Annotated in this window: 52 protein-coding genes and 1 other RNA gene (2 of these 53 running past the window's edge); 19 read left to right on the plus strand and 34 right to left on the minus strand. The window is 59.9% G+C overall.

The features are described from left to right. Positions 1-376, plus strand: the 3' end of a protein-coding gene (gene recN / locus CKW07_RS11875) for a DNA repair protein RecN (protein ID WP_095145069.1). It extends 1,298 nt beyond the left edge of the window; 376 of the gene's 1,674 nt are visible here — the last part of the coding sequence; its start codon lies off the left edge, out of view; its stop codon occupies positions 374-376. A gap of 74 nt (positions 377-450) precedes the next feature. On the opposite strand, the gene fur is transcribed toward recN, so the two are convergent. Next, positions 451-855 (minus strand): ferric iron uptake transcriptional regulator, encoded by a 405-nt coding sequence (fur, locus tag CKW07_RS11880; RefSeq protein WP_095081672.1) that lies wholly within the window; start codon positions 853-855, stop codon positions 451-453. 97 nt (positions 856-952) lie between these two features. Here fur and CKW07_RS11885 point away from each other — a divergent pair, with 97 nt between their 5' ends. Further along, positions 953-1,477, plus strand: a complete 525-nt coding sequence (locus tag CKW07_RS11885) for an outer membrane protein assembly factor BamE (RefSeq protein WP_095145070.1) — start codon at positions 953-955, stop codon at positions 1,475-1,477. Positions 1,478-1,536: 59 nt separating this feature from the next. Here CKW07_RS11885 and CKW07_RS11890 read toward each other — a convergent pair whose 3' ends face one another. From CKW07_RS11890 to CKW07_RS11900, 3 genes are read right to left on the minus strand one after another with little or no spacing between them, the layout of a single operon-like run. Then, entirely contained in the window at positions 1,537-1,851 is a 315-nt protein-coding gene (locus CKW07_RS11890) for an RnfH family protein (RefSeq protein ID WP_095145071.1), read from the minus strand. Beyond that, a complete protein-coding gene (locus CKW07_RS11895) occupies positions 1,844-2,278 on the minus strand; it encodes a type II toxin-antitoxin system RatA family toxin (protein ID WP_095145072.1) in 435 nt (144 codons plus the stop codon). Before CKW07_RS11895 ends, CKW07_RS11890 begins: the two co-directional genes overlap by 8 nt. Before the next feature lie 7 nt (positions 2,279-2,285). After that, positions 2,286-3,689 carry a sodium-dependent transporter gene (locus CKW07_RS11900; RefSeq protein WP_095145073.1) on the minus strand — a complete coding sequence of 468 codons (1,404 nt, stop codon included), beginning with the start codon at positions 3,687-3,689 and terminating at the stop codon, positions 2,286-2,288. Between the two features lie 118 nt (positions 3,690-3,807). Here CKW07_RS11900 and smpB point away from each other — a divergent pair, with 118 nt between their 5' ends. Beyond that, on the plus strand, positions 3,808-4,290 hold the full coding sequence (smpB, locus tag CKW07_RS11905; RefSeq protein WP_095081682.1) for an SsrA-binding protein SmpB: 483 nt from the start codon (positions 3,808-3,810) through the stop codon (positions 4,288-4,290). Positions 4,291-4,358: 68 nt separating this feature from the next. Here the strand turns inward: smpB and CKW07_RS11910 are convergent, their stop codons facing one another. Next, entirely contained in the window at positions 4,359-5,126 is a 768-nt protein-coding gene (locus tag CKW07_RS11910) for an FCD domain-containing protein (protein WP_095145074.1), read from the minus strand. Between the two features lie 261 nt (positions 5,127-5,387). Here CKW07_RS11910 and CKW07_RS11915 point away from each other — a divergent pair, with 261 nt between their 5' ends. From CKW07_RS11915 to CKW07_RS11950, 8 genes are all read left to right on the plus strand, one after another. Continuing rightward, a complete protein-coding gene (locus CKW07_RS11915) occupies positions 5,388-7,082 on the plus strand; it encodes a lactate permease LctP family transporter (protein WP_095145075.1) in 1,695 nt (564 codons plus the stop codon). Positions 7,083-7,228: 146 nt separating this feature from the next. Beyond that, positions 7,229-8,053: a (Fe-S)-binding protein gene (locus tag CKW07_RS11920; RefSeq protein WP_095145076.1), complete on the plus strand. Its 825-nt coding sequence runs from the start codon at positions 7,229-7,231 to the stop codon at positions 8,051-8,053. Next, positions 8,050-9,507 (plus strand): LutB/LldF family L-lactate oxidation iron-sulfur protein, encoded by a 1,458-nt coding sequence (locus CKW07_RS11925; protein ID WP_095145077.1) that lies wholly within the window; start codon positions 8,050-8,052, stop codon positions 9,505-9,507. The genes CKW07_RS11920 and CKW07_RS11925 overlap by 4 nt, the downstream gene beginning before the upstream one ends. Further along, the gene (locus tag CKW07_RS11930; RefSeq protein WP_095145078.1) at positions 9,504-10,175 is read left to right on the plus strand and encodes a lactate utilization protein C; all 672 of its coding nucleotides are present in this window, start codon (positions 9,504-9,506) and stop codon (positions 10,173-10,175) included. Before CKW07_RS11925 ends, CKW07_RS11930 begins: the two co-directional genes overlap by 4 nt. After that, entirely contained in the window at positions 10,172-12,982 is a 2,811-nt protein-coding gene (locus CKW07_RS11935; RefSeq protein WP_095145079.1) for an FAD-binding and (Fe-S)-binding domain-containing protein, read from the plus strand. The genes CKW07_RS11930 and CKW07_RS11935 overlap by 4 nt, the downstream gene beginning before the upstream one ends. Before the next feature lie 211 nt (positions 12,983-13,193). Then, a complete protein-coding gene (locus CKW07_RS11940; protein WP_095145080.1) occupies positions 13,194-13,469 on the plus strand; it encodes a hypothetical protein in 276 nt (91 codons plus the stop codon). A gap of 97 nt (positions 13,470-13,566) precedes the next feature. Beyond that, positions 13,567-13,960, plus strand: a transfer-messenger RNA (tmRNA) gene (ssrA, locus tag CKW07_RS11945). A 187-nt stretch (positions 13,961-14,147) separates the two neighbouring features. After that, complete coding sequence (locus CKW07_RS11950) at positions 14,148-15,404, plus strand: integrase domain-containing protein (protein WP_073452177.1); 1,257 nt, start codon at positions 14,148-14,150, stop codon at positions 15,402-15,404. 148 nt (positions 15,405-15,552) lie between these two features. On the opposite strand, the gene CKW07_RS11955 is transcribed toward CKW07_RS11950, so the two are convergent. From CKW07_RS11955 to CKW07_RS12010, 11 genes are all read right to left on the minus strand, one after another. Next, positions 15,553-15,822, minus strand: coding sequence for a hypothetical protein (locus CKW07_RS11955; protein ID WP_073452175.1), 270 nt, complete (start codon positions 15,820-15,822; stop codon positions 15,553-15,555). Then, positions 15,822-16,802: an integrase domain-containing protein gene (locus CKW07_RS11960; protein ID WP_095145081.1), complete on the minus strand. Its 981-nt coding sequence runs from the start codon at positions 16,800-16,802 to the stop codon at positions 15,822-15,824. Before CKW07_RS11960 ends, CKW07_RS11955 begins: the two co-directional genes overlap by 1 nt. Further along, positions 16,786-17,139, minus strand: a complete 354-nt coding sequence (locus CKW07_RS11965) for a hypothetical protein (RefSeq protein WP_095145082.1) — start codon at positions 17,137-17,139, stop codon at positions 16,786-16,788. The genes CKW07_RS11960 and CKW07_RS11965 overlap by 17 nt, the downstream gene beginning before the upstream one ends. After that, complete coding sequence (locus CKW07_RS11970) at positions 17,126-18,532, minus strand: YfjI family protein (RefSeq protein ID WP_073452169.1); 1,407 nt, start codon at positions 18,530-18,532, stop codon at positions 17,126-17,128. Before CKW07_RS11970 ends, CKW07_RS11965 begins: the two co-directional genes overlap by 14 nt. 1,195 nt (positions 18,533-19,727) lie before the next feature. After that, the gene (locus CKW07_RS11975; protein WP_242461483.1) at positions 19,728-21,119 is read right to left on the minus strand and encodes a His-Xaa-Ser system-associated MauG-like protein; all 1,392 of its coding nucleotides are present in this window, start codon (positions 21,117-21,119) and stop codon (positions 19,728-19,730) included. After that, positions 21,094-21,489 carry a TIGR03982 family His-Xaa-Ser system protein gene (locus CKW07_RS11980; protein ID WP_095145084.1) on the minus strand — a complete coding sequence of 132 codons (396 nt, stop codon included), beginning with the start codon at positions 21,487-21,489 and terminating at the stop codon, positions 21,094-21,096. The genes CKW07_RS11975 and CKW07_RS11980 overlap by 26 nt, the downstream gene beginning before the upstream one ends. Beyond that, positions 21,486-22,115 carry a His-Xaa-Ser repeat protein HxsA gene (hxsA, locus tag CKW07_RS11985; RefSeq protein ID WP_095145085.1) on the minus strand — a complete coding sequence of 210 codons (630 nt, stop codon included), beginning with the start codon at positions 22,113-22,115 and terminating at the stop codon, positions 21,486-21,488. The genes CKW07_RS11980 and hxsA overlap by 4 nt, the downstream gene beginning before the upstream one ends. Continuing rightward, a complete protein-coding gene (hxsC, locus tag CKW07_RS11990; protein ID WP_095145086.1) occupies positions 22,108-23,289 on the minus strand; it encodes a His-Xaa-Ser system radical SAM maturase HxsC in 1,182 nt (393 codons plus the stop codon). Before hxsC ends, hxsA begins: the two co-directional genes overlap by 8 nt. Beyond that, a complete protein-coding gene (hxsB, locus tag CKW07_RS11995; protein WP_095145087.1) occupies positions 23,282-24,727 on the minus strand; it encodes a His-Xaa-Ser system radical SAM maturase HxsB in 1,446 nt (481 codons plus the stop codon). Before hxsB ends, hxsC begins: the two co-directional genes overlap by 8 nt. Beyond that, positions 24,724-25,002, minus strand: coding sequence for a hypothetical protein (locus CKW07_RS12000; RefSeq protein WP_141234448.1), 279 nt, complete (start codon positions 25,000-25,002; stop codon positions 24,724-24,726). Before CKW07_RS12000 ends, hxsB begins: the two co-directional genes overlap by 4 nt. Before the next feature lie 857 nt (positions 25,003-25,859). Continuing rightward, complete coding sequence (locus CKW07_RS12010) at positions 25,860-26,666, minus strand: AraC family transcriptional regulator (protein WP_095145089.1); 807 nt, start codon at positions 26,664-26,666, stop codon at positions 25,860-25,862. A gap of 96 nt (positions 26,667-26,762) precedes the next feature. Between CKW07_RS12010 and CKW07_RS12015 the strand changes: the two genes are divergently transcribed. Both CKW07_RS12015 and CKW07_RS12020 read left to right on the plus strand, forming a co-directional pair. Further along, complete coding sequence (locus tag CKW07_RS12015) at positions 26,763-27,719, plus strand: threonine dehydratase (RefSeq protein ID WP_095145090.1); 957 nt, start codon at positions 26,763-26,765, stop codon at positions 27,717-27,719. Between the two features lie 318 nt (positions 27,720-28,037). Continuing rightward, entirely contained in the window at positions 28,038-28,253 is a 216-nt protein-coding gene (locus tag CKW07_RS12020) for a hypothetical protein (RefSeq protein WP_095145091.1), read from the plus strand. A gap of 165 nt (positions 28,254-28,418) precedes the next feature. Here the strand turns inward: CKW07_RS12020 and CKW07_RS12025 are convergent, their stop codons facing one another. Further along, positions 28,419-28,856, minus strand: a complete 438-nt coding sequence (locus tag CKW07_RS12025; RefSeq protein WP_095145092.1) for a YciI family protein — start codon at positions 28,854-28,856, stop codon at positions 28,419-28,421. 382 nt (positions 28,857-29,238) lie between these two features. On the opposite strand from CKW07_RS12025, the gene CKW07_RS12030 reads away from it, so the two are divergent. Beyond that, entirely contained in the window at positions 29,239-30,693 is a 1,455-nt protein-coding gene (locus tag CKW07_RS12030; protein WP_095145093.1) for a glycosyltransferase family 39 protein, read from the plus strand. 22 nt (positions 30,694-30,715) lie between these two features. Here CKW07_RS12030 and CKW07_RS12035 read toward each other — a convergent pair whose 3' ends face one another. Further along, positions 30,716-31,549, minus strand: a complete 834-nt coding sequence (locus tag CKW07_RS12035) for a phosphatase PAP2 family protein (RefSeq protein WP_176465308.1) — start codon at positions 31,547-31,549, stop codon at positions 30,716-30,718. 27 nt (positions 31,550-31,576) lie between these two features. Next, positions 31,577-32,251 (minus strand): histidine phosphatase family protein, encoded by a 675-nt coding sequence (locus tag CKW07_RS12040; RefSeq protein ID WP_095145094.1) that lies wholly within the window; start codon positions 32,249-32,251, stop codon positions 31,577-31,579. Between the two features lie 317 nt (positions 32,252-32,568). Between CKW07_RS12040 and CKW07_RS12045 the strand changes: the two genes are divergently transcribed. After that, on the plus strand, positions 32,569-34,488 hold the full coding sequence (locus tag CKW07_RS12045) for a methyl-accepting chemotaxis protein (RefSeq protein WP_095145095.1): 1,920 nt from the start codon (positions 32,569-32,571) through the stop codon (positions 34,486-34,488). A 136-nt stretch (positions 34,489-34,624) separates the two neighbouring features. Here the strand turns inward: CKW07_RS12045 and CKW07_RS12050 are convergent, their stop codons facing one another. The 8 genes from CKW07_RS12050 to CKW07_RS12085 form a co-directional block, all read right to left on the minus strand. Then, on the minus strand, positions 34,625-35,044 hold the full coding sequence (locus tag CKW07_RS12050) for a type II toxin-antitoxin system VapC family toxin (protein WP_095145096.1): 420 nt from the start codon (positions 35,042-35,044) through the stop codon (positions 34,625-34,627). Then, positions 35,041-35,286 (minus strand): plasmid stabilization protein, encoded by a 246-nt coding sequence (locus tag CKW07_RS12055; RefSeq protein WP_095145097.1) that lies wholly within the window; start codon positions 35,284-35,286, stop codon positions 35,041-35,043. Before CKW07_RS12055 ends, CKW07_RS12050 begins: the two co-directional genes overlap by 4 nt. A 220-nt stretch (positions 35,287-35,506) precedes the next feature. After that, complete coding sequence (locus CKW07_RS12060; RefSeq protein ID WP_095145098.1) at positions 35,507-36,880, minus strand: DUF1329 domain-containing protein; 1,374 nt, start codon at positions 36,878-36,880, stop codon at positions 35,507-35,509. A gap of 59 nt (positions 36,881-36,939) precedes the next feature. Continuing rightward, on the minus strand, positions 36,940-38,910 hold the full coding sequence (locus CKW07_RS12065; RefSeq protein WP_095145099.1) for a DUF1302 domain-containing protein: 1,971 nt from the start codon (positions 38,908-38,910) through the stop codon (positions 36,940-36,942). Between the two features lie 64 nt (positions 38,911-38,974). Then, positions 38,975-40,288: a phospholipase gene (locus CKW07_RS12070; RefSeq protein ID WP_095145100.1), complete on the minus strand. Its 1,314-nt coding sequence runs from the start codon at positions 40,286-40,288 to the stop codon at positions 38,975-38,977. Positions 40,289-40,458: 170 nt separating this feature from the next. Beyond that, positions 40,459-42,024, minus strand: a complete 1,566-nt coding sequence (locus tag CKW07_RS12075) for an FGGY-family carbohydrate kinase (RefSeq protein ID WP_095145101.1) — start codon at positions 42,022-42,024, stop codon at positions 40,459-40,461. A 21-nt stretch (positions 42,025-42,045) separates the two neighbouring features. Further along, on the minus strand, positions 42,046-43,641 hold the full coding sequence (locus CKW07_RS12080; protein ID WP_095145102.1) for a glycerol-3-phosphate dehydrogenase/oxidase: 1,596 nt from the start codon (positions 43,639-43,641) through the stop codon (positions 42,046-42,048). Positions 43,642-43,646: 5 nt separating this feature from the next. Next, on the minus strand, positions 43,647-45,242 hold the full coding sequence (locus tag CKW07_RS12085; RefSeq protein ID WP_095145103.1) for an FAD-binding oxidoreductase: 1,596 nt from the start codon (positions 45,240-45,242) through the stop codon (positions 43,647-43,649). Positions 45,243-45,455: 213 nt separating this feature from the next. Between CKW07_RS12085 and CKW07_RS12090 the strand changes: the two genes are divergently transcribed. Continuing rightward, the gene (locus CKW07_RS12090; protein WP_095145104.1) at positions 45,456-46,484 is read left to right on the plus strand and encodes an AraC family transcriptional regulator; all 1,029 of its coding nucleotides are present in this window, start codon (positions 45,456-45,458) and stop codon (positions 46,482-46,484) included. Positions 46,485-46,487: 3 nt separating this feature from the next. Here CKW07_RS12090 and CKW07_RS12095 read toward each other — a convergent pair whose 3' ends face one another. From CKW07_RS12095 to CKW07_RS12110, 4 genes are all read right to left on the minus strand, one after another. Then, positions 46,488-46,856, minus strand: a complete 369-nt coding sequence (locus CKW07_RS12095) for a glyoxalase superfamily protein (protein ID WP_095145105.1) — start codon at positions 46,854-46,856, stop codon at positions 46,488-46,490. Positions 46,857-46,965: 109 nt separating this feature from the next. After that, complete coding sequence (gene ggt, locus CKW07_RS12100; RefSeq protein ID WP_095145106.1) at positions 46,966-48,633, minus strand: gamma-glutamyltransferase; 1,668 nt, start codon at positions 48,631-48,633, stop codon at positions 46,966-46,968. Positions 48,634-48,829: 196 nt separating this feature from the next. Then, a complete protein-coding gene (locus CKW07_RS12105; RefSeq protein WP_095145107.1) occupies positions 48,830-49,741 on the minus strand; it encodes a LysR family transcriptional regulator in 912 nt (303 codons plus the stop codon). A gap of 58 nt (positions 49,742-49,799) precedes the next feature. Continuing rightward, on the minus strand, positions 49,800-50,390 hold the full coding sequence (locus tag CKW07_RS12110) for an NAD(P)H-dependent oxidoreductase (protein ID WP_095145108.1): 591 nt from the start codon (positions 50,388-50,390) through the stop codon (positions 49,800-49,802). Between the two features lie 204 nt (positions 50,391-50,594). On the opposite strand from CKW07_RS12110, the gene CKW07_RS12115 reads away from it, so the two are divergent. After that, complete coding sequence (locus tag CKW07_RS12115; protein WP_095145109.1) at positions 50,595-50,909, plus strand: putative quinol monooxygenase; 315 nt, start codon at positions 50,595-50,597, stop codon at positions 50,907-50,909. 71 nt (positions 50,910-50,980) lie between these two features. Here CKW07_RS12115 and CKW07_RS12120 read toward each other — a convergent pair whose 3' ends face one another. Both CKW07_RS12120 and kynU read right to left on the minus strand, forming a co-directional pair. Then, positions 50,981-52,393, minus strand: coding sequence for an amino acid permease (locus CKW07_RS12120; RefSeq protein WP_095145110.1), 1,413 nt, complete (start codon positions 52,391-52,393; stop codon positions 50,981-50,983). A gap of 196 nt (positions 52,394-52,589) precedes the next feature. Beyond that, positions 52,590-53,840, minus strand: a complete 1,251-nt coding sequence (kynU, locus tag CKW07_RS12125) for a kynureninase (RefSeq protein WP_095145111.1) — start codon at positions 53,838-53,840, stop codon at positions 52,590-52,592. A gap of 186 nt (positions 53,841-54,026) precedes the next feature. Here kynU and CKW07_RS12130 point away from each other — a divergent pair, with 186 nt between their 5' ends. Further along, positions 54,027-54,500: an Lrp/AsnC family transcriptional regulator gene (locus tag CKW07_RS12130; protein ID WP_095081759.1), complete on the plus strand. Its 474-nt coding sequence runs from the start codon at positions 54,027-54,029 to the stop codon at positions 54,498-54,500. Positions 54,501-54,513: 13 nt separating this feature from the next. On the opposite strand, the gene CKW07_RS12135 is transcribed toward CKW07_RS12130, so the two are convergent. Beyond that, positions 54,514-55,527: an AraC family transcriptional regulator gene (locus CKW07_RS12135; RefSeq protein WP_095145112.1), complete on the minus strand. Its 1,014-nt coding sequence runs from the start codon at positions 55,525-55,527 to the stop codon at positions 54,514-54,516. Positions 55,528-56,052: 525 nt separating this feature from the next. Between CKW07_RS12135 and antA the strand changes: the two genes are divergently transcribed. Next, positions 56,053-57,325: the 5' portion of an anthranilate 1,2-dioxygenase large subunit gene (gene antA / locus CKW07_RS12140; RefSeq protein ID WP_095145113.1), read on the plus strand. It continues 116 nt past the right edge of the window; 1,273 of the gene's 1,389 nt are visible here — the first part of the coding sequence; it begins with the start codon at positions 56,053-56,055; its stop codon lies off the right edge, out of view.

Here is a 57,325-nt window from a genome sequence, read left to right on the forward strand (position 1 = left end):
GGGCGGTGAGCTGTCGCGCATCAGCCTGGCCATCCAGGTGATCACGGCGCAAACATCACGCATACCGACCCTGGTGTTCGACGAAGTTGACGTGGGCATTGGCGGCCCTACCGCGGAAATTGTCGGCCAACTCCTGCGCCGCCTCGGGGACCGCGGGCAAGTCCTGACCGTCACCCACCTGCCGCAAGTAGCCTCGCAAGGGCATCAGCACCTGTTTGTCCACAAGGTTCGCGGCGACGAAGCCACGCACACCGCCGTGTCCAGGCTGAGCAAGAATGAGCGAATCGAAGAAGTGGCCCGGATGCTGGGCGGCATCGACCTGACCAAGGAATCCCTGGCCCACGCCAGGAAAATGGTCGTGACCGCCAAGAACTAACTCCGCCAGACAGCACGAAGGCGACCCTTGGGTCGCCTTCGTTCGTTTCGCAGGCCAGAACCTGCGCGACATGCTTACTTTTTAGTGCGTACGTACAACACCAAGTTGTGATCCACCAAATCAAAGCCGTGCTTCTCGACGATCGCCTTCTGAAGCTTTTCGATTTCTTCGTCGAAGAATTCGATCACTTCACCGGACTCCACGTTGACCATATGGTCGTGGTGGCCGCCATCCGCCAGCTCGAAGACCGCGTGGCCGCCGTCGAAATTGTGACGGACCACAAGACCAGCGGCTTCGAATTGGGTCAGTACACGGTAAACCGTGGCCAAACCGACATCTTCACCAGCTTCCATCAGTGCCTTGTAGACATCTTCGGCACTCATGTGACGCTGCTCGGTGGAGTCAAGCATTTGCAGAATCTTGACCCGTGGCAGGGTCACTTTGAGGCCTGCTTTGCGTAGTTCGCTATTTTCAACCATGGTCAGCTTTCTCGCGATGCTGCTTCGCAGCTTCTCTTAATGCGGGTATGATCGGCGTTTACGTTGTCCCAGCCAAGATAGTGGAAGTCGCCCACCGATGCAAAACACCAAGCTCTTGCTAACCAGTTTCACCTTCGTGGGACTGCTCGCACTCGCCGGTTGTTCATTCCCCGGGGTTTACAAAATCGACATCCAGCAGGGCAATGTCGTCACGCAGGACATGATAGACCAGTTACGCCCGGGAATGACCCGTCGGCAAGTACGGTTTATCATGGGCAACCCTCTGCTGACCGACACGTTCCATGCCGATCGCTGGGATTACCTGTACAGCTTGCAGCCTGGCGGCGGTGAACGCCAACAGGAACGCGTCAGCGTTATCTTCAACTCGAACGATCAACTGGTCAGCCTGTCGGGCGATTTCATGCCGGGCGTAAGCCGTGACGAGGCCTTGATGGGCAAGGACAGCGGCACTACCGTGGCCACCCCTGTTGAAAACGTCGAACAGCCAAAGCCTGAGAAACCGGTCAAGCCGGGATCGCTGCTGGATCAGATCCAGAAGGACGTCGACGGTGTAGAAACCGTTCCAGTCCCGACGCCAGAACCCCTGGACACCACGCAGTAATTCAGCGCACAAGAAAAAGCCCGGCATGTCCGGGCTTTTTCTTGCCTGTCGCCAGGCGCCTACTTTTCCTGGGCCCGGGCCTGAGCTGCCTTCGCGGCACGCAGTCGACGCACCTCCTTGGGGTCAGCCAGCAACGGCCGGTAAATCTCGAGCCGGTCGCCTGCCTGAACCTGCTGGCTATCAGGATCCGTAACGACCTTGCCAAAGATCCCGACAGGACAGCTCGCCAGATCCAGCCCAGGGAATTGCTCGGCGATCCCTGACTGCAACAGGGTCGCCCGCACCGTTGTACCCGACGCAACCCGAGTTGTGAGCAGCACCTGGCGATCGACAGCGGCATACACCACTTCGACGCTGATCAACGACTCAGCCATGCAGTTGCTTGGCCCGCTGACAGAACGCATCGACCAAGGTGTTGGCCGCCTGATTGAACAACGGCCCCAAGGTGGCCCGAACAATCGGCCCGGCATAGTCGAAGGTCAGGTCCAGGCTGATCTTGCACGCCTTCTCGCCCAGCGGCTTGAATACCCAGACGCCATGCAACTGGGTAAACGGCCCTTCTTCGAGATTCATCTCGATCGAATGCCCCGGCACCAGCGTATTGCGTGTCACGAAGTGCTGGCTCAACCCGCCCTTGGCCACCCCCACGCTGGCGCGCATGTGCTCGGCAGAGCTTTCGATGACCTTGGCCTCGGAACACCAGGGCAGGAACTCCGGATAACGCGCCACGTCGTTGACCAGGTCATACAGCGCTTGTGCCGGATACGGCAACAGGGCCGAACGTTGAATATGAGTCGTCATGTCAGCGTCACTTCCACAGCTGGGCGGCAAATACGATAAGAATGCCGATGGGCGCTACATAGCGCATCAAGAACAAGGTCAGCGCGAACAAGGCTGGACTGCGGATCGACAGTTCGTCGCGTACCGCACCCCGGCCCATCACCCAACCGGCGAACACCACAAAGCACAAACCACCGAGCGGCAACATGATCCGCGAGGTGAAGAAATCGATGACACCAAAGAAGTCCAGGCCGCCTTGTGCCCCCCACTGGTAGAGGTGGAACCCGCCGCCTTCGCTCACGAAAAACTTGGCCTGTTTCCAGATATTGAAGGAAAACACGGTACCCAGGCCAACAAACCAGCAACTGAAGGCCAGCCAGAAGGTGACCCAGCCCCGACGGACCTTGGTCCGCTCAACCAGATAGGCCACCATCGGCTCCAGCAAGGAAATGGCCGAACTCCAGGCCGCAATGGCCACCAGCACGAAAAACACCACGCCCATGATCTGGCCGAACGCCACGTTGCCAAAGGCAAATGGCAGGCTGACGAACATCAGCCCTGGCCCTTCGCTCGGGTTCAAGCCGCCTGCAAACACAATCGGAAACAATGCCAGCCCCGCCAGCAGCGAGACAAAGGTATCCAGCAAGGCGACACCGACAACGGTGCCGGAGATCGACGAATGCTTGGGCATGTAGGCGCCATAGATCATGATCGACCCGACACCCACGCTCAGGGAAAAGAACGCATGACCCATGGCCGGCAGCAAGCCATCGAGTACCTTCGAGGCATCGAAGTCGAACATGAAATGCACGCCTTCCATGAAATGCCCGGTGGTCATGCTGTAGCCCAGCAGCACCAGCAGCATCACGAACAGCAGCGGCATCATGATCCGCAAGCTGCGCTCAAGCCCTGCCACCACCCCCTTGGCGATGATCGCGGCCGATAGCAGCATGAACAACGTGTGCCACAGCGTCAGGCGCCAGGGATCGGAAATCACTCCGGCAAAGTAGGCACCGACCTGATCGGCCGTCACCCCCTGAAAGTCACCACGCCCCATGCTGATGATGTAGTCGAACGACCAACCACCCACCACACTGTAGAAAGACAGGATCAGCAACGCCGTGATCATCCCGGCGAACGCGCCCCAGGACCACTTCGCCGAGTGCCCCGCCTCAAGTGCCAGCACCTTCAAGGCATTGGCCGGACTTTGCCGGGCGCGACGGCCGATCAGGGTTTCGGCCAGCATCACCGGTATGCCGATCAGCGCAATGCACGCCAGAAACACCAGCACGAACGCGCCGCCGCCATAGACGCCGACCATGTAAGGGAATTTCCAGATACTACCCAGCCCCACGGCTGAACCGGTCGCAGCGAGTATGAAAACCCAACGGCTAGCCCAACTGCCGTGGACTGAAACCTTGTCTGACGACATTGTTGACACGCCCAACCGATCAAAAAAGAGGGCGCATTGTCCGGGATTCACTCAATGCGCTCAAGCATGCAGGTTCACCGTAGCCGACTCGCGTGCAACTCCCTATAATGCCGCCCCTATGGCTAAACAGAAGAAACACCCAACAGGGACCATCGCGCAGAATAAAAAAGCGCGACACGACTACTTCATCGAACAGCGGTTCGAGGCTGGCATGGTCCTGGCCGGCTGGGAAGTAAAGAGTCTGCGTGCAGGCAAGGCACAACTGGTCGACAGTTATGTGCTGCTCAAGGATGGCGAGGCCTGGCTGCTCGGCAGTCATATCACCCCGCTGACCACCGCCAGCACCCACGTCATTGCCGACCCGACACGTTCGCGCAAACTGCTACTCAACCAGCGCGAGCTGGAGAAGCTGTTTGCCGCCGTGCAGCAGAAAGGTTACGCCTGCGTCTGCACGTCGTTGTACTGGAGCAAGCACTTGATCAAGTGCGAGATCGCTCTGGGCAAGGGCAAGAAGGAGTACGACAAGCGTGACACTGAGCGCGAGCGCGACTCCAACCGTGAGTTGCAACGCGCGGTGCGCAACAAGGGCAAGGAAGACTAGCTCTCCTCCCTGGCGCGACTTTGTGGCGAGGGGCTTGCTCCCTCGCCACACTGAATCCCATTCAATCGCTACATCCCCTTGCGCCGCTCGGCCCGAGCCACGCGCTGCACTTCCTGACGCACCTCTTCGAGCACTTCCTGCACATACAGAATGTGCCGGCTGGAGACTTCCCGCGCCTGTTCCGCCCGCCCCTCGATAATCGCCTGATACAGGTCCCGGTGCTGGCCGATCAGCATGTCACGGGTTTCCGTGCGCTGCTTGTACATGCCGCCAATGTTCGTCACCACGTTGCGCTTGAGCAGATCGAACAGCCCGCGAATGGTATGCAGCAACACCGCGTTATGACTGGCCTCGGCAATCGCCAGGTGGAACTGCGCATCCGCCGCGCCCTCTTCCGCACGGCTCACCTCTTCATGGCGCGCATAACAGTCCTGCAACCGCTCAAATGCCGCCGTCAACCGCTCGCGATCGACCTCCGTCGCCCGCAGCGCCGCGTAGTAGGCGCATGACGCCTCCAGGGTATGACGAAACTCCAGCAAGTCGCGCTGGGCATCGGGGTTGCTCTCCAGCAGATGCAACAGCGGATCGCTGAAGGTCGAGCCAAGGGATTCCACCACGTAATTGCCACCCCCCTGGCGGCTGACCAGCAAGCCCTTGGCGGTCAGCTTCTGGATGGCCTCGCGCAATGAAGGGCGTGAAACACCGAACTGCTCGGCCAGGGCGCGCTCTGCCGGAAGCCGCTCACCGGACTTCAGCGTGCCCTCCAGGATCATTCCCTCAAGCTGCTCGACAATATCGTCAGACAAACGGCGCTGACGAATCTGATCAAACCCCATAACTCACTCTCCACGATCCCGACGGTTCGCCGGGCTCTCTATTCTGGCCTATTGACGCCGTGCCAGCACCTACCAGAACGCCCCTGATCAAGCAGATCAGATCAGCCCTGCTGCGCTCATTCGACAAAAGTTTTAGGGCGGCAAATTGACACACCGCCCACAAGGCTTTTAACCTAGCCCACAGCGATTGTAAATTGGTCTTACCAATTGTCCAAGAACGCTGATCAGTGCCTGACCAACAACAATTAGGGGCCACCCCATATGCAAACCTGGCAACAGCTCTACAGCCCGCTCGGCAGCCTCGGCTTGTCCGCGCTCGCGGCCGTTATCCCCATCGTGTTTTTCTTCCTGGCTCTGGCCGTGTTCCGCCTCAAAGGACACGTGGCCGGGAGCATCACCCTGGCCTTGTCGATTCTGGTGGCGATCCTTGCCTTCCAGATGCCGGTCGACATGGCCTTCGCCGCGGCGGGCTATGGATTTGCCTACGGACTGTGGCCGATTGCCTGGATCATCGTGGCAGCGGTGTTCCTCTACAAACTGACAGTCAAGAGTGGTCAGTTCGAAGTGATCCGCAGCTCGGTGCTGTCGATTACTGACGACCAGCGCTTGCAAGTGCTGCTGATCGGCTTTTGCTTCGGTGCATTCCTGGAAGGTGCCGCCGGCTTCGGCGCGCCGGTCGCCATCACCGCAGCCCTGCTGGTGGGCCTTGGGTTCAACCCGCTGTATGCGGCGGGCCTGTGCCTGATCGCCAACACCGCACCGGTGGCCTTCGGCGCCCTGGGGATCCCGATCATCGTCGCCGGCCAGGTCACGGGCATCGACGCCTTCAAGATCGGCGCCATGACCGGCCGCCAGTTGCCGTTGCTGTCGCTGTTCGTGCCCTTCTGGCTGGTGTTCATGATGGACGGCCTGCGTGGCGTGCGTGAAACCTGGCCTGCGGCGCTGGTCGCCGGCCTGAGCTTCGCCATCACTCAGTACTTCACCTCGAACTTCATTGGCCCGGAACTGCCGGACATTACCTCGGCCCTGGCCAGCCTGGTTTCCCTGACCCTGTTCCTCAAAGTCTGGCAGCCAAAACGTACGGCGGGCGCGCAAATCGCCGGTGCGACCTCGAGCGTAGCGGTCACTGCCAGCGTCGGCGGTTTTGGCCAGAAGCGCACCACCGTTGCCTCGCCGTACAGCCTGGGTGAAATCATCAAGGCCTGGTCGCCGTTCCTGATCCTCACCGTACTGGTCACCATCTGGACCCTGAAACCGTTCAAGGCGATGTTTGCCGCAGGCGGTTCGATGTACGGCTGGGTGTTCAACTTCGCCATCCCGCACCTGGATCAAATGGTGATCAAGGTCGCCCCTATCGTGACGGCCCCGACCGCCATTGCGGCCGTGTTCAAGCTGGACCCGATTTCGGCGACCGGCACGGCGATTTTCTTCTCCGCGCTGATTTCGATGTGGGTCCTGAAGATCCACCTCAAAACTGGTCTGACCACTTTGAAGGAAACCTTCGTTGAACTGCGCTGGCCGATTCTGTCGATCGGGATGGTGCTGGCATTCGCCTTCGTCACCAACTACTCGGGCATGTCGTCGACCATGGCCCTGGTACTGGCGGGCACCGGTGCGGCCTTCCCGTTCTTCTCGCCGTTCCTTGGCTGGCTGGGCGTGTTCCTGACAGGCTCGGACACCTCGTCCAACGCCCTGTTCAGTTCGCTGCAAGCCACTACCGCGCACCAGATCGGCGTCAATGACACCCTGCTGGTGGCGGCCAATACCAGCGGTGGCGTGACCGGTAAAATGATCTCGCCGCAATCGATCGCGGTGGCCTGCGCCGCGACCGGCCTGGTGGGCAAGGAATCGGACCTGTTCCGCTTCACCCTCAAGCACAGCCTATTCTTTGCAACCATTGTCGGCCTGATCACCCTGGCCCAGGCCTACTGGTTCACCGGCATGCTGGTGCACTAAGCGCTATAGGTAACACGGAAAAAACCGACGCCGGGCCTTGAACCCGGCGTCTGCGACTCACAACCCGGTCTGCAAGGTTGCTGAAAGCTTCGCGCTTTACAGTCAACAGCCTCAGCGGACGGATAACCGGCCGAGAGACACGCCTGATGAGCGAGCTTTTTTACAACGCTGTGCCGAACGCGACCCGTGTCGCCCCGCCACTGCCAGAACCGCGCCAGTACCCCAGCGTAAAACCGCAGCGGGTCTACCTGTTCGGCACCTGTGTGGTCGACCTGTTTTATCCCGAGGCCGGGATGGATGCGATTCACCTGCTCGAACGCGAAGGCATTCGAGTGGAGTACCCGCAAGGGCAAAGCTGCTGCGGACAGCCGGCCTACACCTCGGGTTACACCGAACAGGCCAGGACCGTGGCGCGCTCGCAACTGGCGCTGTTTGCCGGAGATTATCCGGTGGTGGTGCCGTCGGGCTCCTGCGCCGGCATGCTGCGCGAACATTACGCCGACTTGTTCAAGGACGAGCCGGACACCTTGAAACAGGTCCAGGCCCTGGCGGCACGGACCTATGAGCTGGCCGAATTCCTGCTGTTCGTCTGCAAGGTGCAGCTCAAGGACAGCGGCGAACCGGTCAAGGTCGCCCTGCACACCTCGTGCTCGGCACGCCGCGAGATGAACACCCACCTGCACGGCCGCGCGTTGTTGGCGCAACTGGGCAATGTGGAACGGGTCGACCACAGCCATGAAAGCGAATGCTGTGGCTTTGGTGGGACTTTCAGCGTCCGTATGCCAGACATTTCTGGAGCGATGGTCGCTGACAAGACCCGCGCACTGAAGGAATCCGGTGCACACCAGGTGCTGAGCGCGGACTGTGGCTGTTTGATGAACATCAACGGTGCACTGGAAAAACAGCAGGAAGCGTTGCGCGGCCAACATCTGGCCAGCTTCCTCTGGCGGCGTACGGGAGGTGCTGCATGAGCACTTCCACACTGATTCCGACGGTTGCCGTCGAAGAAGATTTTCGCGCCCGGGCTCACAAGGCCCTGGGCGACCAGCAACTGCGTAACAACTTTCGCAGTGCGATGGATTCACTGATGGCCAAGCGGGCAACGTCCTTCAGCGATGCCCATGAAAGAGAACACCTGCGCGCCCTGGGCAATGCCGTCCGGGCTCGCGCGCTCTCCAAGCTGCCCGACCTGCTCGAGCAACTGGAACAGAACCTGACCCGCAACGGTGTGACAGTGCACTGGGCGGAAACGGTGGACGAGGCCAATGGCATCGTCCTCTCGATCATCCGCGCTCACGAGGCGCGGCAAGTGATCAAGGGCAAATCGATGGTCAGCGAAGAGATGGAGATGAACCATGTCCTCGCTGAACAGGGCATTGAATGCCTGGAATCGGACATGGGCGAATTCATCGTCCAGCTCGACCACGAGAAGCCTTCACACATCATTATGCCGGCGATCCACAAGAACGCCGGTCAGGTCGCGTCCTTGTTCCACGACAAACTTGGCGTGGAGTACACCAAGGACGTTGACCAACTCATCCAGATCGGCCGCAAAGTCTTGCGACAGAAGTTCTTCGAGGCCGACATCGGCGTCTCCGGCGTCAACTTCGCCGTGGCCGAGACCGGCACCCTGCTGTTGGTGGAAAACGAAGGCAACGGCCGCATGTCGACCACCGTGCCGCCCGTGCACATTGCCGTCACCGGGATCGAGAAAGTCGTCGAAAACCTGCGCGATGTCGTGCCGTTGCTGTCGCTGCTGACCCGCTCGGCCCTCGGCCAGCCGATCACCACCTACGTCAACATGATCTCCGGCCCGCGCAAGGCCCATGAACTCGACGGCCCGCAAGAAGTGCACCTGGTGCTGCTGGACAACGGTCGCAGCCAGGCCTTTGCCGACAGTGAACTGCGCCAGACCCTGAACTGCATCCGCTGCGGCGCCTGCATGAACCATTGCCCGGTCTACACCCGCATCGGTGGCCACGCCTATGGCGAGGTCTATCCCGGCCCGATCGGCAAGATCATCACCCCGCACATGGTCGGCCTGGCGAAAGTCCCGGACCACCCGAGCGCGTCGTCCTTGTGTGGCGCCTGCGGTGAAGTCTGTCCGGTCAAGATTCCGATCCCGGCCCTGTTGCGGCGCCTGCGCGAAGAAAACGTCAAGGCTCCCGACAGCCCGCATCAAGTCATGCGCGGCCAGGGCAGCAAGTACTCGCGCAAGGAGCGTTTCATCTGGAACGCCTGGGCCAGACTCAACAGCTCACCGACCCTGTATCGCCTGTTCGGCTTCTTCGCCACGCGCCTGCGCGCCCTCACGCCAAATAACCTCGGCCCCTGGACGCAAAACCACAGTGCGCCAAAACCCGCCGTCCGCTCACTGCACGACATGGCCCGCGAGCATCTGGGCAAACAGGGAGATCGCCGATGAGTGCCAAGCAGAACATCCTCGCCAAGCTGCGCAACAGCCTGACCGGCACCACGCCGGTGGCGGACAACTTCGACGAAGCACTGGTGACCGAGCCCTACACCTACACCGCCGAACAACGCATCCCGCAGCTGCGCAAGCTGATGGAAGCGGTGCACACCGAAATCCACCTGACGTCTGGCGAAGGCTGGCCCGAGTTGCTCGCACACTTGCTGCGCGAGCGCCAATTGCCGAGCCTGTTGATTGCTCCGGCGACACCCCACGGGCAACGTGTCGCGCAACACTGGGCGAACCATCCCGACCTGCCGACGCTAAAAGCCTACGACCGTCCGGTCGAGGAATGGAAAGCCGAGCTGTTCAACGATACCCCGGCCAGTCTGACCACCACATTGGGCGCGATTGCCGCTACCGGCAGCCTGATCCTCTGGCCGACTCGCGAAGAACCACGTCTGATGAGCCTGGTGCCACCGGTGCATTTCGCCCTGCTCAAGGCCAGTGAAATCCGCGACAACTTCTATCAGGTACAGTGCGAGTTCAACTGGGCCCAAGGCATGCCGACCAACGCCCTGCTGGTGTCCGGCCCGTCGAAAACCGCGGACATCGAACAAGTCCTGGCCTATGGCGCCCACGGCCCGAAAGACCTGGTGGTGCTGATCCTGGAGGACCAATGACCCTACCGGCGGCTTTCCTGCGCGATGCGCAGCAACTGATCCCCCGGGAGCGGCGTTTCGATGACCCGCTCTCGACCCTGGCCTTTGGCACCGACGCCAGCTTCTATCGGCTGATCCCGAAGCTGGTGATCCGCGTCGAGTCCGAAGACGAAGTGGTTGCCCTGCTGAAACTGGCCCAGCGCGATCAGGTCCCGGTGACGTTCCGCGCGGCCGGCACCAGCCTCTCCGGGCAAGCCATCAGCGACTCGGTGTTGATCGTTCTCGGCGATAACTGGAATGGTCGGGAAATCCGTGGCCAGGGCACGCAGATCCGTCTGCAACCTGGGGTCATCGGCGCCCAGGCCAACGCCTGGCTGGCACCGTTCGGACGCAAGATCGGCCCGGACCCGGCCTCGATCAACGCCTGCAAAATCGGCGGTATCGTCGCCAACAACGCCAGCGGCATGTGCTGCGGCACCGCGCAAAACACCTACCACACCCTGGCCGGTATTCGCCTGGTATTGGCCGATGGCAGCCGCCTGGACACCGAAGATGCCGCCAGCGTCGCGGCCTTTCGCGACAGCCACGCCGAACTGCTGGAGCGTCTGGCGACCCTGGGCCGCGAGACCCGGGCCAATGCCACACTCGCCGCGAAGATCCGCCACAAATACCGTCTGAAAAACACCACCGGCCTGTCGCTCAATGCCTTGGTGGATTACGACGAGCCTGTGGATATCTTGAGCCACCTTCTGGTGGGCTCCGAAGGCACCCTGGGCTTTATCAGCGCAGTGACCTACGACACGGTGATCGACCACCCGAACAAAGCCTCGGCGCTGATCGTCTTCGCCGATGTGGAAACCTGCTGCAACGCGGTGACCGTGCTGAAAAACCAGCCGGTGGCGGCGGTGGAGCTTCTGGACCGCCGTAGCCTACGCTCGGTGCAGGACAAACCCGGCATGCCGGCCTTCGTCCAGCAACTGTCGGCCAACGCCTGCGCGCTGCTGATCGAGTCTCGCGCCGCGTCCTCCTCGCTGCTGCATGAGCAACTGGCGCAGATCATGTCTTCACTGGCCCCGTTCCCGGTGGAGAAACAGGTCGACTTCACCGAAGACCCCGCGGAAAACGCCAGGCTCTGGGCGATTCGCAAAGACACCTTCCCCGCTGTCGGCGCGGTGCGCAAGACCGGCACCACAGTGATCATCGAAGACGTCACCTTCCCCGTGGAGCAACTGGCGATCGGCGTGAACCGCTTGATCGCGCTGTTCGACAAGCACCGCTACGACGAAGCGATCCTGTTCGGCCACGCCCTGGAAGGCAATCTGCACTTCGTCTTCACCCAAGGCTTCAACAGCCCGGAAGAAGTCGTACGCTATCAAGCGTTCATGGACGACGTGGCGCAACTGGTCGCGGTGGAGTTTGGTGGTTCGCTGAAAGCCGAACATGGCACTGGCCGCAACATGGCGCCCTTCGTCGAGCTGGAATGGGGCAGCGATGCCTATCAGTTGATGTGGCAACTCAAGCGCCTGCTCGACCCCAACGGCATCCTCAACCCGGACGTGGTCCTGAGCGAGGACCCGCAGATTCACCTCAAGCACCTCAAGCCCTTGCCGGCTGCCGACGAGATTGTGGACAAGTGCATCGAGTGCGGCTTCTGCGAACCAGTCTGCCCGTCCAAGGGACTGACCCTGAGCCCGCGCCAACGTATCGTGATCTGGCGTGACATCCAGGCGAAGAAACGCGCCGGCATTGACACCTCGGAACTGGAAGCGGCCTATCAATACCAGGGCCTCGACACCTGTGCCGCCACAGGCCTGTGCGCCCAGCGCTGCCCCGTGGGCATCAACACCGGCGAACTGGTGAAAAAACTGCGCGGCCGCACCGCTACCCATCAGAAAACCGCGACCTTGCTCGAAGAAAACTTCGCCACGGCACTGCAAGGCGCCCGCCTGACCCTGCATGTGGCCAACGGTGCACGAAAGCTATTGGGCGCACCTCGACTGGCAAAGGTCTCGGCCGCGTTGAGCAAGCTGTCCAACGGCAACATCCCCCAGTGGACCAACGCCATGCCCCAACCGGAGCGGGCCATCCGCTTCAGTCCGGCGCTCGACGATGCGCGTCCGCGCGTGGTGTACCTGGCGGCCTGCGTGTCGCGGGTCATGGGCCCGGCAGCCGCCGACACCGAGCAAATGTCGCTGCACGACAAGACCCGTGGCCTGCTGGAAAAGGCCGGCTATCAGGTGGTATTTCCGGACAACCTGGACAACCTCTGCTGCGGCCAGCCATTCGCCTCCAAAGGCTACGCCGAACAAGCCGAACACAAGCGCCAGGAACTGATTGGCGCCTTGCTGCACGCCAGTCGCGGCGGGCTCGATCCGATCTATTGCGACACCAGCCCCTGCACCTTGCGCCTGGTGCAAGACCTGGGTGAGACACGCCTGGACCTCTACGACCCGGTGCGCTTCATTCGCACCCATTTGATGGATCGACTGGAGTTCACGCCCCAGGAAGCACCGATCGCCGTGCACGTGACGTGCAGCACCCAGCACCTGGGCGAAAGCCAGGCGTTGATCGACCTGGCCCGACGTTGCAGTAAAAACGTGGTGATCCCGGAAGGCATTCACTGCTGCGGATTTGCCGGTGACAAGGGCTTCACCACACCGGAGTTGAACGCTCACTCACTGCGCACCCTCAAGGACGCCGTGCAGGACTGCAGCGAAGGCATCTCTACCAGCCGCACCTGTGAAATCGGCCTCAGCCAGCATGGCGGGATTGACTATCACGGGCTGGTCTACCTGGTGGACCGCGTGACACAGGCGCGCTCGCGGTAAGCGATCCGCAATAAAAGAAAGGGCCGCTCGGCCCTTTCTTCATTGTCCCTGGCGACATTCCCCACAAGCCGCATTCGCGTTGCAAAAAATTACCGATTTCCTGCGTGCGGCTATAGTCATTTAACTAAGTCCCCTGAACGGGCTTATAACCCCCTCGGCAAACCGCCACCTCGAGCGGTCGCACCGAGCCCTCATGCACAAGGAGATACCCATGAAGCACACTGCAATTGCTGGAATGTTCATCACCGCGGCACTGTTGGCGTCGCCGGTGTTTGCGGCGGATAAAGACCTTTGTGAAAGTAATATCAAACTCATTCAGCAGGCACTGGACGCTGATCCCGCTGCCCCAGAGAACGCCAAGGACAACGTAAAAGGCTCTTTGGAGAACGCAAAAGCAGCCCAGGCCGCCGGTGACCACAAGGAATGCATCGGAATCACTCAAGGTGTGCTGACAAAAATCCAGACCCGCAGCCCCGACAAGGGCTGACGTACGGCCAGGCCAACCTTCGGGTTGGCCTTATCGCCTGCGTTGGCGTACACTACACAGGCTTGCTGCTCACATTGATTCACAGAGCAGTGAGTTCGGGGCCGCTTTGGATTCGACGCCGGTTGCGAAACTTTAGGTGCATGCCGAGTTGGTAACAGAACTCGTAAATCCACTGTTGCAACTTCCTATAGTTGCCAATGACGAAACCTACGGGGAATACGCTCTCGCTGCGTAAGCAGCCTTAGCCCTTCCCTCCTGGTACCTTCGGGTCCAGCAATCATCAGGGGATGTCTGTAAACCCAAAGTGATTGTCATATAGAACAGAATCGCCGTGCAGTACGTTGTGGACGAAGCGGCTAAAACTTACACAACTCGCCCAAAGCACCCTGCCCGTCGGGTCGCTGAGGGTTAACTTAATAGACACGGCTACGCATGTAGTACCGACAGCGGAGTACTGGCGGACGGGGGTTCAATTCCCCCCGGCTCCACCACTTCATCATCTAAAGACGTCCACGGACGTCTTTTTTTGTGCCTGAAATCCAGTGAATACGGGGGTTTCAGGGCTATTGGGGGCTTTCGAGGTTTTTAGAGTTCCAGGCGATTTGGTATTCCCAATGGTATTCCCGGCTACCCAGGGCTAATCTTGGGAATACCAAAAAGTGTCATGGAGTACTTCTCATGTGCGCTCAAACCACCCGCCTCTCCGACCGCCAGCTCAAGGCGATCAAACCGAGAGACAAGGATTACGTCCTCACCGATGGCGACGGGCTTCAGCTCCGTGTCAGAGTCAATCGCTCGATGCAGTGGAATTTCAACTACCGGCATCCCGTCACCAAGAATCGAATCAACATGGCACTCGGCTCTTATCCCGAGGTTTCTCTTGCGCAAGCCAGAAAGAAAACCGTTGAGGCTAGAGAGCTGCTTGCACAGGGCATCGACCCCAAAGCTCAGCGTAATGAACTGCAGGAAGCCAAACGAGCGGAAACGGAACATACGTTCGAGAACGTAGCCACCGCGTGGTTCGAATTGAAGAAGGATTCCGTCACCCCGGCGTATGCCGAAGACATCTGGCGCTCACTCACGCTGCATGTATTTCCGAGCATGAAATCAACGCCGCTATCAGAAGTGAATGCCCCGATGGTCATCAAGCTCCTTCGGCCGATTGAGGCCAAAGGTAGCCTCGAGACCGTGAAGCGGGTAAGCCAGCGCCTTAACGAGATCATGACCTACGGGGTCAATTCCGGAATGATCTTTGCCAACCCTCTCAGCGGCATTCGAGCGGTCTTCAAGAAACCCAAAAAAGAGAACATGGCCGCGCTACCAGCTGATGAGCTTCCCGAGCTCATGATGGAAATCGCGAACGCCAGCATCAAGCGGACGACCCGCTGCCTGATCGAATGGCAGCTGCACACCATGACCCGCCCCTCCGAAGCGGCGACCACCCGATGGGCAGATATCGACTTCGACAAACGCCTCTGGACCATCCCTCCGGAGCGAATGAAAAAGCGTCGTCCGCACACAATCCCGCTGACCGAACATGCACTCTCGTTATTGGAGACGCTTAAGCCCCATAGCGCCCACAGGGAATATGTGTTCCCGTCAGATAGAAACCCGCGCACCCACGCGAATAGCCAAACAGCCAACATGGCGTTGAAACGAATGGGTTTTCAGGACCGCTTGGTCAGCCACGGAATGCGCTCCATGGCCAGCACAATCCTGAACGAACATGGATGGGATCCGGAGCTGATCGAAGTCGCGCTGGCGCATGTCGATAAAGACGAAGTTCGAAGCGCCTACAACCGGGCGGATTACATCGAACGCCGGCGTCCGATGATGGCCTGGTGGAGTGAACATATCCAGAAGGCAGCCACCGGCAGCCTGTCGGCATCCGCCATCAATCAAACCAGGGACCGTAACGTCGTGCCGATACGCTGAGCCGGCGACAATCCGTGTCGTGCAGCAGGGCGACTGAAGTGGCGACTGTCGCTAAATCTGCCGCATGCCTGCGCTTCTTCGGCCAAGCCCCTGAGTATGGGAAGGCTCCGCATTCCCATACTCAGGGGCTCACGCTTAAAAGCGTCTATCAGACAACCACGAGTTGCGCCTTTCTGCGGCGGATCAGCCCTGCTGTTAACTCATAGTAATAGACGGTCGCTGGTGCTGAGCAACGCAGATAGTGCTCTAAAAACCATCTGGTGTGCTTTTCCTTCCAGGACCAGGGGGTCGCACAACTCCAGCGCTCACGAATCGCCTTGTGCATCCTTTCTGCCTGCCTGATATGCCGCTGCCGCGTGGCATGCGCACCTTTGAGCACGGGACTCAGAAACAACGCCATATCGAACTCGGACTTCATCAACGACCTCCGATGTAGGCACTCACCACGTCGATGCGGTTATGCCCCAACTCGTGGCTGATCTGCTGGCGTGCACGCTGATCGAGTGCTCGATCGTCTCGATGACCACGACCGCCATTGATGGGCGCGGAGAAGCCGGTCAGTTGCTCATAGCGCTCACAGGCGTAAGCCGCCCGCAGTTCATGAAAGCCTTTCAATCCATGCTCATGCAGGATGTCCCGTGCCGGTCGCACGATTGTCTGTAAGAAATCTTTGTAGCTTTCATCAGGTGTTAACAGATTCCGACTGCCCTTGGGTGAAGCCTCGCTGGCCCTGTCGAGGGCGCCACGAACTTGATCCGTGACCGCAATCCAACGCGGTGCAGATGCGCCTGATCGACCGCCTTTGGTGCCGTCCTGGATATTGATCTTGCCCAGTTGCCGAGCCTCACGTTGCAGCCGGGGCAAGTCCGCCAAGATCGCTTCACGCAGGCGCATGCCGGTCTCCCGAGCAAGGAGCACAATGGCACTCACCCTCGATTGCTGGCCTCGCTCTGACAACGCCTGTGTGATCAACTCGACCTGGACACGGTCTTGGCCTTGCGGGGCCTCACTACGCACACCTGAGCGCTGCAAGCCAAGCGCCTTGCTCGGACTGGGGATTTTGACGTACTGATCACCGCGCAGCGCGGCCATCGTTCGGTTCACGCTGGACAGGCGGTTCTGTGCGGTGGCGATGCCGACGTTGCCCTGATCAACCTGCTCGCGCAAATGGAAGGCGTACCGCATAAGGATCTCGCGGTCGATCTGTCGCGCGTCATTGAGCCTTGGCCCTTCCTCGGATCGACACCAACGCACGAATGCCTGCCAGCGATCGCTATGGGCTTTGACGGTAGCAAAATGGCCGTCGCCAAACAGATCTCTCAGTGCTTGCGGTCCGGCATAGCTGAGCTGGCGACCGAAGCCAAAATTACGTCCCGCTCGCTTACCGACCCGAGCCATTTTTCTGTTCCTGATCGACTGCAGCGAGATCATGCAAAAGGGCTTGCCAGTACGCACTCACGATGGCGAGCTGGGCCCAATCCGTCGGACGAAAACACAGCCTGTTATCGGAGACGTAGAGATGCGCGCCCTCCTCTTTCAACCATTGGATGATGGCTGTCGGCGAGGTGATAGCTTTATGGGTGGTGGCGACACCGGCGACACCGGCGACAACCCTTGTCCTGCCTGGCTTTGAGCGTGGCGACAAAGTGGCGACAGTCGCGGCGACAAACCGCGCTTTCGGCTCCTTTTGGCGCTGAGCCAGGTGGTTGCGCAGCGCTTCATCAAGATTGAACATGGCGCACCTCGAAGGTACAACCGTCGGTGCTCAGCCACTGATGATCAATCAACTCGACCAACAGCTTGGCGGCATGACGACTGCTCTTACGGGCAAATCGGGGACCATTGCGATTCAGCTCCCGAATACTGAAGCGCTTCCAATCTTTGACCTGCAGCCAGCGCAGCAGCCGGTCTGCCTCCTCTTTTACCCGGCACACCGGTTCCTGTTCGGTCAGGCGCTGGATCTCGGAGAGGTAATAGCCGACTAAGGCCGAGGCCCGTTGGATATGATCGACCTCCACGACGCTGCTCTCCTCCACGACTGCCAGATTGCCGGCGACGCGCAGCAGGTTGTCGGCGGCCTTCGATCCGCTAGGCCGTACGCTGGCCAACTCGCCAAACTCACCCAACTGGGCCTCGATGGCATCATGCAGATCAATCCAGCGACGACGAGCCAGTGGACTGAGGCTCAGCGGTGACAGCCGCAAGGCACCGTCAGCGGAAAGCGACCAAGGCTGATGAAACAGGGCCGAAAGACGGTGGTGATATCGCTTTAGGGCGGGGTCTTTGGACAAGTCGACAGCCTGGTAACTGCGTTGTCCGGCCAGGCTGGTGGGCCAGGTCATGAGGCAGCGACCGAGAATGCCTTGCCCCAGCAGCAACGGGTCACTGAGTAACTGCATGGCTAGATACGGTTGCAGCATCAGGTGCAGGCTTAAGCGTCGATCGTAAGCTCGCAAGCTTTCACCCACCATGGACCGCGCGCGATCTATCGGACTGCCGTCCCAGAGTGACGACAAGGTCGTAACCGCTTTCAAACGGTTATCTCGACTCATGGTGCTGCTACCGAGGAATTGTCCCCCCTCGTCACAGAACAGGCCCATGCTCGGCAAGTCATGGCAGAGTCCCTTGATCAGGGCCTCGATAGTCGGATCCGTGGTGATCAGCCTAGGTGCAGAGGGCTCCGCTTCAAGCGGTACGCCGTTTGTGGGGTCGGGATAGCCAGGGTTGATACGCTGCGCCTGCCGCTGCGCGACACGGTACCGGGCGAGTTGTTCACGGTAGCGCTGCCACTGCTCACGCTCCCATTGCCGTGCTGGCAGCAATGCAAAACGATCTGCCGCGGTCTTGCGATCACCTGACGCGGCCACTGTAATCAGGAACAGCGACAGGGGGTAATTTCGTCCATCGAGTTGCAAGCCCGCATGACCTTGAGTGGCTAGCGCCGAGGCAGCCAAGACCGATTGTGCGGCCAGTGCCTGGGGCACGCCGATGACCTCGGCCATGCGCTCAACCGCAGGCCCAAGAATTCCACCCAGTGCCTGGACCGGATAAGGCTCGGCCACGGGGTTTGACTCAATCAGCGGTCGAGGCGGTCGTGGTAGTTCAAGCTTCGGATCTAACTGCTGCATGGGCCCTCTCCTCGGTAATTGCTGGTTGTCCTCACGTAGTCCCGCCACGGCTGTTGAGTGTTATCAGGGATCAAGGCCCCTGCGGCCTGTGAGGTGTTCACTGACGCGGAACACACGGCTCCTTACGACCGGGAGCGAGGGCATGAACCCATGAATCTGGCCTCCTTAGTCGCATCCGAAGATGCGGGCGGGTGGAGGCTGTGCCGACACTGACGAGTTCGGCACCTGGAGATCCTGAGCAGGAGAAGGCAACGACATGGACACCTGGGGCATGCCTGACTGTCAGTCAGGTGCAGCCCTTCCAAAGGCTGCGGCACCGGTGCCTGTATCGATGCGGATGGCGACGAATCAGATTTGTCAGGCCGATTGTCACGAGGAGAGTTGCGGCAATGCCTTGTACGGCGTGGTTTGCAGCAGTGGTACGAGCGCCCGTCTCTTTCCAGCAGAAAGAGACGGGCGCAGTCTGGCGCAACGAAGTGTGCCGAAAGGTGAGGTTGCTGCAGCGCAGCGAGGAAGGTTCATCGTCTGCCGCAGAGGGCAGATCAGTCGAGTGGGCATCCATCACTCTTGGGGAGTGACCGTGCGAGCCGCCGGACGCTAATCGCACTTCGGGAGAACCACCACGCAAGTGGCGTAGCCTTAAAGGTTCTGGCTACCTGGGCTGGTGCTGTCAACAACAGCGGTCCGTGCACCAATTTTTATACCCACTCGAAAAGACGGTCAAGCGTCACGGCCAAAGCGTGCAAAAAGTGGCGACTGTCGCCACTTTTGTCGCCACGCTCCAGGCCCCGTGCTGCATGGGTTGTCGCCGCTGTCGCCGGAGTCGCCACATCTCTAGACATAGTTCTACGACAAGCTCGGTTCTAATGCTGAAACTGCGTTGCACTTGACAGAGATTGAGGGCAATTACTGATGGGTAAAAGAGGAGTGACGCTAATCAAATTTGAAATGGAAGGATGGAACGAAGTGCCTTCGACAAAAAGCGAGTGAACCCTCCGATCGGCGCGATCAAAGATCGCTTGATCAGAGGGTTTGGCGGGAAAAGCAAAGTCTCAAGCATCGAAACTTGTTGATCGGGATACAGCAGCTTCACGAAGGTTGAGCAGCGTCTGCTGCAAACGCAGCAGAAAACCGGCCTCAAACGCTTCCTGAAAGTCCCCTGGACGATGACGTTTTCGGTTCTGCGCAGTGCGATTCATTCAACAATGAACTGATTCATCCCTGAGGGGACTGATTTAGGCAGAGCTTCATCAGTTGACAAAATAGGATCTGATTGCAGTGCCTCTAGAAACGCGACGACTGCCCCCACGTCGTTTGGCGCCATCGGGTAGATCTCGGCAAGGATGGGGGAGCGGTACCTCAGCAGCCGCCCCGCGAGTTCCGCTTCGCGAGGTCGGCCTTTCTGCGCGGCAAACATTAATGGAATGGGGTTGAAGTGATGACTAATGACTTCTTCCAAGGATGTGAATACACCGTTGTGCCCCCATGGCCCAGTGCGCGTAACATTACGTAGCGGTGGAGTGCGAAATTGAAAGCGATCTATGGCCAACCCCGTCGCTTTTGCCCTTCCATAATCTAAATAACCTCCGTGTTTGCCAACGTCGAGTTGCGGCACGGCAAGTCCGTGATATTTAAAATCCGAGAACTCCTCACCTGTATGACAAACCGCACAGCGCCCTTTCCCGAAGAAAATCATCGCTCCTTTTTTTTGCTGCTGGGATAAAGCGGAGATTTCTCCTCTTACATAGCTATCCCAAGCTGCTGGCTTAAGCTGAAACGCCAAGGAAATGTAAGCTGCCAAGGCATTGCCAATATGAGTAATATCAAACTCGCTTGTAGCCGGATAAGCTGATTGGAAGAGTTTTCTATATTCTGATTGCATAGGGGTCGAGGCGGCCGAAGTGCCTAACAAACGTTTAACCAAATTACTATAAACATTCAATGTCCGCTCTTGAAAGTTGTCAGGGTCGACTGTCATATCGACTAGATCCGCATGGTAGGTGGCTTGGTTCTCACCTCCGCGGCGTACAGATCGGCCCAGCATCTCATCAGGTTCAACTTGGGGAAAGCTTGCTGCGACGGCAAGTAGATTTTCGAATCCCTTTGGCAGTTTATTACCCATAGGCGATTCAAAATTCCCATTTTCACCCAACTGTACTCGTCCATCCCAAAATAGAGCGGTAAAATCGCTTTCTCCACGATTAAAAAACGGGAGCACATTTCTGGGTATGACAAAAGCTTCTGGAGATTGAAGCCTTTGCTCTCCCACTCCGCTTGAGCCGATACCCACAGCCATAGGCAACCCGTCAACACTGCCTTTGCTACGGACGTGACAAGTCGCGCAAGTCGTGTTGTTTGGCCCCCCCATGACGGGATCAAAAAACAGCATCTGCCCTAACTTTTCCTTCGGCCCCATGAACAACGGCCTGGTAGTCATGGGCTCAACACGATAGGCAGTGAGCACTTTCCTCAGAAGTTGATCTTCATGGTTAAGTTGCGACGCCTGCAGATGGCTAATCCAGGAGAGGAAAATAAAATACGTAAGAATCGACTTCCTCATATTAAAATCTATCCATGCGATGAGCATCGACCATCTGCTGTACCGTGATTTGTTCTACTTCAAGTACCTCCAGGCCTAACATCGCCAGTTGGTCTTCTGATAGACCCTGAATTAATAGCTGTTTACGAAGTATGTCGTAGTCGTGACAGACCATCATCCCAACGTCTGCACTTAACCTGAGACGTTCGGACTGTGGATCATTTCCGATCAATCCCCGTAGCGCAGCTTCCTCATGCATTGCCAGGTCGCACTCTAAAGCGAGTCGCTTGTACTCATCACCGTGACTATATTCGGCAATAAGCGGTCGAACATAATCATGGAAGACAATGAAGCCCAGTCCGATCACGGATATCACGGGAGCCCAAAATCGAATATATCTATAGACCTTATGATTCATTTGGGAACAATCACGCCTAAGGCGTTCAGTGTTTGCGTACCCATCATGCCATCTGCAGGCAAGCTGTTATGAGACTGGAATAATTTCAGTGCCAAACGAGTTTGCTCGCCCATCACGCCGTCTATGGTGCCAGGTTCATAACCTTTGATAATCAAACCCATCTGTACGCGCCGAATTAGCTCCATGAGTTTTTTATTATTAGGATCGAAATCTGAGCTGATGGGGCTGACTGTCGAAGGCCTTCCTGCGTCTACAGGATTGCGGCTACCGGTGGAACCACCAAGACTGTTCGAACCGCTCGTTCCAAAGTTGCTCGAGTAAGGTGTTTTTGGTGCTGAATAGGCAGGACTAGGGGGGGAATAAGTCTTACTTGGAGCCGTGTAAGTCCGGCTTGGAGCAGAGTAGGAACCGCTTCCTGAACTGTGAGATGAATGCGAGGAATGTGACGAGTGGGATCGATGGGCTGCGTATAGGTTATCGCCGGGCATGTTAAGCGGACGCAAGCTGACCGGATCGAGTCTGCTGCCGAAAGGGTTCTTCAGCCCCTGCTCCAGGGCTTGCACATCCGTGTTCACCAAAGAAGTTCCGGCAATGAATGCTGACAGCGACGTGATGAATTTAGACATTGATAATCCCTTCAATTTTTTGGATTTTCATCGAATGTTTACCTGGGTGATGCCATGAGAAAAGGCCTGCACACTCTGTTTTCACTCTGCACGTAGCACAGTCCTCAGCAAACGTACGTTTCCAATCGGAGATGCTTTTGTGTGCATACGGCCACAGAGTTTGTGGCAGAGCGCAGAGTGGGGCATTCATCAAAATGGCAGGTACCTTCGCTCGCTTCAGTGTCCTGAAGCCGTGACTGAGCTCCGTGCTCCAGTCTCGAAGGTCAATGTCGGTCAGTTCAGGGTTTGCCAAAGCAAAGCCAATGGGTTCACATGCCATTAATGCGACCTCACGGACGAAAGGCAAATTACGACCAATGAATTCGCAAAGCGCTGCAAGGTTTTCCAAAACAGGGCGAATCAGCACGATTCTCAACTGAACGGCTTGCCCAAATCGACGAAGATTCAATAGACCAGCCAGTGTCTCCTCAAATGCCCCCGGACTCTGCACGACAAAGTCATGTAGAAAGTCAGCATGCCCATAGAGCGGCACCATCCATGTCACGCGCTCACTCAACCCCTTTAACATGTGCTCAGCATAGATCGGATCAGCTAACAGCCTGCCGTTGCTCAACACGTCGTACCGAGTGCTAGGATGTTGATGAGCAAAGGTATCAAGCACTAGACGCAGATGCTCACCCAGCAACAAAGGCTCTCCTCCGGAAAATCCCAATGTATGCGGAGAGCTAGCTATATGATTGGCGACTTCTACCGCCTCGTTCACCAACCAGCTATCGTCATGTTTTGTCGGGGGCTGCGAGCACATTAGGCAATAGCTATTGCACCGATTGGTGAGGAAAACAGTGTGGTGCTGGTCTGTATACCGAAATAGGACATGCGCGTGATTCATGTGGTCGGCGACGGCTACTACGTCTTCGTCCATCAGAATGCCGCCGGTTTCAACCACAGTCTCTGCCTGCCATTGGCCTGCGGCATGGAGATTAGGTGTCAGTAAAATTAGGTTGGTTAGCCCAGCACTACGCAGTTGCGCAACTTTGGTGATCCCCTCCGCATCTGCGGCCCTCACTAAAAATCTCAATTCGGGTCGCCACTGCGCGCTCAAATTCTCGAGCGAAATGACTCTAGCTACTGTTCGATATCCAACGCCATGCGTTCGTACACGGACCTTACGCATCAGAATATCCAGCGGGGTGAGCCCAGCGATAGGCAATATCGAGAAAATCGTCGTCGGCAGTTCGTAACTTACGAAAAAAGTATTCGAAGAGCCATTTATATCGTTTGCAGTGTTCAGTAAGCAAAGCAACAGTCCTCATGTCACCAAACTCAGCTTGCGCCCCCACTGGATCAGGCCCGCAAAAACTATTGAACGCGCAAATTTCACAGCCCACTGCTTGAGTAGAAATACTTGTTTCTATCAGCTGCCTCATGACAGGAGAAGTCATTAACTGTGCAAGGGACTCACCAATAGAACCTAAACGCAAAGAACAATCTCCCGTTTCGGCGAGCATCCGTGCCTCGTCGCTTGGATAGACATAACCATCGTAGTTGTAGACCAGAACAGCAAGGCCAGACCCTGTCGGGCTTTGCAAATCGACGTAACCCGCATCGAAGGGTGATAAAAGTTTGTTAAAAATTAGTGCGGCGGTACCTTCACGCAACTCAGTACCTCTGGCGTTCCATTCTAAGACACGATGCAAAGCTTTCTGATAGAAGTTTGTGAACTCTGGAAGGGTGTATCCCAAATGCTTGATGTTGCGTTTGGCAAATCCATACAAGCTTAACGGTCGTATGAAAATTTCGGTGAATCCATTTTTTACATACTCATCCACAATGGCCTCAGGGTACGCAAGAGAGGCTTTAGTTGTGGTCATCAATGCTGCAACCGCGTGTGGCCCCATGATACGCCGTGCCAGTTCGATTCCTGCCAAAGTCCGGGCATGCGAATCACGCGATGGTAATGGGCGGTTTTTATTGTGCAACGTCGCCGGGCCGTCAAGGCTCGTTGAGAGGTAGACCTGATTATTTCTAAAGTACTCACACATTCCAGAGGTTAATTGGTGCAACGTTGATGCAACCACGAAACGAATACGGCGCTTGTGTTCCAGATTCATCTTTTGAATAAGATCAATTGCTCGTTGAATAAGATCGAAACGGAGCAGCGGGTCGCCACCTTGAAACTCAATTGTCAGAGCATTGGCCTGACTTTGAAAAATAGTCGCGCAAGCAGCATCAATCTGAATTGGGGTCATTGAATGACCCACATCTTCAAGACGTCTGCTGACTTGGCAGTATTGACAAGAATGTTCGCATTGAAGGGTAGGCACAATTATGTGCAAAGACTGACCTGCCAATACAGTTTCTTTCCGGGCCGCTATTCGTGATCGTAATAGCTCTAGAGTTCCGAAAGAACTTTTTCCGGTCAAAAAATACTTAGATTGTAGTTCCGCGCGCTTTTTGAACTCTAATTTTTCAGGTGCTTGGACTAGAGCCGACAATTCCTGTTGCGTCAAAAAGGCATGGTCACCTGCAGCACTAACGGCTACAACGGACTGATCGTCGAGCCGATGAAAACCGAATGGCAGCAGGCTTCCCACAACGAAGTTAGCGTTCATTCAGAGGCCTCCATAAACATATCCAGCCGCACTAATGTATTTAGTGGAATTTTCCTACGAGTAACTTCGTCATCCAACAGTTGCGTCAAAAGCTCATTGAACGTAGGAATGTTCGATTTTTCTGAACAAAGCGCCTGAAGGCCCGCGTCCACCTGCCGCAACTCGTACCCTCTATGAATCAATTCAGCTTGAAGAGCAAGCGATAAAGGGCGGTTGATATCTACCCAAAGCTTGGCCGGAGATGACTCAGGATAGATGAGATTGATATTCGTCACGGGCAACATTCCATTGATTTGCTTTATACATTGGCTCCATTCCAAAGAGCTAATTGCATGCTGACGTGTTCTGCCGATGAGACCAATTCCAACATTACGTTTTTACTCTGAACTTAAATCTTGACGAAAGATAGCAATATGATGTCGCTCCGTCCAAGTTTTTTTGGCTGACACAAACCCGCGCAGCTAACGGTGGCTTGCCTGTCAAAAAATAGGTGGGCTAGAACCCAAATCTTGCACCTCTGACTGACAGCTTTTGGCCGATTCTGTTGGAAAAGTCGGTCTGCCCAAACTGCCTGATCATTGACTGGTGAAAACGCCTTTTTTGCACGCGGCTACGTGAAGTCCGAATCCGGAAGCCCCTGCCAAAAGTAAAGATTTCAATCTCGGACGCGTACTTTTCTGATGCGCAAACCATGGCCGACTTTTTCAACAGAATCGGCCGGTTTCTGCCTGTCGCCACCTTCCGACTCGGATCGATTGCTACCTGTTGTCCCGACCGCTGTAAGAAGATCACTGCTTATCATGGATGCGAAGCAAGGTTTTCAGATCGAATACAAGCGAGGGTCAATGGAATGCTATTTCGTGAGGTATTCCAATTGGTATTCCAATCAAAATACAAAACTAATATTAACGATAATAATCAATAGGATAAATTACCGTTTCAAATTACCCCGGCCCACCAAACAGTAGTCTAGACCTGTCTCAGACAGTCTACGAAACACCCCAAGAAGCCCGCCCTGTGCGGGCTTTCTTGTTTCTGGCCGCATCTCCTTATCTACGCCTATAAACACTGCCCGTGTATCCCGCCGTGTACCTCTCAAAAAATTGAGTTGTAAACCGACTGTCGGCGTCCATCACCCCCGCAGCTCTCCTGGACTCACCCCCAATCGCTGCCTGAAGGCCGTGGTCATATGCGCCTGGGAGGCGAAGCCGCAGGCTTGGGCGATGTCCGCCAAGCGGTCCATCGAGCCGCGCAACATGAGCCGGGCCCGGAACAGGCGTCTGTCGATCAGGTAACTGTGCGGGCTCTTGCCCGTTGCGGCCTTGAACGCGCGCATGAAGTATCCCTCGGACAATCCCAGCAACCCCGCCATCGCCTGCACACTCAGCGGCCCGTCGAGCCCGGCGTCAACGAACTCATCAAGCAGGCGCAGGCGTTTGGCGGTCATGGAGCCCCGGGGCAGCGTCGGCATCGCTTCGCCTCCCTTCGCCCGCTCAGCCAATGCCAGTGCCCAAGCCTCCCAGTCGTCTTCCACCGAGGCCCGCAACAGCGCTCCGCGCATTCGCTGCGCAAGGATGATCGCCTGCCGATCGATGAGGTTGTTGAATGCACGGTCCCCCATCAAGGGCCTGCCATCGGTTCGGATGACCCGTAGATATTCACCGCCCTCGGGCGACTCGGAAAACACGTCACACCCGGCGGGTACGAACGCCAGGCCGTTGGGAGTGGCATTGAATGGGCGCACCCGATCGCTGCCAATGGCGTGGATGCCTCGCTGGCTGTCGAAGGCAAAGCCAATGGCCGCCTGGGTCGCTACGTATCGGCTTTCGTAGGCGGCGCTGGGCAGCAATTCGATCGCCCACGGCCCTGCTTCGGCTCGGCGGACCGGTTCGTGCAGGAGCGATGAAGGTAAGCAGCTTCGGCGGTTCATGAACACCATACTACTGAAGGGCAACCACAAAGATCAGGTCAGTTTTCTGAAAGCCAGCGGCCCGTGTCGCTGCCTAGACTGGGCAAAACCTCAGGGAGAATGCCCATGCACAACGTGACCCGCGACGACATCGAAGACGCTGCCCGCCAGGTGTATCAAGTAATGCCAGCCACCGCCCAATACGCGTGGCCCTTGCTGACCGAACGGCTGGGCTGCACCGTTTGGGTCAAACACGAAAACCATACACCTACAGGCGCCTTCAAGGTGCGCGGCGGCATTACGTTCATGCACTGGCTCAAGCGCACACACCCAACCACGGTGGGCATCGTTACTGCAACCCGCGGTAATCATGGTCAGAGCCTAGCCCTGGCTGCCCGGGCGCAGGGCCTGAGGGCGTTGATTGTGGTGCCGGTGGGCAATTCCGTAGAAAAGAACAACGCCATGCGCGGCTTTGGCGGCGAGGTCGTCGAGTTTGGCCGGGATTTCGACGAGGCCCGTGAAGAGGCCGCGCGCCTGGCCGAGACACAAGGCCTCTATCTGGTACCGCCCTACCATCGTGAATTGGTCAAGGGTGTCGCCACTTATGCGCTGGAACTGTTCAATGCGGCGCCGAACCTGGACAGTGTCTACGTCCCCATCGGCTGCGGGTCGGGGATTTGCGGGGTAATCGCGGCCCGCGACGCGCTGGGCCTGAAGACCCAGGTGATCGGCGTAGTGTCCACCGAAGCTGAGGCCGCGAAGTTATCGTTCGACGCTGGCGAACTACGGGAAACCGCTTCGGCAAATACCTTTGCCGACGGACTGGCAGTGCGTAAACCGGTCCCCGAAGCCTTTGCATGCTATGCCGCAGGCGCGGCACGGATCGTATCGGTCAGCGAAGAAGAGATTGCCGAGGCCATGCGCGTGTATTACACCGACACCCACAACCTGGTCGAGGGTGCGGGAGCTGCGGCACTTGCAGCGCTGATGCAAGAACGTGAAGCGATGGAGGGGAAAAGGGTCGGGGTCATTTTGTCCGGCGGGAATATCGACCGGCCGGTGTATGCGAGGGTGATAACGTGAACCCCTGTCGCATTTTGACGACCGGTTGCTCCACGCAGTGATCCGGCTTTGCGGCTCAGAAGCTCCGTGTCGTGCGCCTCCCCCTCGCCCTGTCGCGTGCGCGCTGCGATCCGTTGGAAGGGGGGGCTCTCCCGGACATCATCCCGATACAAGCCCCTTATTACCTGCCGCATTTGCTGCTGGCGGTACCCGCATTCGATGCTACATTCGATTCGCTGACGCAACGACTGGTCTGATAAGTCGACCTGACAAACATCAATGGATGACAGTCCAGTCTCCAGCGCTCGATGCTGGCGATCTAACCGCATGGATGCCTTTATGAAAATCAAAGCACTGACCCTCGCCTTTATCCTCACGCTCACGACTGGCTGCGCCAACTACAACGCGCGCAGTACCGGCGAAGGCCAGGACACCAGCACCGTCGGCAGGATTGCCTGTGACGCCGAACCCGCCAACCAGCCGGGCTGTTATGTGAAGCAATCGAAAGAGTGGAATTGGGGCGGCCTGCAGTTTGGCCTGGGCGCCAAGAAGTAAGGCGTTTCCAGTCCCGATACAGCTTTACCGCTGTTCACCCCCCAAGCCCCCAAAAAAAGAGCCCCATGCTCGCGATGAACGTTAACAATGACGCGCATTTTTGCATCAACGCATCGCTCTTGGGTTCATCGCAAGCACGCTCACGCCTACATCGGTGCCAGTGACTCAACACTTCTTCGCCTGATCCTGCGCCTGTGCCCACACGCGCTCTTCCTGCTCGCGCAGTTCGGGGGTGAACTCGGCGCCGAAATCCTCGGCTTCGAACACCTGGCGAATCTCGATTTCGGCCTCGGTGCCGGGCATCGGATTGGGGCAGCGCTTGACCCACTCGATGGCTTCCTCTTTCGATTTCACCTGCCACAACCAGTAGCCAGCGATCAGTTCCTTGGTTTCGGCGAACGGGCCATCGGTGACCAGGCGCTGGGCACCCGAGAAGCGCACTCGGGCCCCTTTGCTGCTGGGGTGCAGGCCCTCACCGGCGAGCAGGATGCCGGCCTTGACCAGTTCTTCGTTGTAATTACCCATCGCAGTCAACAGCTCCTGGCTCGGCATCTTGCCGGCTTCGGAATCCTGGCTGGCCTTCACAATGATCATGAATCGCATGGTGGTTTCTCCATTGGGTTGAGGGACTTACCTCTTGGTCGAATGACGGGGTTTGAAATCGACAGTCGCCATGAGAAAACTGACGTATCAGTGCCGGCTTTTTCCTGACACCGGTCCTTTCACTTGAGTCATGCCCCCTCAAGACACCACACCCTCATCTTGAATGACCTAATGTGTTGGCACCTGCTGGACCTGGTCCGGCCCCTGGAACTGCCTGACGGCTGGATCGGGGCAGTTGCATGCGCTCGGAAGCCGACTTTGCGGTCGATCACTTGCCCCAGGCCCCTATATGCCAGCAGTTCATCAATTGTTCAGAATTGCCCTCATATACTTTTTCGCAGCCCACCTCCCCCGCCCGCCCCCTTTCGGTAGCCTGATGCCCATGTCACGCCCCGCGCCGCTCTTGTTCCTGCTCGCAGCACTGCTGTTCTTCTTCGCCCTCGGCAATCACCAATTGCAAGGTTCCACCGAAGCCCGGGTGGCCGGTATCGCCATGCAGATGCACCTGGATAACGACTGGGTAACGCCGCGCCTGCTGGGGCAACCCTTTCTGGAAAAGCCGCCCCTGAGCCTGTGGCTGGACGCCGGGGCGATTCGTGCGTTTGGGGGCACGCCCTGGGCGGTTCGGTTGGCATCGGCCTTTGCCGGGCTGTTCAGCGTGATGCTGCTGTACGCCATGCTGCGCCGGTGGGGACGGCCGACGAACCTTGCCCTGGTCGCGGGGATCATGCTGGCAACCATGGCCAGCTACTGGGGTAACGTACGCGGGGTCGGTGAAGATGCCCTGCTGAGTCTCGGTGTCACCCTGGCGTTGCTGGCGTTCTACCAGGCGCATAAGCAACAGACGGGACAGCAACCCGCCACGGGTAGCTGGCTGCTGTTTGCCCTCGGCATTGCCATTGCCACGTTGAGCAAGGGCGTGCTCGGCCTGGCAATGCCGGGCGTGGTGATCTTCGCCTACCTGCTGACCGAGAGCCTGATCGACAAGCGCTTCACGCTGACAAGCTGGACACGACCGGCGCTGGTGACCGTGCTCGGTTTGATCCCCTTGCTGATCTGGCTTGTCCTGCTGTATCAGCGCGGCGGCTCACAGGCCTTGGCCGAAGTGTTGCTGACCAACAGCCTCGGTCGCTTCAATGGCTCGTTCGTCGAGGCCGGGCACTATGAGCCGTTCCATTACTACCTGGCCAAACTGCCGGAAGCGTTCCTGCCATGGAACATCCTGGTCTACCTGGGGCTGTGGCACTTTCGCAAACACCTGGCGAACAACCGCTACCTGTTGTTCTTTACCCTGTGGTTGCTGGCCCAGTTCGTGATGCTGACCCTGGCCTCCAGCAAACGCACCGTGTACCTGATGTCACTGACACCGGCAGCAGCGGTCATCGCGGCGGAATATGCCGCCGTGCTGTATGAGCGCCTGCGCCAACACACGGAGGCGTCAGGCCTGCTCGGGAAGCTGGCGCGTCATCGCCGTGCATGGGCAATCGGCCTGATCAGCCTGATCGTCATGGCGTATCTGTCTGCCGCCCAATGGGCCGCCCCGCGTGCCGACCGCACACTGTCGTTCCTGCCGTTGATCGAGCAGATCCAGGCGATGCAAGCCATGGGGCAGGACGTGGCGCTGTACCAGGCCAACGAACGGACAGCCGGGGCGAGCGTGTTCTACACCCAGGGCTTGCTCAAGAATTTGCAGACCGAGGAGCAACTGTCCACCTTCCTCGCGGCGTCCCCCACTCATGTGGCACTGATCGCCAGCGAGCGTGAGCCCGGCCCGCCCTTGAGGGTGCTGAAGACCATGAGGGTGAGCCGGCAGGTGTACTACTTCGTGGCGCAGTAAAATGAAAAAAATGCCGCCGAACTCAGCCCGACACCTGCACCTCGGTACCACCGACCCGGGCTGTCACCTTCTGCCGCACCGGCACATCCAGCCGCACGCGACCGTAAAATGCCAATGCCGTCAGCAAACAAGTGAGCCAGACAACGATCCCCGCCCAGAAGGTGTGGGACATGTAGTGCCAGCCCTGCAATACCCGCGTGGTGCCAAAGATAAAGCCCAGCAACAGCGCCCCCCACAAGATGGCCTGGGAATAGCGCCACTGGTAACGACGCGCCACGAAATACAGCGCGAGCAGGGTGAAACCACCGGAGGCATGCCCCCCCGGCCAGCAACGGCCGTCGCCCGCCTCCTTGAACAGCTGGAAGTTGTTGAACCACTCCATGTGGGCGATTTTTCCACCGTAGAGCGTGGTTTCAATCGGGCAGTACACGCTGGTGTGCGCCTTGAGGAAGTGAATCACGCCTGTGCATAGGGCGAATGCCAGCACCACGAACCAGAAATCCCGACGATGGTCAGTGGTAAACCGCAGCACCGACGCTACCTTGGTCCGCTCCAGAAAGCCGCCCAGGCGCGGGTGTTTCTGTGTGTTGAAGCGCGGCCAGACAAACGACAGCAACGCCCCGATCAAGGCGACTTCGGCAGTCCAGTCCGGAATCACGCGCGTCCACTTGTGGGTGATTTTTTCAAAGAGTCGAATGTGGTCGATCGGGAACGTCTGGGTCAGCGGATCAAAGAACAGATTGCTGAAGGCAATGTCGATGTGGGTCATGTCGAACATCACAAATACCGCCGCGGCGCAGAGCAGCGGGATACCAAGGCTCACCCAATAGAATCGGTGACGCACAAAAGTCTGCATCGTTCGTCTCGTCTGCACGTTTATCGATTACTGCGAGAACATCGAGCGCCAGTCAGTGGCGTCGAGGAACCCCAGGAGGTGCGCCTTGGCGTTGCCCTTGGCGGTGGATAAAAACAGCGCCGTCCCATAACCGAAGCTTGCGCCCGGCACGTTCAGCTCTTTTTCCAGCTCCGCCATGCACTCACTGTGGGTGACCAGCACCAGGTTACGTCCCGCCACCTTGTGGGCCAGTGCATCCCGTAGCAGGGTGCCCTTGCAGTTGAACAGCCAGTCCTGGCCGCTCGTGACCGAGTTGAACATGTAGCTGGACGTCTGTACCGCACGGGTCACGGGGCTGTTGTAGAGGTCCGTGCGGGACAGCCCCAAGCGCTCGAATTGTGCCCCCAACCCCACCGCCACACCCCGCCCACGGTCGGTGATGCCATCCGGGGCGTTCAGGCAAGTGGCCCTGGAATGATCACAACGTTCAACATGCCGCACCAACACAATCATCTCGCCAGCCGCCCAGTCAGCCTTCAGCCGTGTCAGGTCCGAGGTATTGCCCTGCGCCAGGTCCGTAACCGGTGCCGGCCGCAGCAGGTAAACCGCCGACAGCAGCACACACAGCCCCAGCAACAGCGCGATGACGGTGTTTTTGTAGCGCCTGATCTCCCTCAGCCCATCCGGGAGACTGGCACCCACCGACTCGATTCTTGACCTCACGACCCAACCGCCCCTGTGGCATTGCCTGCCAGATGAATGCATGTGTCGGCCTGATGCCGACGATGGCAGGACAATAGCGATGGGCAAGTCGGAGGCAGGTGAAATGAATGTAAAAAAAACCTGAGCACTGAGATTTTTCATCAGTGCCCGCTGACTGTTGGCAATCTGCTCATCTGCAATTTCTCGTAACGAAAACAGGTTCAGCTATCTCGCTGACTGCCGATACAGGACTTCTATACCCCTTGCTGGCTCCCAAAAAAAATAATCTTCCAGCCAACTGACGATCAAGAAGCGCAACGTTCCTGGAGGAATTTTCGATGAATAGCTGGTTTGCCAATATCAGCGTCAACCTGAAGCTGGGCCTGGGTTTCGGCCTGGTGCTGGCCCTTACCTGCATCCTTGCCCTGACCGGCTGGACCAGCCTGGGCGGGCTGATCGACCGCAGCAACTGGATGAGCGACATCACCCAGCTCAACGCGAGCCTGACCAAACTGCGCATTACCCGTTTGCAATACATGCTGGCCAACGGCGACGAGACCGTGGCGCAGACCGTGCAAACCTCCCTCGATGGCTTCAAGGCCCAGCAGCAGTCCCTGCTGTCGAGCTTCAAGAGCCCGGAAAACCTCAAGCTGCTCAGGGAACAAAGCGCCGTCATCGACGCCTACCAGCAATCCCTGAACAAGATGCGCAACGCCTACCGCACCGCCAACGCGGCGCGTCAGGCCATGGCTGAGAACGCCGAAAGCGCCAACACCCTGATCAACGACATCAATACCCGCGTGCGGCAGATGCCACTGAGCGATGAGCGCTTCGAACAGTTCCAGGTCATCACCGAGGCCAAGGAGCAGTTCTTGCTCGCCCGTTACGAAGTACGGGGCTACACCGCCGACAGCAACCCGGCCACCGAGCAAAAGGCCGCGGTACAACTGGACGCGGCCATTGCCAGCCTCAAGGCACTGAACAGCCACTTCGCCGACACTCAGCCAGACGCCTTGCGCCAGCTCGAACGCGTACTGACCAACTACCGCAGTGCGTTACAGGCCTATAAGGCTGCCAACAGTGAGGCCGTCCAGGCCCGTCAGGAAATGACCGTCCAGGGCAGCGACATCGTCAGCCGCAGCGACGCGCTGTATCAGATCCAGCTGGATCGCCGCGACACCGAAAGCGCCCGCGCACGTACCCTGCAATTGATCAGCACCCTGCTGGCGTTGCTGGTGGGTGTGCTGGCGGCCGTGGTCATCACCCGGCAGATCACCCGTCCGCTACGCGAAACCCTGGCGGTGGTCGAGCGCATCGCCAGCGGCGACCTGACCCAGGACGTGCGCGTGACTCGTCGCGACGAACTCGGTGTGCTGCAACAAGGCATCGCCCGCATGGGGGTGACCCTGCGCGACCTGATCAGCGGCATTCGCGATGGCGTGACCCAGATCGCCAGCGCCGCTGAAGAACTGTCCGCCGTCACCGAAGAAACCAGCGCCGGGGTCAACAGCCAGAAAGTGGAAACCGATCAGGTGGCCACCGCGATGCACGAAATGACCGCCACCGTGCAGGAAGTCGCGCGCAACGCCGAGCAAGCCTCGCAAGCGGCCGCCGCGGCAGACAGTGAAGCCCGTGACGGCGACAAGGTGGTCAACGAAGCGATCACCCAGATCGAACGCCTGGCCAGCGAGGTGGTGCGTTCCACCGAAGCCATGACCGTGCTGCAACAGGAAAGCGACAAGATCGGCAGCGTCATGGACGTGATCAAGGCGGTGGCCGAGCAGACCAACCTGCTGGCGCTCAACGCCGCCATTGAAGCGGCGCGCGCCGGTGAAGCCGGTCGTGGCTTTGCCGTGGTGGCTGACGAAGTCCGTGGCCTGGCCCAGCGCACGCAGAAGTCCACAGAGGAGATCGAAGGCCTGGTTGCCGCGCTGCAGAACGGGACCCAGCAAGTGGCGACCGTGATGAACAACAGCCGCAGTCTGACCGACAGCAGCGTCGCGCTGACCCGCAAGGCCGGCGCGTCACTGGAGAACATCACCCGCACGGTGTCGAACATTCAGTCGATGAACCAGCAGATCGCCGCCGCAGCCGAGCAGCAAAGTGCGGTGGCCGAAGAGATCAGCCGCAGCATCATCAACGTGCGCGACGTCTCCGAACAGACCGCCGCCGCCAGCGATGAAACCGCGGCGTCCAGCGTTGAACTGGCGCGCCTGGGCAATCAGTTGCAGATGATGGTCAGTCACTTCCGCGTCTGATCCAGGCACAACGAGTCCTCAGGCGAGCCGACCCCGTTCTCTGTGTTGATTCCCGAGTGGATCGTTAACGGTCATGCCCTGGTTCCTCCAGGGCATGACCGACATCTGTGGATCGCACAGATGATCAGTCAGCCGCTCAAATCTCCCACGGATTGATCACTTCAACCCCGGGAAACTCAAAGTCGCGAACATTGCGAGTCGCAATCAGAGCACCGTGGGTTCGGCAAATGGCGGCTATCTGTGCATCCGCCATTGACGCGGCCCGACCGTTTGCTTCGCGGCCCGCCACCAGCGTCGCGTACTCGACGGCTGCATGGGCATCAAAAGCCAATATTCTTCCGGCAAAGTCTTCTTCGAACATTGCCATCGCATGAGCTTCAAGTTTCTGTTTGCGCTTACCGAATGGGAGCCGGGCAATGCCATGGAGAATTTCTGCCACGGTAATAGCGCTGATTGCCAGATCCATCGCCGGTTGCGCGTCGACCCAGGCCAACACCTGTACATCAGGCTCGGCCCGCATGAACTCTGAAAGAACGTTGGTATCGAGCACAATCATTCGGAGAAATCCACGGCTGTCGCTTTCTCCTGGCGCGAGGGCAAATCGAGCTCAACCCCGCCACTGGCGCTGAACCTGCCGCGAATCCTGCTTCCAAGCCCGCCTGCCCGATCAACAGCGGCCAGCGCTCTTCCCAGAATCAGGCGAGCCTCCTCCTCCATCGAATGCCCATTGTGGGCGGCGGCAATCCGCAATTGTTCCTTGATCTGGTCGTCAAGGTTTCGAATCGTGATGCTGGCCATGATGCCTCCTGCAATCAATGAAATCATTGATTGAAGCTAACACGACTTGCTCCTCGAGAACATGCGGCGCCGCCGAACGGCGGCGAGTCCGACATACCTGTAGGAGCGAGCGTGCTCGCGATGAACTCAAGTGTTACGCGTTCTTTCTGAAAACACGCGTTATCGTTGACGTCCATCGCTGGCAAGCCAGCGCCTACAGGTATTGAGTCAGGCCCGGCGTTTACCGCGTCCCGCGCTGACGCAAGGCCGACGGCATGAAATACGCGTCCTCCGGCACCGGCTGGGCGAAGTCCACGGTTTGGCTCTCTTCGTTATCCAGGTTCTGCACGTAGTAACGCCGTGCCTGCAGATCGTGGAACACGTCCATCGCGCTCCAGGTCGTCGGCAGGTCGTAGAAGTTCTTCAGGTAGCCCATCGACACCCGCCACAGCTCCCCTCGCCCGTCATACTGGTCCACCACTGCGGCGCCCCAGCTGTCTTCGTCGAGAAACAGCACGCGCTTGGAGTAAATGTGTCGCGAACCCGGCTTGAGCGTGCCTTCCACCACCCAGACTCGGTGCAATTCATAACGGGTGTACTGCGGGTTGAGGTGCCCCGGCTTGAGCAAGTCCGCGTACTTCACCTCGGGGCTGCCGACCTTGTAGTTGTTGTAGGGAATGTAGACCTCTTTCTTGCCAATCAGCTTCCAGTCGTAACGGTCCGGCGAGCCGTTGAACAGGTCGGTATCGTCCGCTGTGCGCAGGCCGTCCGAGGACGCGATCGGGGTGTCATACGCCAGGTTCGGCGCACGGCGCACGCGGCGCTGGCCGGCGTCGTAGACCCAGGCCTGACGCGGGTCCTTGAGCTGGTCCAGGGTCTCGTGCACCAACGCCGCGCCGCCCGCCAGACGGGCCGGGCTCTTCACGAAGGCCAGGTAGTAGAACAGGATGTTCTTCAGGTCCGTGTACTGCCCGCCCGGGCGGTAGTAGGTGAACATCCCCTCCTGCTGCGAGGTCACCAGGGCGAAGCTGCCGTTACGTTGTACCGGCGCTTCGGACGCGCGGCGTACCACGTAGATCCCGCGATAACGGGTGATGTGGTTCCACAGCGCCTCGACACCGTCCTTGGGCACGGGGAACGGCACACCACCATAGGCATCGGCAAAGCCGTTGCCGCCGTCGAGCAGCTTGGCGCTGGTGGCGTTCTTGAAGGTGTTGTCATACAGCCACTGCGGCGCGGAACCCGAGCGACGGCTGGTGTACACCGGCATCTGGAAGGTGTCGGGGTAACTGTTGAACAGCGCGATCTGGCCCGCGCTGAGGTGGGCCTTGTACTGCTCGAGATTCGCCTTGGTGATGGTGAACAACGGCTTGTCGCCCGGGAACGGGTCCAGGTGATGCTGGCCCGGGGTATAGCCCTTGGGCGCCTGGGTGATGCCGCCGTCCCAGGCCGGAATAGTGCCGGCCGCATTACCGGCACGCTCGGCGCCCAGCGGCGTCAGCTTGGACTTGAGTTGTTGGGCGTCCTGGGGGGACAGGGCAGCCAGCGCGCTGCCAGCCGCCAGGCTCAGGACCAGGGCCAACGTGGTCTTGATCAGTCGCGGTGTGTGAAGCATGGACATTCTCCGAAATAAAGGCAGGGCGGCATCGCCCGCAAGCCAAGGGGCCTGAACACTCACAGGAAGTACTTGAGGTTGAAGCCGACGTTGTCACGGTCGCGAATACCGTTGTTCTGGCCACCGCCGTAGAACTCGGTGTACTGCAGTTCGGCCTCCAGCTTGTTCTGGTAGTTGGCCTTGACCCCCAGGGTGTAGGCCTTGCGACCCTCGATGGTGTTGCCCGCCTGATAGCTGTTGCCCTTGAAGTCATCCTTATAGACGACATAGGGCGAGACGTTGACCCCGGCATACACGTCGTTCCAGGTGCCGTTGAACATCGCGGTGTAGCTGTAGGAGTTACGGTTGACCTGGTCACCACGATCCCCACCGGACACATAGGAATAGTTGCCGGTGCCGGCGTAGTAGCGGTTGCTGCCGTCATAGGCGGTGTACTGCAGGTTGCTGCCGCGCAAATGTTCGGAGGCCAGTTCGAACACGCCGAACAGGGAGTCGAAGGACAGGTTCGGGCCAAAGTTGTAGATGCTGCCCAGGGAGGTGTTGAACGATTCCACCCGCTCACCGTTGTTGATCTGGCTGTCGAGCTGGACCATCTGTCCGCCGATGTTGATGGTCTGGCCGGCCGCCGCCGCAGCGGCGCCATTGGCCAGGTCGCCGATCAGGTCGTTGGTGGCCGCGACGCCGATGGGCAGGTTGGGCCGATAGGCCACTTCGCCAAAGACCGATGCCTGGCCCAGGGTGGTGTTGAAGCTGAAGCCGTACATGCGAATGTCTTCGGCGTAGCGCCGATGCGCCTGAATGTTGCCCAGCACATCCACGGTGGCCAGGCCGTTGGCCAGCTCCCCGGCCTGGCTGCCGGCCACCCCGGCCAACAGGTTGGTCAGGGCATCCATGTCGATGCCCTGGTAACCGCCCAGGTCAGCGGAGATGGTCGGCTCCTTGGCATGGTAGTTGACCAGGTACACGCCGAACTCGGTGCTGTTGAGCTCCTCGGCGATGTAGCGAAAGGCGAAGCCGAACTGACCATCGTTGCGGGCGTTGTAGTCCTTGCCCACGGAGGCCACCTTGAGGGTATTACCGAACGCCGGCGTCACACCGTTGGCGTACAGGCCGGTAGTCCCCAGGACCTGGCTCAATACCGGGTTGTTGCCCAGCGCGCTGTACAGATCGATCACGTTACCGAAACCGGGCACCGGCGTATCCAGCGCGGTGCCGGTGAAGTTGTTGTACGCGGTGTTGCCGCCGTCGGCGAACAGATCGGTCTGGGAGTAGAAAGTGCCGACCGGGTCGATGCGGGTTTCCTTCCAGTTCGTCTGGTAGAAACTTTCCATCGTCAGGTTGTCGCTCAGGCCGATGTTGAAGCTGACTGCCTCTACCGGCATCAGCACTTCCTTGACCTCGGCCCCCGGCAACCGGTACTTGGCCGCATCCACCGGGTTGGTGGTGTTGACCCCGCCGCGATAGAAAATGCCCTCGCCCCAGTTGAACACCTGGCGCCCCAGGCGTGCCGTCACCGGCATCGCGGCCACGTCCCAATTGCCGTAGATATAGGCGTCGAGCATCTCTACCCGGCTGCCGGCGATGTCACGGGTCTGATCGGTGAAGTGGTCGTCGTTGGGGTAGCTCTGGCTCGGCTGCGAGGGGCTGTTGTTGCGGTAGTAATCGTTGCGCTTGTCCATCAGCTGGGTGTCATAGAACGCGGTGCCGCGCATGAACATCCCGTAGTTCTGATAGTTGGCTTCCAGCTCCGAGGTGATCTTGTACACCTCGGAAACCAGCCCGGTATCGAAGTTGCGATTACCGTCGTTGGTGTTGACGTCATCGTTGCTCTTGTCCCGGCCCTGGACCCGCCACAGGCGGCCATAGGACAAGGTACTGTCGAACGAACCGGTCACCTCTTTGTCCAGCAGGCTGAACTCCATGGCCTGCACCCCGTCGACGGCGCACACTTGCAGCAGCCCTGCCAACCCTATCCCCGCCGACAACGTGCCCGGCACCTTCGCGCTGGACAGGCGTGATCGAATGCTCATTGTGTGTTCCTCCCTTCCCTGCTGATCTTGTTGTTTTTGTATCCGTGCACCCTCGCCCAACGGCTCAAGGTGCAGCGGTATCGCTCTGGGCCGGGGCCAGGCCAGCACCGACATAGATCCGGCTATGAGCCCCGAAATGCCCCAGCAGTTGGAACAGTTGCTGATTGAGTGCCGGGTGGTCGAACGCTTCGGGCTGCAACTGGTTGCCGGCGCTGAAGCTCAGGGGGGCCGGGGTTGTGCTCAGCCATTGCCCGATCGCGGCATCAAACTCAGCGGCCTGGGCGACGGACTGGGCCGAGACGACCTCACGCAGGTAGTCCACCGAATACGGTGGGTAAGTGGCGTCTTCGCGAATGTCGACGTATGCGTTGAGCATCGGGTGCGTCTGGCCCGCACGCAGCAGGCGCTGGAGCCAGGCGAACTGATACTTCTCCACCTCGGTGTGCCGGGTAGCGACCCGTTCGATGGCCTCGTGCTTGTCGCTGTCATAGCCGGCCAAGGCCTTGGCCTCCATCAACAGCATGCTGTCGAGCTCGACACCCGGCAGCGGTTTGGCGTGATACGGCTGGGTCAGGTCCTGAACGTAGTGCAGGCCCCAGCCAAGAAAGCGATAGCCCCAGTAGGCATGCCCCGTGGCGAAGGCCAGGCGCGACAAACTCAGGTATTGATAGGCCCGCCAGTCCGGCCAGTTACGCTGCAGAAAGCCGGCTGCGGCGTACACCACCGGGCTCTCATGGAAAAAGCCCATGTGGAACGGCGCCTGGGAGCTGTACTGGAAACGCGGATCGCCAAAAGGCTGCGGGCCGAAGCCGTACAGCGCAGCCACGTCACCTGGATTGTCACTGAACAGGTTGATGTCGTGACCGTAGTCCGGCTCGTCGGCGGCGCTGGCGAGCACCGCCACGGGCGATACCTTTTCCCCGGCCGTCAGGCGGATGAATCGCTGCTGGTTCCAGGGCGAACGGGTTTGCTCGACCATCACCTGCTCGGCCGTGAGTTGCTCACCTGCCACCGGGATTTGCCCCGGCATCGGCTGGATCACCATGGCCAGATGGATCTGCGGATTGACCCGCAAGGCGCCGAGAAACGCCTGTCGCAGATTGTCCCCGGGCACGGGTGGCAGCTTGAGGTTGTCCGGGCGCGGCGGGTATTCGGAAAAGTGCTGACGGGCGAAGCGCTCCTGCGCCTCCAACAATTCGCTCACGCCCGCGTACTGCTGGGCGAGAAACTGCTCCAGGGGCTCGACCACGACCGGCGGTGCGTCGCGCAAGGCGGCCAGTTCCTGCAACGCCAGGTAGCTGCCCACCGTATGGTTGGACCAGCCCCAAGCCGTGGGGGCAGCCGCGCCGAGCAGCAGCAGGAGAAACGTCAGCTTCATGGGTTTTTTGATCTTATTGGATGAGCACAGGGGCTGAGCCTAACAACCGACCCAAGCCATGGCACTGTCCAATCTCGCCAAAAAAACTCTCCGATAGCGCCACGGCAAACAGGCAAAAAGCGCCAGGCCAGAGCGAGCCAGCCGACTCGCCCACGCTCGTGAATCGGCCTTCAGGCCGGGTAGCCGGTGATCTGCCGGATGCTTTGGTACAAGGGCTTGAGCTGGCGGTACATGCGCAGGTACACCTCGTTGTACAGCCGCTGATAGATCTGCTGCGCCTCGGGCCTGGGCATGAACACCTCGCCGACTCGGGTCATGCCGGCAATGGCCGAGGGGAAGTCCGGATACAACCCAAGCCCCACCGCACAGGCAATCGCCGCCCCCAGGCCGGAGGCTTCGTAGACGTGGGGGCGCTCCGCCGGCAGGCCGAATATGTCCGCGGTCAGCTGCATCGCCGCATCGCTCTGGGAGCCCCCGCCAGCCACCCGCAAGCGCTCGATGGTGACGTTCGTGCGCTTCTCGATGCGCTCCTTGCCCTGGCGCAAGGCATAGGCCAGCCCTTCGAGGATCGCCCGATAGATGTGCGCCCGGGTATGCACATCACCAAAGCCGATCATCGCCCCCTTGGCTTCCACACCCGGCTCGCGGATACCCGGCGACCAGTACGGCTGCAGCATCAGGCCCATGGAGCCCGGCGGCACCGCATTGACCAACGCGTCGAACAGTTGCTCCGGCTCCACGCCCTGTTCCTTGGCCTGCTGCATTTCCCGCAGGCCAAATTCGTTCTTGAACCAGCTGACCATCCAGTAGCCGCGATAAATCATCACCTCGCAGTGGTAGTGATCCGGCATCGCCGCCGGGTAAGGCGGGATCAGCGGGATGATTTCCCGGTAGCGCGAACGGGTGGTGGTGATCGTCGCGGTGGTGCCATACGACAGGCACACCGTTTTCTCGTCGAGCACACCGGCGCCCAGCACTTCGCAGGCCTTGTCGGCACCGGCGGCGATCAGTGGCAGGCCCTCGGGAATGCCGGTATGCCGACTGGCCTCGGCGCTGATGTGGCCCAGGGTTTCACCGGGTTTGTGCAGGCTAGGCAGTTGCTCGGGGCGCACCGCCAGCGCCTGCCATTTCCAGTCGGAGGGCGCGGCCCAGCGCAGCCGCTTGAAGTCGAACGGCAGGTAGCCCACGCAGCAGCCCACCGAGTCGACAAAACGCCCGCACAGACGGTGGGTGAGAAACCCCGAGAGCAACAGGAATTTGTCGGTGGCCGCCCACACATCGGGTTGGTGGCGAGCGACCCAATTGGCCTCGGCCTGGGCGCGAAAATAGTCCACGGTGGCTTGCGCGCCGACCAGTTTGAACAGCCAGCCCCAGGGCCCCTTGATCCCGCCTTCGACCTCGGTCTGGCGCTGGTCGAGCCACAGAATCGCCGGACGCAGGGCCTTGCCCTGGGCATCGACGTTGATCAGGGTGCCGCGCTGGGTGGTCAGGGACACACCGCCAATCTGCTGGCGATCGATACCAGTCTGCTGCCACAGTTGCTGGCAGGCCTCCCCCAGTTTGGCCCAGTAATAGTCCGGGTCCTGCTCGGCCCAGCCGGGCTGGGTCGAGTAATAGGCCTGCAACTCGACCTTGCCTTTGCCCAGCAGATTGCCCTGCAGGTCGAACAGCAAGGCGCGTACGCTTTGGGTGCCATTGTCGATTGCCAACAGGTAGCGCTTGTTCTGGTTATCCATGGAGCTCTCTTCAATGGGCATTCAGTGCGTGGCATCCGGCAAACCATGATGGCGTTGCCACAACGCCCGGTAACGCAGTTCTTCCTCTTGCCAGCGCTCGTCATCCCAGCCCAGCCGGGGCTGGCACAGACGACGAATCGCCGGCAGCTCGTCCGCCGCGCCCCTGGCCAGCAACAACCCGACTCGGGTGCGGCGCAGCAGCAAGTCATCCAGGTGCAGGACCATCTCCGCCTCGCAGGCAAAGGCCAGTTCCGCCCACAAGGTGTCACTGCCGCCCACGGTGTCGCCGCCCAACTGTTCCAACAGCTGCGCCAACCGTGGCAGATCGCGGCCATGACGTCCGGCCAGGCGTCGCCACTGACGGCCACTCAGGCCTGGGATCGGCAGTCCCGGCACGGCGGCAAACACCGGCGCGCCGTCATCGCTGACAGGACGTCCGAGCATGGCCGCGCAGGCCTTCAACACCTCAATGGCCTGGGGACGAAAGGTAGTCAGTTTGCCGCCTGCCAGGGTCACGCAGCCGGGCTCCTGCCACAGCACATGCTCACGGGCTTCATCCGAGGGCTTGCCCTGCTGCTCGCCACTGGCGCTGCCCACCACCGGGCGCACGCCCGACCAGGTCGAGAGCACATCGGCGGCAACCACCTCGGCCCCCGGGAACTGCCGGGTGCACGCCTCCAGCAGATACTCGAGTTCCTCGCCGCTGATGCTCGCGCTCTGATCCAGGTCCTCGCGATGATCCAGGTCGGTGGTGCCGACCACGGTGGCACCTTCCCAGGGGAACACAAACACCGGCCGGCGATCGCGCGGGTGCAAGAAAGTGAACGCCTGTGCCACCGGCAGACGCCAGCCCGGCAACAGCAGATGACTGCCACGCAACGGCCGCAGCTGCCGGCCAGCGCTCGCCGGTCTTAAACGCTCGGCCCAGGCGCCGGTGGCCACCGCCAGCGTGCGACAACGCAACTGCAGCGACGCCCCTCCTTCACAATCCTCGACCTGCACCCCGCAAACCCGCCCATCTTCGCGCAACAACTGCTGTACCCGCACGCCGTTGAGCGCCAACGCGCCATCGGCCCGGGCCTCGGTCAGCACGCGCATCACCAGGCGGGCGTCATCGGTCAGTGCATCGACAAAACAGGTCCCGCCCAGCAGATCGTCTTGCGCGACGCCCGGTGCCAGATAACGCATTTGTTGTGCGTCATAAAAGTGATGGCCACGCCGCCCGGCCAAAGCGTCATAGACCGTCAACAGCCCACCCATCACCCGGGGGCCGGGAAAGCCGCCACGGTAATGGGGCATCAGAAAACTCATGGGCTCCACCAGCCCCGGGGCTTCTTCGAGCAGGCGCTGGCGCTCGTGGACCGAGTCGCGGGTCAGGCGCCACTGGCCCTTGGCGATATAGCGCAAGCCGCCATGGACCATTTTCGAAGAACGACTGGACGTGCCCCAGGCAAAGTCGCGCTGCTCCAGCAGCAGGCAACGCCAGCCGCGACGCGCCGCTTCACGCAGGATCCCGGCGCCGCTGATACCGCCGCCGATGACGATCAGGTCCCAGGTTTCGTCCGCCAGCGTCGGCAACACCTGCCGTCGCCACGCCGCATTCCAGTCCAGGCTCATGGCCGTCACTCCTGCAGCAGGGTGCCAGGGTTCAGGCGCCCGGCAGGATCGAAATGCCGGCCCAGGGCCTGAAGGGTATCCATGGCCAGCGCGCCTTTTTCCCGCAGTAGGTACGGCGCGTGATCCTTGCCCACGCCATGCTGGTGACTGATGGTGCCGTGGTTGTCGACGATGGTCTGGCTGGCCGCCTGCTTGAGCGCCTGCCAGCGCGCCAGCGTGGCCGGGTAGTCGGCCGCCGGACGGAACACGTAGGTGGTGTAGATGCTCGAGCCTTCACCGTAGACATGGGACAGGTGGGTGAACACATGGACCCGCTCACCTTCGGCGGCCAGGCCATCGCGCAGGCTGTTTTCGATGCGGTTGAGCAGGTTGTCGACATTGCTCCAGTCGGTCGCGGTCTCCAGGGTGTCCACCACGTAGCCGGCGTTCCACAGGTTCTCGCGCAGATAGGGAAAGCGGAAGCGGTTCTGCGCCCATTTCTTGCCCAGCAGGGTACCGGTGAACACCCCGCCAAAGGCCTTCAGGTGTTGCCTGGCCTGGCTCAGGGACAGGGCATTTTGCCGCCGGTTACCGGTCACGCCAAAGGTCAGCAGGCATTTGCCCGCGCCGGCACCGCGCAGGGACAGGTACTTCTCCAGCCAGGCAATCTGCTGCGGATGGCCCGCCAGGGCCAGCTGGGTTTCGGTTTCCACGGCGTTGGACAGGCGCAGCATCGACAGCGGCACGCGGGCCTGGGCCAACTGGCGGATGGCTTGCAGGGCGCGGTTCCAGTCGGGCAGGAACACACCGTAGAAGCGTTCATCGGCCGGCAGCGGGCTGACCCGCACCTTGACCTGGGAAATGATCCCGAAACGGCCTTCGCAGCCCAACACCACTTCGCGCAAATCCGGACCGGCCGCCGAGGCCGGGAACGTCGCGATTTCCAGCGGCCCGGCGAAGGTTTCCAGGGTTCCGCCGGCGAACAACTGCTCGATACGCCCGTAGCGCAAGGACTGCTGGCCACTGGAACGACTGGCCACCCAGCCGCCCAGGGTCGACAGCTCCCATGACTGCGGAAAATGCCCCAGGGTGTAGCCCCGTGCGCGCAGTTGGCTCTCCACTTGCGGCCCGGTGGCACCGGGGCCGAAGGTGGCCAGCAGGCTCTGCTCATCGAGATCGAGCAAGCGACTCATGCGCGCCAAGGACACGGTCACCACCGGCCGTGTGGACAGCGGCGGGTTGATGTGCCCGGCCACTGACGTGCCGCCGCCATAAGGGATCAGGCACAGGTCCTGTTCCTGGGCCAGCGCCAGCAACTGGCGGATCTGTTCGGCACTCTGCGGGAACGCCACCGCATCGGGATAAATGCCTGGCGCGCCTTCACGCAGGGCCAGCCAATCCGACAGGCTCTGGCCGCGAGCATGCAGCAAGCGGTCGTGGGCACCGACACTGTAGAGCGGGTGTTCGTTGAGCCGCGAAGCCGGCACCCTGGCCAAGGCCGCCTCAAGCGTGGCATCGGGCAGCGCCTGGCCGGTGCCGACCCGTGCCGCGAGAAACCCCGCCCCCTGGGCCGGCAACTCGACCACCGTGGTTGCATCCCCCCAGCCGTTCCAGCGTCGCATGCGTGTGTCCTTTTCCGGTTCTTATAGGTGACATTTCAGGCGCCTATACTAGCCAGCCGCCCGGACCTGTCACGGTCGCATCGGGCCAGTTCGAGTAGCCAATTGAGTCAACCCGCGCAGCCGGCTCCAACCATTTACTTTAGCGGTGGTTTCAAATTACCTTTCAGGGTATTCGCCCGCGCCAGCGCGTGCCTCGATCAAAGGAACCCGATCATGCAATCCCTTGGCTACACCTCGGTTCCCCCGCTGCTCAAATACGTGCGTCACGCCGAACAGCTGGGCGTGGCCATCGAGCCTGCGTTGGCGGCGGCCGGGTTGCAGGCCCGACAATTGAGCGACAACAGCCTGCGCTTGCCGGGCGAAGCCCATGAACGCTTGCTCGACTACTTCTGCGAACACTCGGGCGACCCGTTGTTCGGGCTCAATTCGGCGCGTTTTGTCCTGCCCAACTCCTGGAGCGTGCTGGGCTACATCACCATGAACTGCGCGACCCTGGGCGATGCCATGAGCCGGATCATGCCCTTCGAGAAGCTGGTGGGCGACATGGGGGTCAGCCGCGCCGAACTCCAGGGCGACCACGTGCACCTGATCTGGACCTGTCGCCATCAACGCCCGCGAATCCGTCGGCACCTGGTGGAAAATGTCCTGGGGTCCTGGCTGCAATATGCGCGCTGGATTGCTGACACCCAGCTCTCACCCGCCGCGATCTGGTTCGAGCACGGCATGCCGGCGGACACGGACCTGGCGCAATACGAGCAATTCTTCGACTGCCCGGTGCTGTTCAACCGGCCGTACTCGGCGCTCATTACCCCGCTGCCCTACCTGCAGTTACCCCTGCGCCAGGCCGATGCGCAATTGCTGCGCACCCTGGAGGAACACGCCCTGGGTTTAATGGCCACGCTGGAAGACGCGTCCCTGGAGCAACGGGTGAAGAACATCCTGCGCCAGTTGCTCAAGGAAGGGCTGCCGCGCAAGGAACAGGTTGCCGAACAGTTCGCCGTGTCGGTGCGCACCCTGCAACGCCAGTTGCACCAGGCCGGTACCACTTACCAGCAAATCCTCGATGACCTGCGCCAGGAACTGGCCGAGCACTACCTGCTCAACAGCGCCTTGCCGATCCAGGACATCGCCCAGTACCTGGGCTTCACCGAACCGCGTTCGTTTCACCGCACCTTCAAAAGCCGACGCGGGATGCCACCTGGCGAGTTCCGCCAGATGCACCGCGCGCCGGACGAAGCCTGAGGCTCAAACGCAGATCGCGTTGGTGAACACCAGCCGGTTGCCGAACGGATCGTTGATCGTCATGTCCTGACTGCCCCAGGGCATGGTCTGGATCTCGGGATGGGCATAGCGATAATCCTTGGCCAGCAACTGCTGGTGGAACGCTGGCAGTTCATCGGTCTCGATGCGCAATGCCGACCCCGGTGTGGCGTCGCCATGATGTTCGGACAAGTGCAGCACACAATCGCCCCGCGACACCTGCAGATACAGCGGGAAATTCGCCTCGAAGCGGTGCTGCCAGTCGAGGCTGAAGCCTAGAAAATCGACGTAAAACTCCAACGCCTTGGCCTCGTCGAAGATCCGCAGGATGGGGGTGGTTTTTCCAAAACGCATGATGCTGCTCCCTGGGTGAAGGGGCTCATCCTATACAAGGAGCGAGCCTTGATACGATCGCCAAATCGTTCCCACGCTCCCGCGTGAGAACGATCATGGCGGACAGGCGTTACTTCACGACTTGACCCACACCCCGCCCGCGAGGGTCGGAGGCGGTTTCCAGGGCGCTGCCATTGACGCGGATCGCCTGGATATCGCCCATTTCCCAGCCCTGGTCTTCCAGGGTGTAGCCCATGGTTTTCAGCTCATCGGCGACCTTGCCGGTCAGGGGCGCGTAGGCGTCGAAGTAGATCGTGTCCTTGGGCAGCAACTGGTGATGGACGCGTTGCGCGGCCACGGCTTTTTCCAGCGGCAGGTTGTAGTCATACAGGTTGTTCAGCACCTGGAAGATCGAGGTGAAGATCCGCGAACCACCCGGCGTGCCGAGTACCAGCGTGACCTTGCCATCACGGGTCACCAGGCTGGGGCTCATCGACGACAGCATGCGCTTGCCCGGAGCGATGGCGTTGGCGTCGCCACCGACCACACCAAAGGCGTTGGCCACGCCGGGCTTGGAGCTGAAGTCGTCCATTTCATCGTTGAGCAGGAAACCCGCGCCTTTGACCACGACACCGCTGCCGTAGTCCCAGTTCAGGGTGTAGGTGTTGCTCACCGCATTGCCGTCGGCATCAACGATGGAGAAGTGCGTGGTCTGATGCGGTTCCAGGCCTGGACGGACTTTCTCGGTCGGCGAAATGGCGTTCGGGTTGACCTCGGCAGCGCGTTTTTTCAGGTACGCAGGATCGGTGAGCTGCTTGACCGGCACGTCGGAAAACGCCGGGTCGCCAAGGTAGTCGGCACGGTCGGCGAACACGCGTTTTTCGATTTCCGCGAGCAGGTGAATGTATTTCGCCGAGTTCAGTTCGACGCCCTTGAAGTCGGCGGCGCGGTCTTCCTTGATGGCGATCAGCTGCGCCAGGGCGATACCGCCGGAGCTCGGTGGCGGTGCGGTGTACAGGGTATTGCCGCGCCAGTTGACCGTCAGCGGCTCACGCCAGTTGACCTTGTAGTCGTGCAGGTCCTGCTTGCTGATCAGGCCCTTGTCGGCCTTCATCTGCGCGACCAGCAGGTCGGCGGTCTTGCCTTCGTAAAACTCGCTGGCGCCCTTGTCGGCGATCCGCTCCAGGGTCTCGGCCAGTTCGGGTTGGCGGAAGGTTTCGCCGGGCTTCATGCTGCCAAAATAATCGGCGAAGTTGGTCGTGCCGTTGAACAGTTTCAGCGCATCTTCGCGGTACTGGTACTGTTTGTCCGCGACTTTGAAACCGGTCTTGGCGTAGCCGATGGCCGGGGTAATCAGCTCGCTCCAGGGCAGCTTGCCGAACTTCTTGTGGGCTTCCCACAGGCCCATCACCGTGCCCGGTACGCCGGCAGCGCGAGCGCCGACCAGGCTGAGGTTCTCGATGACCTCGCCCTTCTCGTTCAGGTACATGTCGCGGGTCGCGGCTTGGGGCGCCGTCTCGCGGTAGTCGAGGAAGTACGGCTTGCCGTCGATGAACAGGGTCATGAAACCACCGCCACCAATGTTCCCCGCTTCCGGGTAGGTCACCGCCAGGGTGAACGCAGTGGCCACCGCGGCGTCGACGGCGTTGCCGCCTTTCTTCAGTACTTGCGCCGCGACATCGGCGCCGTACTGGTTCGGTGCAGCCACGGCACCGCCTTCCAGCATTGCAGCAAACGACGACGAGCTGGCGGCAATCGCCGCCGCCAGGGCCAGGGTCTTGAACAACACAATACGCATGGAATCCATCCTTTCTTGTTATAGAGGCAGGAGGAACCTTAGGCTTTGTAACAAGGTTTGGGCAAGTCCACCTTGTGCTGAATTCACACCACCACCGAAGCCTGCTACGGGACCCGGCCCGACAATCCAACTGCGAACCGATCCCTGCTGAAAAGGCTTCGCTCTACCTCATTCACGCTTGCGCGAAGGTCATGCGTCAGCCTTCGAACACTTCACTCGCATAAGCGGCCAGCTTGCCCTGGATGAAGTCGAGAAAGCACTGAATCCGCAGGGCCAGTTGCGAGTTGCGGTAGTACACCGCATTGATCGGCTGGCGGTAGCCGCTGTTGGCCTGGGTCAGCACCGGCTTGAGGCGTCCGGCCTTGATATCTTCGATCGTCATGAAGTGCGACAGGCACGCGATGCCCTGCCCCTCTAGCGCCAGATGACGCAAGGTTTCGCCGCTGGAGGCACTGATGCCCGGCTGAATCTGCCAGCGGTCACCGTGCGCGTGGCGCAACGGCCAGTGGTTGAGGGTTTCGGTCTGGGTGAAGCCCAGCAACCGGTGCCCGGCCAGCTGTGCAACGCTGGTCGGGGTGCCGTGTTTTTCCAGATAAGCCGGGCTGGCCAGGATGTGCAACGGACTGCATCCCAGCGAGCGCGCATGCAGGGTCGAATCCGCCAGGGCACCGATGCGGATCGCGATGTCGGTGCTCTGCTCCAGCAGATCGATGATCAGGTCGTTGCTGTTGAGTTCCAGCTGGATGTCCGGGTACAGGCGGCAGAACTCATCGATGTAGGGCACGATGACATGCAGCATGAAGGGCGACGCGGCGTTGATCCGCAGCCGCCCCGAGGGCGTCTGGTGCCGCGACGACAGGCGCTCTTCCAGCTCGTCCATCTGCTCGAGGATCCGCTTGGCCTGCTCGAAGAAGTACTTGCCCTCTTCGGTCAGGTCCATGCGCCGCGTGGTGCGGTTGATCAGCGTGGTGTCGAGCTTGGCCTCCAGTCGCGACAGCGTGCGGCTGACCGCCGAGGGCGTTTGCCCGACCTGCTCGGCCGCCGCGGAAATCGAACCGCACTCGATCACGCAGACGAAAATCTGCAACTCATCGGATCTGGCTTTCACGTGTGCCCCTTCAATCAAAACAGGTCTGATAGTAGCTGGATGCGGGGCAGAACGCAGGTCACGCCGGCAAGTTGAACACCTGCTTGAGGTGCTGCTCGTAGCGCGCGATGTCGGCTTCAATGTTCGGACGCTTCATCACGTCGACACACAGGAAAGTCGGCAAGCCGGTCATGCCAAGGAACTCATTGGCCTTGTGAAACGGAAAATACACCGCGTCCACACCCTTGGCTTCAAAGAAGTCGGTCGGATCGTCGAAGGCTTGCTGCGGGGCATTCCAGGTCAGCGACAGCATGTACTGCTTGCCGTGGATCAGGCCACCGCTGCCGTACTTCTGCGAGGCGTCGGAACGGGTGCGGCCGTCACTGGCATAGAGGCTGCCGTGGCCTTCGGTGAAGACTTCGTCGATGTACTTTTTCACTGTCCAGGGCGCGCCCATCCACCAGCCTGGCATCTGGTAAATGATCACATCTGCCCAGAGGAACTTGCTGACTTCATCGCTAATGTCGTAACCCTCGTCGATGTGGGTCACTTTGATATCGACACCGCCACGGTCCAGCACGCTCAGGGCGGCTTCGTGCAGGGTGGCGTTGTAGCGGCCGTCGGAGTGGGCGAATTTCTTGCCGCCGTTGAGCAATAGCACTTTTTTCATGGGGAGCCTCATCATCTGGGTCCGATGCGCCGCGTGGTGGATCACTCGCGCAATCGGGGAAGGTTCAATTCGATGACGGCAGGGTATCGATCGACACCCCCGTGAATAAGCCCTGCTTCGGCAAAATACATTTGACCTATACGCACGAATAGCCAGTCGATTGTTGCCGTAGAATTTCCTCCCTCCCTTCCAGAAAAGTTCTCCATGAGCCCACACCAAGGTTTCATCCTGCACGCCAAAACCCGCCCGGAACACGCCGAGGCCTTTGAAGCGCTGTTCCGTGCCTACGTCGAGCCCAGCCGCGCCGAACCGGGTTGCATCGAGTACCACATGCTGCGCGACCAGCAGGACCCGACACTGTTTATCTTCTATGAGATCTGGCAATCCCGGGCCCATCTGGAGGTGCACTCGAACCTGCCGCACATGAAGGCGTTTTTCGACACACGCATGGACTACCTGGAGCGTGACTTCGACATCCGTCCCATCGAGATGCTCAGCCCTTCATCCGCTAGCCGTTGACCAGCAGGTGGCCACCGAGCACGCCCAGGCCCTGCTGCAGGCCTTGCAGCCGCAGCAGGGTGTCTAGCCGATCAAGCCTCGTCAGGCACGGGATCCTGCGTTGCACTGGCCCGGCTCTTGCGGAAAAACACCCCGTAGACCAACGACAGAATCAGCAGAAACGGCACGCCAAACACCAGGGTCATCTTGAACGCGTCGGTGAAGTAGGTGGTGATCATCACCGCCCCCATCAGCACCAGCCCCAGCAGCGTCGAGTAGGGAAACAGGCGCATGCGGAACGACAGCTTTCGCTCGCCGTGACGCTGGTGATATCGGCGGAAACAGTAGTGCGTCAGGAAGATCATGAACCAGGTGAAGATGGCGCCGAACATGGAGATCGCCATCATCAAGGTGAAGGAGCTTTCCGGGTACATCACGTTCAGCAAGGTCGCCAGGGCAATGCCCGAACTGGACAGCAACAAGGCATTGAACGGGATGCCGCTCTTGCTCAACGCGCCCATCGCCTTGGGCGCGTAACCGCCACGGGACAGGCTGAACATCATGCGTGTGGTGATGTAGAGCTGGCTGTTCATCGCTGACAAGGCGGCGATCAGGATCACGAAGTTCATCACCCCGGTGGCGCCGGGAATGCCGATGGTTTGCATCACCGTGACGAACGGGCTCTGGGTCTGACCGGCCTGTACCCAGGGCACGATCGCCAGCATCAGGGCCAGGGTCAGCAGGTAAAACACCACCAGCCGTACCATGGTCGCGCGGAAGGCTTTCTTGACCGCCCGCTCCGGGTCCTCGGCTTCACCGGCCGCCACCGCGATCATTTCCACGCTCAGGTAGCTGAAGATCGACACGATTACTGCCACCCACATCCCTTGCAGGCCATGGGGGAAAAAGCCGCCGTGAGCGGTGTAATGCTGCACGCCGTAATCCGGGTTGCCGGAACCGAACACCACGTACACCGCCAGGATGATGAAGCCGACAATCGCCGCGATCTTGATGGTCGAGAACCAGTACTCGAAGGTACCGAAGGTCTTCACGCTGATGGCGTTGAGCACGATCAATACACTGGAGAACGAGACGATCCAGATCCATTCAGGCACGTTGGCGAACCAGTACTTCATGTACATCGCCACCGCTGTCACTTCCGTGCCGACCGCCAGCACAATCGCCGCCCAATAGGCATAGCGCACCAGGAACCCGGCCAGGGGGCTGACGTAGAACTCGGCATAGGCGCCGAAGGAACCGGAAGTGGAATGGGCCACGGTCATTTCCGCCAGGCAGCCCATCAACAGCAACGTGATGATCGCGCCAATGGCGTAGCTGAGCAGCACGCTCGGTCCGGCATAGCCGATGGCATAGGCACTGCCCATGAACAGCCCGGTGCCGATCGCCCCGCCAATGGCGATCATGCTCATCTGTCCGGAAGTGAGCTGACGCCTGAGGCCATGCTCGCGGTTGGAAATCGTGTCAAAGCCGCTGGCTTCGCTCATGTGTCTGTCCTCTGAATACTTGTTTTTTTAAGAGCACATCGTGGGTAAAAACGGATCCCCCCCTGTAGGAGCGAGCGTGCTCGCGATGGACCCGAGAGCGCCGCGTTCATTCAGAAAGCGCGCGTTATCGTTAAAGTCCATCGCGAGCACTCGAACGTCGACCGGCTGCTCCTACTGGTTGTCCGGTGCCAGGAACTCAGGTCACGCTGTGACGAACCTGGAACTGCGCTTGCGCCCAGGTCTTCTGGTCGAGAATGTCACCCAGGATCTGCACCGCATCGAACACTTCGGTGAAGCTGGTGTACAGCGGGGTGAAACCGAAGCGCATGATCCGCGGCTCACGGTAGTCACCGATCACGCCTTGGGCGATCAGGGCCTGAATCACCGCGTAACCTTGCGGGTGTTCGAAGCTGACATGGCTGCCGCGTCGGGCGTGCTCACGTGGGGTGATCAGCTTCAAGTCGTGGGCGGCGCAACGCTCCTCGACCAACGCGATGAACAGGTCGGTCAGGGCCAGGGATTTACGGCGCAGGCTGGCCATGTCGGTCTGGGCGAAAATGTCCAGGCCGCACTCGACCATGGCCAGCGAAGTGATCGGCTGTGTGCCGCACAGGTAACGGGCAATGCCGCGGCTCGGCTCGTAACCCGACGCCATGTCGAACTGGCGGGCGTGGCCGAACCAGCCCGACAACGGCTGCGTGACCAGATCGCACAGCTGCGGCGAGACCCAGACGAACGCTTGCGAACCCGGGCCGCCGTTGAGGTATTTGTAGGTGCAACCGATGGCGTAGTCCGCACCGGCCTGGCGCAGGTCCACCGGCACCGCGCCAGCCGAGTGAGCCAGGTCCCAGACCGCCAGCGCGCCACATTCGTGGATCAGCGTGGTCGTGGCCTGCATGTCGTGCATATAGCCGGTCTTGTAGTTGACGTGGGTCAGCATCACCACGGCGACGTCTTGGTCAATCGCCTGCGCCAGCGCTTGCGGGCTGTCCACCAGACGCAGGCTGTAGCCCTGTTGCAGCAAGTCCATCAGCCCTTCGGCAATGTACAGATCGGTGGGGAAGTTGCTCGACTCACTGACAATCACCCGCCGCTCAGGCGCTCGCGAGGCTTGCACGCGCAAGGCCGCGCCGAGCACCTTGAACAGGTTGATCGAGGTGGTATCGGTGATCACCACTTCGCCTTCACCGGCACCGATCAGCCCGGCCAGGCGATCGCCCAGGCGCTGCGGCAGATCGCGCCAGCCGGCGCTGTTCCAACTGCGGATCAAACCATCGCCCCACTCCTGGGCAATCACCGCCCGGGCGCGCTCAAGGGCCGCAACCGGGCGGGCGCCCAAGGAGTTGCCGTCGAGGTAGATCACGCCCTCGGGCAGGGCAAACTGATCACGCAAAGGGGCCAGGGAGTCCTGCGCATCGAGCGCCAGGCAATCGTTTCTTGTGGTCATTGTCGGTCCTGTTCTTTAAGTGACATGCGGCCGGTGGCTACCGTATTCCGGGGTTTTCCATGCCTGCACGATGAGCAAATAATGAACGAACCTTTGCAGAATTTTCGTGCAAAGTGGCAGGTCATATAGTAGTTATCTCGAAGATAATTCGAATCCAACTCAAAAAACCGCGGATTTATTCAACCCATGACACTCGACTCCACAGACCTGCGGATCCTGCATTACCTGCAGCAGGATGGCCGTATCAGCAACCAGGAACTGGCGGAGAAAGTCGCGCTATCGCCCTCGGCCTGCCTGCGTCGTTTACGCCTGCTGGAAAGCGAGGGGATCATCACCGGTTATCGCGCCGAACTGAGCGCCGAACGCTTGGGCGTGGAGCTGGAAGCCATCGTCCATGTGTCCCTGCGCCAGGACATCGACGACTGGCACGAGACCTTCATCAAGAAGGTCCAGGACTGGCCGGAAGTGACCACCGCCTACGTGATTACCGGTGCCAGCAACTACGTGCTGCGGATCCAGGCACGCAACCTCAAGCACTTCTCGGATTTCATCGTCAACAAGCTCAACCGCACGGCGGGGGTGACCGATATCCGTTCGGAAATCGTCCTGCAAAAAATCAAGGAACGGGTCAACCTGCTCGATCTGGTTGCCCGCAAGTAAGACACCGACTCACTCAAAGCCCGCGCATACGCCGGGCTTCGTGACGCTGCACGGTGGCGCTGGGGGATTCGTCGAACAGCTTGCGGTACTCGGCGGAAAAGCGGCCCATGTGGGTAAAGCCCCAGGCCATGGCGATCTCCGAGATATTGCGCGCCTGGCCATGCTCAAGCAGATCCTGACGCACCGCGTTCAACCGATGTTTCTTCAGATAGGCCATCGGTGACAGGGCGAAGTACTTCCTGAACGCTTCGAACAACTTGAACCGGGAAACCCCCGCCGCCGCTTCGATATCTTCCAGGTGCACCGCTTCGCGGGCGTTGTCGTGGATGTACTGCTTGGCCCGGACCAGATAGTGCGGCACCTTCACCGCCAACACCTGGCGCAGCTCCTCGGAGTAATTGTTCGGCTGGGCGAGGATCAGGCCCTTGATCAACGAGCTTTCGAGGTCCCGTGTGAAGGTCACCTGATCGAACAGCACATTGCTGTGCTCCAGTTCCGCGATGAAATACCGCGCCATGCGCCACCACGCCGCCGACGCGCCGTCCACCGCGTCCATCACCGGTTCGAAGCGCAGCGGCGCATCCAGCGGGTGCTGCAGGATCCCTTCCAGCGACTCGCTCATGGCGGCGCGGGTGATCACCACCTGAAGCTTGCGACAGTCACCGGAGATCGCCAGCATCTGGCTTTCATTCGGCGAAATGATCACCCCTTGATCGCGGTTGGACTTGAGCAGCGTGCCGTCCTTGCGCAGCTCCTGCTCGCCCACCAGCGGCAGGCTGAGGCTGTAGCTGCTGAAGTGCTCGGCGTCTTCAATGTCGACGGTCACATCGGTGCCGTACTCGATCGTGCCCAGGGTGGTGGCCATGGACTTGAACACATTGGCGCTGTGATGAAAGCGGATCCGCTCCGGCGTCGTGGTTTCAAGGCGATGCGGGCCGCAGATCCCCGACATCCAGGTCCTGGCCCCTTCAAGGTCATAGTGATCGATACGAATATCGCGAAACTGCGGATCAGCTTTGCTACTCATCACGGCGCACCCACGGCAATATTTTTTCAGCGCGCTCTGACGGCGCACCTCTGGCGTGAAGCGAGCAAGTTCCAGACCACTCAACGCGCCTGCTGACCCGATGGATAGCAATCGCCAACTATGTGGATAAGGCACGCCCCGGATCACGGCGCATGCCCCTGAACAGCACTCCAGGCTGGGCAAAACAGTACCTCAATGCGCCGCACCGGGGCAGCCGTTCATCGAATGGTGCAGGTGCTTGGGTATTCGCTGCCCAATCTGATGCGAGTGTTACCCCCTAACGCCGATCACTGTAGGAGCGAGCACGCTCGCGATGGACGTGAACGATAACGCGTGCAGTCTGAAAAAACGCGTCGCCCTTGAGTTCATCGCGAGCGTGCTCGCTCCTACAAATATCCGCGTTCAAGCCGTGCCTCGCCCACGAACTATGTGGACTACCTTCGCCGACTAAGCGGATAGACCCTCCCCCTCCCCTCTCTCTCTAATGTGCTCATCGATTGGCCTGAATAAAAAAGGGGCACACCCATGAGTGGCGAAAAAAACTTCGAGCAATGGAAAACCTTCATTGAAGGCTGCCTGGACTTCCGTCCGGCAGAGGGCGTGTTCCGCATCGCCCGGGACATCTTCACCGAGCCGCAGCTGTTCGACCTTGAAATGGAACTGATCTTCGAGAAGAACTGGATCTACGCCTGCCACGAAAGCGAGCTGGCCAACAACCACGACTTCATCACCATGCGTGCCGGGCGCCAGCCGATGATCATCACGCGCGACGGCGACGGCCAGCTCAACGCACTGATCAACGCCTGCCAGCATCGCGGCACCACGTTGACCCGGGTCGGCAAGGGCAACCAGTCGACCTTCACCTGCCCGTTCCATGCCTGGTGCTACAAGAGCGACGGCCGCCTGGTCAAGGTCAAGGCGCCCGGCGAGTACCCCGAAGGGTTCGACAAGGCCACCCGAGGCCTGAAGAAGGCTCGCATCCAGAGCTACAAGGGGTTCGTGTTCATCAGCCTGGACGTACACGGCGACAACAGCCTGGAAGACTTCCTCGGTGACGCCAAAGTGTTCTTCGACATGATGGTCGCCCAGTCGCCCACCGGCGAACTGGAAGTGCTGCCCGGCAAGTCGGCCTACACCTACGACGGCAACTGGAAACTGCAGAACGAGAATGGCCTGGATGGCTACCACGTCAGCACGGTCCACTATAACTACGTGGCCACGGTGCAGCATCGCCAGCAGGTCAACAGCGACAACGGCACCGCCACCGGCAGCACCCTGGACTACAGCAAGCTGGGGGCCGGCGACGCCAATACCGACGACGGCTGGTTCGCCTTCGACAACGGCCACAGCGTGCTGTTCAGTGACATGCCCAACCCGACGGTGCGCTCCGGCTACAGCACGATCATGCCGCGCCTGATCGACGAGCACGGCCAGGAAAAAGCCGAATGGATGATGCATCGGCTGCGCAACCTGAACATCTACCCGAGCCTGTTCTTCCTCGACCAGATCAGCTCGCAGCTGCGCATCATCCGCCCGGTGGCGTGGAACAAGACCGAAATCATCAGCCAGTGCCTGGGGGTGAAGAACGAGTCGGACGCCGACCGCGAAAACCGCATTCGCCAGTTCGAGGACTTCTTCAACGTCTCCGGCCTCGGCACACCGGACGATCTGGTGGAGTTCCGTGAAGCCCAGCGCGGTTTCCAGGCTCGCCTGGAACGCTGGAGCGATATTTCACGCGGCAGCCACCGCTGGGCCACGGGCGCCACGCCCAACAGCGAAGCGATCGGTATCGCCCCGG

Origin of the sequence: Pseudomonas sp. Irchel s3b6 (assembly GCF_900187415.1) — a bacterium.
Taxonomy (GTDB): Bacteria; Pseudomonadota; Gammaproteobacteria; order Pseudomonadales; family Pseudomonadaceae; genus Aquipseudomonas.

Bases quoted from the DNA above. Each gene is read 5' to 3' on its own strand.
- CKW07_RS12070 (WP_095145100.1), bottom strand. From the start codon at position 40,288: ATGAAGCTGACGTTTCTCCTGCTGCTGCTCGGCGCGGCTGCCCCCACG.
- CKW07_RS12035 (WP_176465308.1), bottom strand. From the start codon at position 31,549: ATGCAGACTTTTGTGCGTCACCGATTCTATTGGGTGAGCCTTGGTATC.
- smpB (WP_095081682.1), top strand. From the start codon at position 3,808: ATGGCTAAACAGAAGAAACACCCAACAGGGACCATCGCGCAGAATAAA.
- CKW07_RS11940 (WP_095145080.1), top strand. From the start codon at position 13,194: ATGAAGCACACTGCAATTGCTGGAATGTTCATCACCGCGGCACTGTTG.
- CKW07_RS11925 (WP_095145077.1), top strand. From the start codon at position 8,050: ATGAGCACTTCCACACTGATTCCGACGGTTGCCGTCGAAGAAGATTTT.
- CKW07_RS12075 (WP_095145101.1), bottom strand. From the start codon at position 42,024: ATGGATAACCAGAACAAGCGCTACCTGTTGGCAATCGACAATGGCACC.
- CKW07_RS12120 (WP_095145110.1), bottom strand. From the start codon at position 52,393: ATGAGCGAAGCCAGCGGCTTTGACACGATTTCCAACCGCGAGCATGGC.
- CKW07_RS11930 (WP_095145078.1), top strand. From the start codon at position 9,504: ATGAGTGCCAAGCAGAACATCCTCGCCAAGCTGCGCAACAGCCTGACC.
- CKW07_RS11935 (WP_095145079.1), top strand. From the start codon at position 10,172: ATGACCCTACCGGCGGCTTTCCTGCGCGATGCGCAGCAACTGATCCCC.
- ggt (WP_095145106.1), bottom strand. From the start codon at position 48,633: ATGCGTATTGTGTTGTTCAAGACCCTGGCCCTGGCGGCGGCGATTGCC.
- CKW07_RS12060 (WP_095145098.1), bottom strand. From the start codon at position 36,880: ATGCTTCACACACCGCGACTGATCAAGACCACGTTGGCCCTGGTCCTG.
- CKW07_RS12115 (WP_095145109.1), top strand. From the start codon at position 50,595: ATGAGCCCACACCAAGGTTTCATCCTGCACGCCAAAACCCGCCCGGAA.
- CKW07_RS12015 (WP_095145090.1), top strand. From the start codon at position 26,763: ATGCACAACGTGACCCGCGACGACATCGAAGACGCTGCCCGCCAGGTG.
- hxsC (WP_095145086.1), bottom strand. From the start codon at position 23,289: ATGCGTAAGGTCCGTGTACGAACGCATGGCGTTGGATATCGAACAGTA.
- CKW07_RS11920 (WP_095145076.1), top strand. From the start codon at position 7,229: ATGAGCGAGCTTTTTTACAACGCTGTGCCGAACGCGACCCGTGTCGCC.
- CKW07_RS12025 (WP_095145092.1), bottom strand. From the start codon at position 28,856: ATGCGATTCATGATCATTGTGAAGGCCAGCCAGGATTCCGAAGCCGGC.
- CKW07_RS11895 (WP_095145072.1), bottom strand. From the start codon at position 2,278: ATGACGACTCATATTCAACGTTCGGCCCTGTTGCCGTATCCGGCACAA.
- CKW07_RS12045 (WP_095145095.1), top strand. From the start codon at position 32,569: ATGAATAGCTGGTTTGCCAATATCAGCGTCAACCTGAAGCTGGGCCTG.
- CKW07_RS11965 (WP_095145082.1), bottom strand. From the start codon at position 17,139: ATGTTCAATCTTGATGAAGCGCTGCGCAACCACCTGGCTCAGCGCCAA.
- CKW07_RS11885 (WP_095145070.1), top strand. From the start codon at position 953: ATGCAAAACACCAAGCTCTTGCTAACCAGTTTCACCTTCGTGGGACTG.
- CKW07_RS12110 (WP_095145108.1), bottom strand. From the start codon at position 50,390: ATGAAAAAAGTGCTATTGCTCAACGGCGGCAAGAAATTCGCCCACTCC.
- CKW07_RS11910 (WP_095145074.1), bottom strand. From the start codon at position 5,126: ATGGGGTTTGATCAGATTCGTCAGCGCCGTTTGTCTGACGATATTGTC.
- CKW07_RS12095 (WP_095145105.1), bottom strand. From the start codon at position 46,856: ATGCGTTTTGGAAAAACCACCCCCATCCTGCGGATCTTCGACGAGGCC.
- CKW07_RS12010 (WP_095145089.1), bottom strand. From the start codon at position 26,666: ATGGTGTTCATGAACCGCCGAAGCTGCTTACCTTCATCGCTCCTGCAC.
- CKW07_RS11980 (WP_095145084.1), bottom strand. From the start codon at position 21,489: ATGAATCATAAGGTCTATAGATATATTCGATTTTGGGCTCCCGTGATA.
- CKW07_RS11950 (WP_073452177.1), top strand. From the start codon at position 14,148: ATGTGCGCTCAAACCACCCGCCTCTCCGACCGCCAGCTCAAGGCGATC.
- CKW07_RS11970 (WP_073452169.1), bottom strand. From the start codon at position 18,532: ATGCAGCAGTTAGATCCGAAGCTTGAACTACCACGACCGCCTCGACCG.
- CKW07_RS11975 (WP_242461483.1), bottom strand. From the start codon at position 21,119: ATGCTCATCGCATGGATAGATTTTAATATGAGGAAGTCGATTCTTACG.
- fur (WP_095081672.1), bottom strand. From the start codon at position 855: ATGGTTGAAAATAGCGAACTACGCAAAGCAGGCCTCAAAGTGACCCTG.
- CKW07_RS12065 (WP_095145099.1), bottom strand. From the start codon at position 38,910: ATGAGCATTCGATCACGCCTGTCCAGCGCGAAGGTGCCGGGCACGTTG.
- CKW07_RS11890 (WP_095145071.1), bottom strand. From the start codon at position 1,851: ATGGCTGAGTCGTTGATCAGCGTCGAAGTGGTGTATGCCGCTGTCGAT.
- CKW07_RS11955 (WP_073452175.1), bottom strand. From the start codon at position 15,822: ATGAAGTCCGAGTTCGATATGGCGTTGTTTCTGAGTCCCGTGCTCAAA.
- CKW07_RS12055 (WP_095145097.1), bottom strand. From the start codon at position 35,286: ATGGCCAGCATCACGATTCGAAACCTTGACGACCAGATCAAGGAACAA.
- CKW07_RS12050 (WP_095145096.1), bottom strand. From the start codon at position 35,044: ATGATTGTGCTCGATACCAACGTTCTTTCAGAGTTCATGCGGGCCGAG.
- CKW07_RS12030 (WP_095145093.1), top strand. From the start codon at position 29,239: ATGTCACGCCCCGCGCCGCTCTTGTTCCTGCTCGCAGCACTGCTGTTC.
- CKW07_RS11900 (WP_095145073.1), bottom strand. From the start codon at position 3,689: ATGTCGTCAGACAAGGTTTCAGTCCACGGCAGTTGGGCTAGCCGTTGG.
- hxsA (WP_095145085.1), bottom strand. From the start codon at position 22,115: ATGTCTAAATTCATCACGTCGCTGTCAGCATTCATTGCCGGAACTTCT.
- hxsB (WP_095145087.1), bottom strand. From the start codon at position 24,727: ATGAACGCTAACTTCGTTGTGGGAAGCCTGCTGCCATTCGGTTTTCAT.
- CKW07_RS12020 (WP_095145091.1), top strand. From the start codon at position 28,038: ATGAAAATCAAAGCACTGACCCTCGCCTTTATCCTCACGCTCACGACT.
- CKW07_RS12130 (WP_095081759.1), top strand. From the start codon at position 54,027: ATGACACTCGACTCCACAGACCTGCGGATCCTGCATTACCTGCAGCAG.
- CKW07_RS12090 (WP_095145104.1), top strand. From the start codon at position 45,456: ATGCAATCCCTTGGCTACACCTCGGTTCCCCCGCTGCTCAAATACGTG.
- kynU (WP_095145111.1), bottom strand. From the start codon at position 53,840: ATGACCACAAGAAACGATTGCCTGGCGCTCGATGCGCAGGACTCCCTG.
- CKW07_RS11915 (WP_095145075.1), top strand. From the start codon at position 5,388: ATGCAAACCTGGCAACAGCTCTACAGCCCGCTCGGCAGCCTCGGCTTG.
- CKW07_RS12135 (WP_095145112.1), bottom strand. From the start codon at position 55,527: ATGAGTAGCAAAGCTGATCCGCAGTTTCGCGATATTCGTATCGATCAC.
- CKW07_RS12080 (WP_095145102.1), bottom strand. From the start codon at position 43,641: ATGAGCCTGGACTGGAATGCGGCGTGGCGACGGCAGGTGTTGCCGACG.
- CKW07_RS11960 (WP_095145081.1), bottom strand. From the start codon at position 16,802: ATGGCTCGGGTCGGTAAGCGAGCGGGACGTAATTTTGGCTTCGGTCGC.
- CKW07_RS12085 (WP_095145103.1), bottom strand. From the start codon at position 45,242: ATGCGACGCTGGAACGGCTGGGGGGATGCAACCACGGTGGTCGAGTTG.